Annotated in this window: 50 protein-coding genes and 1 tRNA gene (1 of these 51 running past the window's edge); 24 read left to right on the top strand and 27 right to left on the bottom strand. The window is 71.2% G+C overall.

The features are described from left to right. From dnaK to AABM36_RS00240, 4 genes are all read left to right on the top strand, one after another. Positions 1–1,005, top strand: the 3' portion of a protein-coding gene (dnaK, locus tag AABM36_RS00255) for a molecular chaperone DnaK (protein ID WP_423446608.1). It extends 846 nt beyond the left edge of the window; the window shows 1,005 of its 1,851 coding nt (coding positions 847–1,851); its start codon lies beyond the left edge, outside the window; it ends in the stop codon at positions 1,003–1,005. After that, complete coding sequence (locus AABM36_RS00250) at positions 1,002–1,628, top strand: nucleotide exchange factor GrpE (RefSeq protein ID WP_423446606.1); 627 nt, start codon at positions 1,002–1,004, stop codon at positions 1,626–1,628. Before dnaK ends, AABM36_RS00250 begins: the two co-directional genes overlap by 4 nt. An 84-nt stretch (positions 1,629–1,712) precedes the next feature. Next, the gene (locus AABM36_RS00245; RefSeq protein ID WP_423446604.1) at positions 1,713–2,738 is read left to right on the top strand and encodes a DnaJ C-terminal domain-containing protein; all 1,026 of its coding nucleotides are present in this window, start codon (positions 1,713–1,715) and stop codon (positions 2,736–2,738) included. Position 2,739: 1 nt separating this feature from the next. Next, positions 2,740–3,246 carry a heat shock protein transcriptional repressor HspR gene (locus tag AABM36_RS00240; protein ID WP_423446602.1) on the top strand — a complete coding sequence of 169 codons (507 nt, stop codon included), beginning with the start codon at positions 2,740–2,742 and terminating at the stop codon, positions 3,244–3,246. Positions 3,247–3,323: 77 nt separating this feature from the next. On the opposite strand, the gene AABM36_RS00235 is transcribed toward AABM36_RS00240, so the two are convergent. Both AABM36_RS00235 and trmB read right to left on the bottom strand, forming a co-directional pair. Further along, positions 3,324–5,285: a BCCT family transporter gene (locus AABM36_RS00235; protein ID WP_423446600.1), complete on the bottom strand. Its 1,962-nt coding sequence runs from the start codon at positions 5,283–5,285 to the stop codon at positions 3,324–3,326. Positions 5,286–5,336: 51 nt separating this feature from the next. Then, positions 5,337–6,167: a tRNA (guanosine(46)-N7)-methyltransferase TrmB gene (gene trmB, locus AABM36_RS00230; RefSeq protein ID WP_423446598.1), complete on the bottom strand. Its 831-nt coding sequence runs from the start codon at positions 6,165–6,167 to the stop codon at positions 5,337–5,339. A gap of 100 nt (positions 6,168–6,267) precedes the next feature. Here trmB and AABM36_RS00225 point away from each other — a divergent pair, with 100 nt between their 5' ends. The 4 genes from AABM36_RS00225 (at position 6,268) to AABM36_RS00210 (ending at position 11,781) form a co-directional block, all read left to right on the top strand. Continuing rightward, positions 6,268–7,518: a multidrug effflux MFS transporter gene (locus AABM36_RS00225; RefSeq protein ID WP_423446596.1), complete on the top strand. Its 1,251-nt coding sequence runs from the start codon at positions 6,268–6,270 to the stop codon at positions 7,516–7,518. Positions 7,519–7,717: 199 nt separating this feature from the next. Beyond that, a complete protein-coding gene (locus tag AABM36_RS00220) occupies positions 7,718–9,184 on the top strand; it encodes an alanine/glycine:cation symporter family protein (protein WP_423446594.1) in 1,467 nt (488 codons plus the stop codon). A 216-nt stretch (positions 9,185–9,400) separates the two neighbouring features. Beyond that, the gene (locus AABM36_RS00215) at positions 9,401–10,861 is read left to right on the top strand and encodes an amino acid permease (protein WP_423446592.1); all 1,461 of its coding nucleotides are present in this window, start codon (positions 9,401–9,403) and stop codon (positions 10,859–10,861) included. A 62-nt stretch (positions 10,862–10,923) separates the two neighbouring features. Then, the gene (locus AABM36_RS00210; RefSeq protein ID WP_423446590.1) at positions 10,924–11,781 is read left to right on the top strand and encodes a D-hexose-6-phosphate mutarotase; all 858 of its coding nucleotides are present in this window, start codon (positions 10,924–10,926) and stop codon (positions 11,779–11,781) included. Between the two features lie 13 nt (positions 11,782–11,794). Here AABM36_RS00210 and AABM36_RS00205 read toward each other — a convergent pair whose 3' ends face one another. Both AABM36_RS00205 and AABM36_RS00200 read right to left on the bottom strand, forming a co-directional pair. Then, on the bottom strand, positions 11,795–13,303 hold the full coding sequence (locus tag AABM36_RS00205; RefSeq protein WP_019310008.1) for an alanine/glycine:cation symporter family protein: 1,509 nt from the start codon (positions 13,301–13,303) through the stop codon (positions 11,795–11,797). A gap of 169 nt (positions 13,304–13,472) precedes the next feature. Continuing rightward, positions 13,473–13,871 carry a DoxX family membrane protein gene (locus AABM36_RS00200; protein WP_121241285.1) on the bottom strand — a complete coding sequence of 133 codons (399 nt, stop codon included), beginning with the start codon at positions 13,869–13,871 and terminating at the stop codon, positions 13,473–13,475. Positions 13,872–14,076: 205 nt separating this feature from the next. On the opposite strand from AABM36_RS00200, the gene AABM36_RS00195 reads away from it, so the two are divergent. The 3 genes from AABM36_RS00195 (at position 14,077) to AABM36_RS00185 (ending at position 17,579) form a co-directional block, all read left to right on the top strand. Then, the gene (locus AABM36_RS00195; protein WP_121241283.1) at positions 14,077–14,850 is read left to right on the top strand and encodes a type 1 glutamine amidotransferase domain-containing protein; all 774 of its coding nucleotides are present in this window, start codon (positions 14,077–14,079) and stop codon (positions 14,848–14,850) included. A gap of 146 nt (positions 14,851–14,996) precedes the next feature. After that, entirely contained in the window at positions 14,997–15,749 is a 753-nt protein-coding gene (locus AABM36_RS00190) for an SDR family oxidoreductase (protein WP_121241281.1), read from the top strand. Between the two features lie 186 nt (positions 15,750–15,935). Continuing rightward, positions 15,936–17,579: a DEAD/DEAH box helicase gene (locus AABM36_RS00185; RefSeq protein WP_019310012.1), complete on the top strand. Its 1,644-nt coding sequence runs from the start codon at positions 15,936–15,938 to the stop codon at positions 17,577–17,579. 208 nt (positions 17,580–17,787) lie between these two features. On the opposite strand, the gene AABM36_RS00180 is transcribed toward AABM36_RS00185, so the two are convergent. Further along, on the bottom strand, positions 17,788–18,438 hold the full coding sequence (locus AABM36_RS00180; protein ID WP_019310013.1) for an HAD family hydrolase: 651 nt from the start codon (positions 18,436–18,438) through the stop codon (positions 17,788–17,790). Positions 18,439–18,664: 226 nt separating this feature from the next. Continuing rightward, positions 18,665–19,339: an HAD family hydrolase gene (locus tag AABM36_RS00175; RefSeq protein ID WP_121241279.1), complete on the bottom strand. Its 675-nt coding sequence runs from the start codon at positions 19,337–19,339 to the stop codon at positions 18,665–18,667. A 53-nt stretch (positions 19,340–19,392) separates the two neighbouring features. Between AABM36_RS00175 and AABM36_RS00170 the strand changes: the two genes are divergently transcribed. The 4 genes from AABM36_RS00170 (at position 19,393) to clpB (ending at position 24,154) form a co-directional block, all read left to right on the top strand. Next, complete coding sequence (locus tag AABM36_RS00170) at positions 19,393–20,085, top strand: hypothetical protein (RefSeq protein ID WP_121241277.1); 693 nt, start codon at positions 19,393–19,395, stop codon at positions 20,083–20,085. Next, positions 20,082–20,792, top strand: coding sequence for a GNAT family N-acetyltransferase (locus AABM36_RS00165; protein WP_121241275.1), 711 nt, complete (start codon positions 20,082–20,084; stop codon positions 20,790–20,792). The genes AABM36_RS00170 and AABM36_RS00165 overlap by 4 nt, the downstream gene beginning before the upstream one ends. After that, entirely contained in the window at positions 20,789–21,391 is a 603-nt protein-coding gene (locus tag AABM36_RS00160; protein WP_019310017.1) for a DNA-3-methyladenine glycosylase I, read from the top strand. The genes AABM36_RS00165 and AABM36_RS00160 overlap by 4 nt, the downstream gene beginning before the upstream one ends. 99 nt (positions 21,392–21,490) lie before the next feature. Then, on the top strand, positions 21,491–24,154 hold the full coding sequence (gene clpB / locus AABM36_RS00155) for an ATP-dependent chaperone ClpB (protein ID WP_121241273.1): 2,664 nt from the start codon (positions 21,491–21,493) through the stop codon (positions 24,152–24,154). 190 nt (positions 24,155–24,344) lie between these two features. Here the strand turns inward: clpB and AABM36_RS00150 are convergent, their stop codons facing one another. After that, on the bottom strand, positions 24,345–26,177 hold the full coding sequence (locus tag AABM36_RS00150) for a BCCT family transporter (RefSeq protein ID WP_121241271.1): 1,833 nt from the start codon (positions 26,175–26,177) through the stop codon (positions 24,345–24,347). Positions 26,178–26,423: 246 nt separating this feature from the next. Between AABM36_RS00150 and AABM36_RS00145 the strand changes: the two genes are divergently transcribed. Continuing rightward, on the top strand, positions 26,424–26,624 hold the full coding sequence (locus tag AABM36_RS00145) for a DUF3073 domain-containing protein (RefSeq protein WP_019310020.1): 201 nt from the start codon (positions 26,424–26,426) through the stop codon (positions 26,622–26,624). Between the two features lie 93 nt (positions 26,625–26,717). Here the strand turns inward: AABM36_RS00145 and purM are convergent, their stop codons facing one another. The 5 genes from purM to AABM36_RS00120 all read right to left on the bottom strand — a co-directional run bounded on the left by purM (position 26,718) and on the right by AABM36_RS00120 (position 31,229). Further along, a complete protein-coding gene (purM, locus tag AABM36_RS00140; protein WP_121241269.1) occupies positions 26,718–27,875 on the bottom strand; it encodes a phosphoribosylformylglycinamidine cyclo-ligase in 1,158 nt (385 codons plus the stop codon). Then, entirely contained in the window at positions 27,872–29,419 is a 1,548-nt protein-coding gene (gene purF / locus AABM36_RS00135) for an amidophosphoribosyltransferase (protein WP_019310022.1), read from the bottom strand. The genes purM and purF overlap by 4 nt, the downstream gene beginning before the upstream one ends. Positions 29,420–29,432: 13 nt before the next feature. Next, the gene (locus tag AABM36_RS00130; RefSeq protein WP_019310023.1) at positions 29,433–29,774 is read right to left on the bottom strand and encodes a DUF2273 domain-containing protein; all 342 of its coding nucleotides are present in this window, start codon (positions 29,772–29,774) and stop codon (positions 29,433–29,435) included. An 80-nt stretch (positions 29,775–29,854) separates the two neighbouring features. Further along, positions 29,855–30,214 (bottom strand): sterol carrier family protein, encoded by a 360-nt coding sequence (locus tag AABM36_RS00125; RefSeq protein ID WP_102613616.1) that lies wholly within the window; start codon positions 30,212–30,214, stop codon positions 29,855–29,857. A gap of 13 nt (positions 30,215–30,227) precedes the next feature. After that, the gene (locus tag AABM36_RS00120) at positions 30,228–31,229 is read right to left on the bottom strand and encodes an asparaginase (RefSeq protein WP_059281735.1); all 1,002 of its coding nucleotides are present in this window, start codon (positions 31,227–31,229) and stop codon (positions 30,228–30,230) included. Positions 31,230–31,299: 70 nt separating this feature from the next. Here AABM36_RS00120 and purD point away from each other — a divergent pair, with 70 nt between their 5' ends. Both purD and AABM36_RS00110 read left to right on the top strand, forming a co-directional pair. Continuing rightward, complete coding sequence (purD, locus tag AABM36_RS00115; RefSeq protein ID WP_059281736.1) at positions 31,300–32,661, top strand: phosphoribosylamine--glycine ligase; 1,362 nt, start codon at positions 31,300–31,302, stop codon at positions 32,659–32,661. Beyond that, positions 32,658–33,629, top strand: a complete 972-nt coding sequence (locus AABM36_RS00110; protein ID WP_039102014.1) for a phosphoribosylaminoimidazolesuccinocarboxamide synthase — start codon at positions 32,658–32,660, stop codon at positions 33,627–33,629. The genes purD and AABM36_RS00110 overlap by 4 nt, the downstream gene beginning before the upstream one ends. A gap of 50 nt (positions 33,630–33,679) precedes the next feature. On the opposite strand, the gene AABM36_RS00105 is transcribed toward AABM36_RS00110, so the two are convergent. The 3 genes from AABM36_RS00105 to AABM36_RS00095 are packed head-to-tail and all read right to left on the bottom strand — an operon-like array spanning position 33,680 to position 35,417. Further along, complete coding sequence (locus AABM36_RS00105; RefSeq protein WP_019310028.1) at positions 33,680–34,018, bottom strand: MGMT family protein; 339 nt, start codon at positions 34,016–34,018, stop codon at positions 33,680–33,682. After that, the gene (locus AABM36_RS00100; RefSeq protein ID WP_423446584.1) at positions 34,015–35,214 is read right to left on the bottom strand and encodes a sensor histidine kinase; all 1,200 of its coding nucleotides are present in this window, start codon (positions 35,212–35,214) and stop codon (positions 34,015–34,017) included. Before AABM36_RS00100 ends, AABM36_RS00105 begins: the two co-directional genes overlap by 4 nt. Next, positions 35,211–35,417: a hypothetical protein gene (locus AABM36_RS00095; protein WP_423446582.1), complete on the bottom strand. Its 207-nt coding sequence runs from the start codon at positions 35,415–35,417 to the stop codon at positions 35,211–35,213. The genes AABM36_RS00100 and AABM36_RS00095 overlap by 4 nt, the downstream gene beginning before the upstream one ends. 23 nt (positions 35,418–35,440) lie before the next feature. Between AABM36_RS00095 and AABM36_RS00090 the strand changes: the two genes are divergently transcribed. Beyond that, a complete protein-coding gene (locus AABM36_RS00090; RefSeq protein ID WP_423446580.1) occupies positions 35,441–36,187 on the top strand; it encodes a response regulator in 747 nt (248 codons plus the stop codon). Between the two features lie 348 nt (positions 36,188–36,535). Here AABM36_RS00090 and AABM36_RS00085 read toward each other — a convergent pair whose 3' ends face one another. Both AABM36_RS00085 and AABM36_RS00080 read right to left on the bottom strand, forming a co-directional pair. Next, positions 36,536–37,276, bottom strand: coding sequence for a FadR/GntR family transcriptional regulator (locus tag AABM36_RS00085; RefSeq protein ID WP_423446578.1), 741 nt, complete (start codon positions 37,274–37,276; stop codon positions 36,536–36,538). A gap of 85 nt (positions 37,277–37,361) precedes the next feature. Further along, entirely contained in the window at positions 37,362–39,032 is a 1,671-nt protein-coding gene (locus tag AABM36_RS00080; protein ID WP_423446576.1) for an L-lactate permease, read from the bottom strand. A gap of 326 nt (positions 39,033–39,358) precedes the next feature. Between AABM36_RS00080 and AABM36_RS00075 the strand changes: the two genes are divergently transcribed. Genes AABM36_RS00075 through AABM36_RS00065 form a run of 3 tightly spaced genes read left to right on the top strand, consistent with a single transcriptional unit; the run spans position 39,359 to position 42,833 of the window. After that, positions 39,359–40,201: a (Fe-S)-binding protein gene (locus AABM36_RS00075; protein WP_423446574.1), complete on the top strand. Its 843-nt coding sequence runs from the start codon at positions 39,359–39,361 to the stop codon at positions 40,199–40,201. Further along, the gene (locus AABM36_RS00070; RefSeq protein ID WP_423446573.1) at positions 40,198–42,192 is read left to right on the top strand and encodes a LutB/LldF family L-lactate oxidation iron-sulfur protein; all 1,995 of its coding nucleotides are present in this window, start codon (positions 40,198–40,200) and stop codon (positions 42,190–42,192) included. The genes AABM36_RS00075 and AABM36_RS00070 overlap by 4 nt, the downstream gene beginning before the upstream one ends. Further along, positions 42,189–42,833 (top strand): LutC/YkgG family protein, encoded by a 645-nt coding sequence (locus AABM36_RS00065; RefSeq protein WP_423446571.1) that lies wholly within the window; start codon positions 42,189–42,191, stop codon positions 42,831–42,833. Before AABM36_RS00070 ends, AABM36_RS00065 begins: the two co-directional genes overlap by 4 nt. A gap of 226 nt (positions 42,834–43,059) precedes the next feature. Here the strand turns inward: AABM36_RS00065 and moeB are convergent, their stop codons facing one another. The 4 genes from moeB to thiO all read right to left on the bottom strand — a co-directional run bounded on the left by moeB (position 43,060) and on the right by thiO (position 46,929). Beyond that, positions 43,060–44,319 (bottom strand): molybdopterin-synthase adenylyltransferase MoeB, encoded by a 1,260-nt coding sequence (gene moeB, locus AABM36_RS00060; RefSeq protein WP_423446569.1) that lies wholly within the window; start codon positions 44,317–44,319, stop codon positions 43,060–43,062. Next, positions 44,316–45,308: a thiazole synthase gene (locus AABM36_RS00055; protein WP_423446568.1), complete on the bottom strand. Its 993-nt coding sequence runs from the start codon at positions 45,306–45,308 to the stop codon at positions 44,316–44,318. The genes moeB and AABM36_RS00055 overlap by 4 nt, the downstream gene beginning before the upstream one ends. Before the next feature lie 2 nt (positions 45,309–45,310). Beyond that, entirely contained in the window at positions 45,311–45,592 is a 282-nt protein-coding gene (gene thiS / locus AABM36_RS00050; protein WP_423447962.1) for a sulfur carrier protein ThiS, read from the bottom strand. A gap of 65 nt (positions 45,593–45,657) precedes the next feature. Next, entirely contained in the window at positions 45,658–46,929 is a 1,272-nt protein-coding gene (gene thiO / locus AABM36_RS00045) for a glycine oxidase ThiO (RefSeq protein ID WP_423446566.1), read from the bottom strand. Positions 46,930–47,176: 247 nt separating this feature from the next. Between thiO and thiE the strand changes: the two genes are divergently transcribed. Further along, positions 47,177–47,839 (top strand): thiamine phosphate synthase, encoded by a 663-nt coding sequence (gene thiE / locus AABM36_RS00040; RefSeq protein ID WP_423446564.1) that lies wholly within the window; start codon positions 47,177–47,179, stop codon positions 47,837–47,839. A gap of 15 nt (positions 47,840–47,854) precedes the next feature. On the opposite strand, the gene AABM36_RS00035 is transcribed toward thiE, so the two are convergent. The 3 genes from AABM36_RS00035 to AABM36_RS00025 all read right to left on the bottom strand — a co-directional run bounded on the left by AABM36_RS00035 (position 47,855) and on the right by AABM36_RS00025 (position 49,287). Next, the gene (locus AABM36_RS00035; RefSeq protein WP_423446562.1) at positions 47,855–48,274 is read right to left on the bottom strand and encodes a thiol-disulfide oxidoreductase DCC family protein; all 420 of its coding nucleotides are present in this window, start codon (positions 48,272–48,274) and stop codon (positions 47,855–47,857) included. Further along, complete coding sequence (locus tag AABM36_RS00030) at positions 48,271–49,125, bottom strand: PhzF family phenazine biosynthesis protein (RefSeq protein WP_423446560.1); 855 nt, start codon at positions 49,123–49,125, stop codon at positions 48,271–48,273. The genes AABM36_RS00035 and AABM36_RS00030 overlap by 4 nt, the downstream gene beginning before the upstream one ends. 88 nt (positions 49,126–49,213) lie before the next feature. Beyond that, positions 49,214–49,287, bottom strand: a tRNA-Pro gene (locus AABM36_RS00025). A 98-nt stretch (positions 49,288–49,385) separates the two neighbouring features. Between AABM36_RS00025 and AABM36_RS00020 the strand changes: the two genes are divergently transcribed. Further along, positions 49,386–50,633, top strand: coding sequence for an MFS transporter (locus AABM36_RS00020; RefSeq protein ID WP_423446559.1), 1,248 nt, complete (start codon positions 49,386–49,388; stop codon positions 50,631–50,633). Positions 50,634–50,867: 234 nt separating this feature from the next. On the opposite strand, the gene AABM36_RS00015 is transcribed toward AABM36_RS00020, so the two are convergent. Genes AABM36_RS00015 through AABM36_RS00005 form a run of 3 tightly spaced genes read right to left on the bottom strand, consistent with a single transcriptional unit; the run spans position 50,868 to position 56,849 of the window. Next, positions 50,868–53,777 carry an FAD-binding and (Fe-S)-binding domain-containing protein gene (locus AABM36_RS00015; RefSeq protein WP_423446557.1) on the bottom strand — a complete coding sequence of 970 codons (2,910 nt, stop codon included), beginning with the start codon at positions 53,775–53,777 and terminating at the stop codon, positions 50,868–50,870. Between the two features lie 10 nt (positions 53,778–53,787). After that, entirely contained in the window at positions 53,788–54,711 is a 924-nt protein-coding gene (locus AABM36_RS00010) for a metallophosphoesterase (RefSeq protein WP_406921328.1), read from the bottom strand. Continuing rightward, on the bottom strand, positions 54,708–56,849 hold the full coding sequence (locus AABM36_RS00005; protein WP_406921327.1) for a transglycosylase domain-containing protein: 2,142 nt from the start codon (positions 56,847–56,849) through the stop codon (positions 54,708–54,710). The genes AABM36_RS00010 and AABM36_RS00005 overlap by 4 nt, the downstream gene beginning before the upstream one ends.

The following is a 56,849-nucleotide window of genomic DNA, read 5'->3' as shown; positions in this document are numbered from 1 at the left end:
GAGGACCTCACCAAGGACCTGCTGGCCCGCACGGAGAAGCCGTTCAAGGACGTCATCACCGAGGCCGGGATCAACGTCTCCGACATCGACCACGTGGTGCTCGTGGGTGGTTCCACCCGCATGCCCGCCGTGGCCGAGAAGGTCACGGAGATGGCCGGCAAGGCCCCCAACAAGGGCGTGAACCCGGACGAGGTCGTGGCCATCGGCGCCGCCATCCAGGCCGGTGTGCTCAAGGGTGACCGCAAGGACGTGCTGCTGATCGACGTGACCCCGCTGTCGCTGGGCATCGAGACCAAGGGCGGCGTGATGACCAAGCTCATCGAGCGCAACACGGCCATCCCCACCAAGCGCTCCGAGACCTTCACCACGGCGGAGGACAACCAGCCGTCCGTGTCCATCCAGGTCTTCCAGGGTGAGCGCGAGTTCACCCGGGACAACAAGAACCTGGGCACGTTCGAGCTGACCGGCATCGCGCCGGCTCCGCGCGGCATGCCGCAGATCGAGGTCACCTTCGACATCGACGCCAACGGCATCGTGCACGTGTCCGCCAAGGACAAGGGCACCGGCAAGGAGCAGTCGATGACCATCACGGGCGGCACCTCGCTGTCCAAGGAGGACATCGACCGCATGGTCAAGGACGCCGAGGCCAACGCTGACGCCGACAAGCAGCGCCGCGAGGCCGCGGACCGCCGCAACAACGCGGAGCAGACCGCGTACTCGGTGGAGAAGCTGATCAAGGACGACGAGGGCGCCATCCCCGAGGACGTCAAGACCGAGGTCCAGGCGGACGTGGACGCCGTCAAGGCCGCGCTCGAGGGCGATGACGACGACGCCGTGAAGACCGCGTTCGAGAAGCTGCAGACCTCGCAGACCAAGATCGGCGAGGCCCTGTACGCCCAGTCCCAGGCCGAGGGTGCCGCGGGCGCCGAGGGCGCCCAGGCATCGGACGACGACGACATCGTCGACGCCGAGGTCGTGGACGACGACAACGACGGGAAGAAGTGAGCATGAGCGATTCCGAGAACACCGAGGGCCACGGCCAGCCCGTGCCGGAGGATCCGGAGCAGCCCGCTCAGCACCAGCAGGGCGCATCCCAGGACGGGGGGCTCACCGTGGACGACATCCTCGACACCCCCCAGTCCCAGGACGCGGAGTCCGCGGACGCGGCGTCGTCGACCGGCGACGCCGCCCCGGAGGGCGACTCCGAGGCCCAGCGCCTCGCGGACGAGCGCCTCGAGGACCTGCGTCGCCTGCAGGCGGAGTTCGTGAACTACAAGAACCGCACGGTGCGGGAGAAGGACCAGCTGCGGGACTTCGTCTCGGGTGAGCTGATCTCCGCGCTCCTGCCGGTGCTGGACGACATCGACGCCGCCCGCAGGGCTGGTGACCTGGAGGACGGCCCGTTCGCGGCGATCGCCACCAAGCTCGAGGACGCCCTGGGCAAGAAGGGGCTCACCCGCATCGGCGAGGTGGGGGAGAGCTTCGACCCCACCGTCCACGAGGCCGTGATGCAGCAGCCCACCGACGAGGTGGAGCCGGACCACGTGTCCATGGTGCTGCGATCGGGGTTCAAGGTCGGTGCCAAGGTGGTCCGCGCGGCCCAGGTGGCCGTCGCGGCGCAGCCGTAGGGCGCACCAACTCCTCGGGGCGGGTCCACATGACGGGACCCGCCCCGAGTTCTACCGAGGAAGATCTCACAGAAAGGAGGCGTCATGGCCAGTCAGGACTGGATCGACAAGGATTTCTACAGCGTGCTGGGCGTCTCCAAGGACGCATCACCGGAGGACGTCAAGAAGGCGTACCGCAAGCTGGCCCGCACGTACCACCCGGACCAGAACCCGGGGGACGCGGCCGCGGAGAAGAAGTTCAAGGACATCACCGAGGCCAACGCGGTGCTGTCCGATCCCGAGGAGCGTGAGCAGTACGACGCCATCCGCGCCATGGGCTCGGGTGCACGCTTCACGGCCGGTGGCCCCGCGGGCGGCGCCGGGGGTGCAGGTTTCGAGGACATCTTCGGGGACCTGTTCAACGGCGGCGGTGGCGGCCGCAGGCGCTACACCACGTCGAGCGGCGGAGGCGGCTTCGAGGACATCTTCGCCCAGTTCGGCGGCGCGCAGGGCGGGGACCCGCGGTACAGCACCGGCGGTGGATTCGGCGGCCAGGGCGGCTACGGCGGGTACCAGGCCCCGCCCCGCAAGGGCGAGGACATCCACACGACCACCACCATCCCGCTGCGCTCGGCCTACCGTGGCACCACGGTCAAGCTGCGGCGGGGCAACGGCCAGACCACCACGGTGCGCATCCCGCAGGGTGTGAAGGACGGGCAGCGGCTGAAGATCGCGGGCAAGGGCCACTCCGGCCCGGGCGGCAGCGGCGACCTCCTGGTGACCGTGAAGGTCAAGGAACACCCCTTCTTCACCCGCGAGGGCCAGGACGTGCACGTCACCGTCCCGGTCACCGTCTCCGAGGCCGGTCTGGGGGCCACCGTGCAGGTGCCCACCCTGGACGAGGGTCACGTGAACCTCAAGGTTCCGGCGGGCACGTCCTCCGGGCACCGCATGCGTGTGAAGGGCAAGGGCTTCACGTCCGGGTCCACCACGGGCAACATGATCGTCACCGTCCAGGTCCAGCTCCCCGCGGATCTCGACGACGCCGCGCAGGACGCCCTGCGCGAGTTCGCCCGGGCCACGGAGGGCTTCGACCCCCGCGCGGCCCTGAGCGAGGAGGCGGCGGTCTGAGATGGCTCTGGACTTCACCCAGCCCGTGTTCGTGATCTCGGTGGCCGCCGAGCTCGCGGACATGCACCCGCAGACGCTGCGCCAGTACGACCGCATGGGGCTCGTGACGCCGTCCCGCGCCTCGGGCAGGGCGCGGCGCTACTCCCAGATGGACGTGCAGAAGCTGCGCCAGATCCAGGAGCTCTCCCAGGAGGGGGTGTCCCTGGAGGGGATCAAGCGCATCATGCAGCTGGAGAACCAGGTGCAGGCGCTGCAGTCCCGGGTCACCGAGCTGAGCGAGGAGCTCGACCGGGAGCGCGAGGCGCGGCGCGAGCGGGACATGATCTTCACCGCGGGCTCCGAGGGGGACGTGGTGCGGATCGCCCGCGGCACCCGTCGACCCGCGCGCAAGGTGTCCCAGGCGCTGATGCTGTACCGCCCGGCCAAGCCGGAGCACGGAGTGACGTCCAACGGTGCGGGCGGCGGGAAGACGGCCCGTGAGACCCGGCGCGGCCGACGCACGAGCTGAGGGTGCCGGAACGGCCCGTTGCGTGGAGGAGCCCCGCACCACGCTGTGGTGCGGGGCTCCGCCACGTCGTGGTGGGGTCAGCTCTGCCCGTGCGGTGGGTCCTCCTGGCGGGTCGGCGCGGAGAACTCACCGGTTTCGTAGTCGTAGTCCACGGGGTTGCCGTCCTCGTCCGTGCGCCGGTACCAGTCCGTGACCTCCGGTGCAGCAGAGTCGAAGTCCGCCCCCGTGGCCCACTTGCCGTCCTCCGCCCGTTCCACCGAGAACGTGAAGTCGTCACCGTACTCGTCGATCCCGTGGCGCACCGACTTGTCCACGGCCCAGCGGGAGTACTGCTCGCGGATGATCATGGGGTCCCGCCGCAGGTCCTTGTGGAACGCCACGGCCATGGCGAACATGATGAGGGTGAACGGCAGCGCCGTGACCGTGATGAGGTTCTGCAGGCCCGTCAGCGCGGTCTCCCCGCCCAGCAGAAGCATCACCACGGCGATCCCCGCCATGCACAGTCCCCAGAACACCGTGACTCGCCGCTTGGGCTCGGGGTTGCCGCGCTGCGCCATCTGGGACGCCACCACGGAGGCGGAGTCCGCCGTGGTCACGAAGAAGATGGCGAGCATGACCACCACCACGGCCGCCATGATCCCGGCCCCGGGCAGCCCGTCCAGCACGGTGAAGAAGATCTCCTCGGGCGCGGGCAGGCTCTCCACGGTGTTGTCCGGCGCGATCGAGCCTGTCTGCATCTGCTGGTGGATCGCGGTGCCGCCCAGCACGGTGAATGCCAGGACCACGATGGTGGAGGGAATGAAGAGGACACCCAGGATGAACTGGCGGATGGTGCGCCCGCGGGAGATCTTGGCCACGAAGATCCCCACGAACGGCGCCCAGGAGACCCACCAGGCCCAGTAGAACGTGGTCCAGGAGGAGAGGAACTCCTGCATCTCCGGGCCGTCGGACATGGAGGCGGAGAGCATCTCGGGCAGCTCCGCGAAGTACGTGACGATCACCGAGGGAACGAAGTTGAGCAGGAACGCGGTGGGACCCACCACGAAGAAGAACACGGCGAGCGAGATCGCCAGGACCATGTTGATGTTGGACAGCCAGCGGATCCCCCGGGCCACTCCCGATACTGCGGACGCGATGAACCCCGCGGTGAGCACCGCGATGATCAGCAGCGCGGCGGCGTTGCCGGAGGTGCCGAGTCCGGTGAAGACCTCCACACCCCGGGCGATCTGCAGCGCTCCGATTCCGAGCGAGGCAGCCGTGCCGAACAGTGTGGCGACGATGGCGAGGATGTCGATCGTGCGCCCCGCGGCGTTGTCGGTGTTGCCGTTGCGGAAGAACGGGGCGAAGACGGAACTCATGAGGGGCACGCGACCACGGCGGTAGGAGGTGTACGCCACGGCCACGCCCACCAGACCGTAGATGGCCCACGCGTTGAGCCCCCAGTGGAGTGCGGCCTGGGCCGAGGCCTTCTTCATGGCGTCCACCGTTCCCGGATCCGCGGAGCCGGGGCGGGGGGACAGGAAGTAGGTCATGGGTTCGTACGGGCCGAAGAAGATGATCCCGATCCCGATCCCCGCCGCAAAGAGCATGGCGGCCCAGGAAGCCGTGGAGTACTCGGGTTTGTCCCCGTCCAGCCCCAGGGGTATCCGACCGTAGCGCGAGACCGCGAGGTAGACCAGGTAGATGAGCAGTCCGATGGCCAGGACGTTGAACGCCCACCCCATGTTCAGCATGGTCCAGTTCAGTGCCGCCGTGGAGGCGGCCGTGAGGGAGTCCGTGTCCACGAGTCCCCAGGCGATGAACGCGAGGATCAGCGCACCTGCCACACCCACGACGACCCTGTCCACGCCGTAGCGCACCTTCTGGTCCTCCACGGACACCCCGGGGACCACCGCGGGATGGATGTTGTGGGGGTAGGTGATCTCCGAGAGGAAGGTCTTGGCGCCGGCCATTCCCCGTCGAGGGGCAGCTGCACCGGGGGCCTGCCCGGACGAGCTCCCGCCCTCCGGCGCGGCGTCGGCGTCGTGGGAATCGGGCATGGGAGCTCCTGCGGGTCGGGGACCGGATGCCACCACCCTAGGTCGTCCCGGTCAGCGACGCCGGTAGGTCAGGTCCCGGGGGACGCGTCCGGCCTCGGTGGCCTTGCGCTCGAAGCTCGTGAGGATTCTGCCGTCCCAGCGCGGGGCCCACCCGGTCTCGGGGTGCTCGTCGTCCGCGGCCGGTCCGGGGTGGACGTTCTCGAAATCGGCGTCTGCGGCGTCCAGGACCTCGCGCATGACCACGGCGTACTCCTGCCAGTCCGTGGCCAGCCGCCACAGCCCGCCCGGTTCGAGCACGCGCGCGGCCAGCTCCGCGAAGGCGGGGGAGACCAGGCGGCGTTTGTGGTGGCGGGTCTTGTGCCACGGGTCCGGGAAGAACACCCACAGCTCGCGGACGGATGCCGGTTCGAGCATGTGCTCCAGGACCTCGGGGGCGTTGGCCTGCGCCACACGCACGTTGGTCACCCCCGCCTGGGCGGCCTTCATGAGCAGGTCAGCCACTCCGGGCTTGTAGACCTCCACCGCGAGGTGGTCCAGCTCCGGGTGCGCCGCGGCGTGCGCGACGATCGCCTCACCCAGTCCCGAGCCGATCTCCACCACGAGCGGGGCCGTCCGTCCGAAGACCGCCCCGTGGTCGAGCCGGTAGGAGGGGTCCACGGAGGTGTCGGTCATGACGCGGGGGATGTCCAGGACCCACTCACCGGCGTGCTCGTCCCACGCCTTCTGGCGCTTGGGGGAGAGCCGGTCGCCGCGGCGCACGAAGGAGTACGGCTGGCGGTGGAAGGCCGCGGGCGTCGCGGTGCCCTCGGGAGCTTCGGCAGGGGAGGCCGGCAGGGCGGCGTCGTTCGGGGGAGCCTGGGGTGTCTGATCGCTGGATTCCATCGAGGGACATCCTAGGCGGGCCGCCACGGGAGGTCACGGTGCGGCGGGCGGACCCTACGATGGAGGGCCACCCGCCGCCCGCGCCGCGCAGGAGAACCGCATGCCCCAGGACCACGAGCCGCACGAGTCCGCGCCCGGCGAACCCGGAGCCGTCCGCAGCCGGCTGGGGCTGCCACCGCGCTGGGACCGGATCGCGCTCGTGGGCTCGCTGGGCGTGCTCTCGGCCGTGAGCCCGATGGCCACGGACATGTACCTCGCGTCCATGCCGGGGATGGCGCAGTGGTTCGACACGCCCGTGAGCCTGGTCCAGCTGAGCCTGACCGCCTACATGGTGGGCATGGCGGCCGGGCAGTTCCTGCTCGGCCCGCTCTCGGACGTGGTGGGGCGCCACCGGCTGATGGTCGCCGGCAACCTGGTGTTCCTGCTGTCCTCCGTGGGGATCATCGTGGCGCCGGGGATCGGAGTGGTGCTCGCGCTGCGGCTGCTGCAGGGGATTGCCGGAGCAGCCGGCGTGGTGATCGCCCGCGCGGTGGTCTCGGACGTCGCCCGCGGACACCGGGCCGCGCAGATGTACTCCGTGCTCTCGCTCATCACCTCCCTGGCGCCCGTGGTGGCCCCGCTCGCGGGAGGGGTGATCGCCACCGTGGCGGACTGGCGCACCGCCTTCGTGGTGCTCGCGGTCTTCGGGGCGGTGATGCTCGCGTGCTCGGTGTTCGTCATCCCGGAGACGCTGCCGCGCCACGCGCGCGCGGCGGGAGGGGTGGGGCGGATCCTGCGCAACGCCGTGCGGGTGGTGGGGGACCGGCGGTTCACCCTCTACGCCCTGGGGTTCGCCTTCGCGTTCGGGGCGCTGTTCTCCTACATCTCCGCGTCCTCGTTCGTGGTCCAGAACGTGCTGGGGTTCAGTGCGCTGGGCTACTCCGTGGTCTTCGCGGTGAACGCGTGCGGGTCGATCGCCACGGGCATCCTCAACACGCGGCTCGTGGGATCCCGTGCGCCGGAGCCCCTGCTGCTCGCCGGGGTCTGTGGGCTCGCGGTGTTCTCCACGCTCAACCTCGTGCTCGCCCTGCTGGGCGTGGTGGGCACCGCGACCCTCGTGCTGATCTTCCTCGCGCAGTCCTGCATGGGCTTCGTGCTGGGCAACTCCGTGGCCCTGGCGCAGCGCCGGGCGCAGGCCCGGGGACTGTCGGGCACGGGTGCCGCCGTGGTGGGCACGGCGCAGTTCGCGATGGCGGGCGCCGTCACGCCGCTCACGGGGCTCGGGGGAGAGTTCACCGCCGTCCCGATGCTCGTGTGCATGGCGGTGTGCGCCGTGCTCTCGCTGGGTCTGGTGCTCGCAGCTCGGCGGTAGCTGCTGCGCGGCCGGTGGGCGCGGACCGGCCCCGCGGTGTCGTCGTGCCCGTCCCGTGACACCCGTGCCCCAACACCCACGCAACGAAGCCGAATGGGCGCCGGGAACGGCGCGTGATGTGGTTCACTGTGCCCAGCAGTGACCTGCTTCACAGTTGATCCGTGGCTCCGCGCCTTTCGCTCGAACGAGGGACACCTCCATGCTCGATTCGCTCCAGACCATCCTCGACACCATCGGCGGCGTCGTGTGGGGACCGTTCGTCCTGATGCCTCTGCTGCTCGGCACGGGCATCCTGCTGACCGCCCGGCTGGCGGGGCTGCAGGTGACCAAGCTGATCCCCGCCCTGCGGCTCGCCCTGTTCGAGCGCAAGGACAAGGACGCTCCCGGAGGGGACGTCTCCCAGTTCCAGGCACTGACCACCGCGCTCGCGGCCACGGTGGGCACCGGCAACATCGTGGGTGTGGCCACGGCCATCTCCATCGGTGGCCCCGGCGCCCTGTTCTGGATGTGGGTCACCGGTGTGCTGGGCATGGCGTCCAAGTACTCGGAGGCGTTCCTGGGCGTCCGTTTCCGTTCCCGGGACGCCAAGGGGGAGATCTCCGGCGGCCCGCAGTACTACCTGTTCCGCGGCATCCCCAACGGCTTCGGCAAGTTCCTGTCCCTGTTCTTCGCGGTCGCCGCGGTGCTCGCCTCCTTCGGGATCGGCAACATGACCCAGGGCAACTCGATCTCCGCGAACCTGGAGGCGTCCTTCGGTGTGCCCGTGTGGATCACGGGCATCGTGCTGGCCGTCATGACCCTGCTCGTGCTCGTGGGCGGCATCAAGTCCATCGGCAAGGTGACGTCCGCGCTGGTGCCCGTGATGATCCTCTTCTACGTGCTGGGCGCACTGTTCATCCTGGCGGTCAACATCGAGGCCGTGCCCGCCGCGTTCGCCACCATCTTCACCTCGGCGTTCACCGGCCACGCGGCCGTGGGTGGGTTCACCGGCGCGGCCATCATGGTGGTGGTGCAGATGGGCATGGCACGCGGCATCTTCTCCAACGAGTCCGGCATGGGCTCCGCCGCCATCGCGGCGGCCGCGGCCCAGACCACCCACCCGGTGCGGCAGGGCCTGGTCTCCATGACCCAGACCTTCATCGACACCATCGTGGTGGTGACCTGCACGGGCCTCGTGATCGTGACCACCGGCGTGTGGGAGCAGGGCGAGGAGTTCGCCGCCACCATGACCGGCGATGCCTTCAGCCACGGCCTGCCCGGCACGTGGGGGCACCTGATCGTGACCCTCGGGCTCGTGCTGTTCGCGTACTCCACCATCCTGGGCTGGGCCTACTACGGCGAGCGGTGCATGGAGCGGCTCTTCGGCCGCGGCTCGGTGATGCCCTACCGCGTGTTCTTCTCGGCCGTGGTGTTCGTGGGCTGCAGCGTGCCCCTGGCCATCGTGTGGTCCTTCGCGGACCTCATGAACGGGCTCATGGCCATCCCCAACCTCATCGGGCTGGTGATCCTCTCCGGCCTGGTGGCCCGCGAGACCAAGCACTACCTGCGCAACGACCCGCAGCTGCGCGCCTCCAAGCTGCAGATCGACGGCTTCATGGAGGGCCACCCCGGCGCGATCGACAGCTACGTGCTGCCGGGGACCGCGAGATCGGCCCGCGTGCGCTGACCCCGCTCCTCGGCGTGGCGCCGGCGGGAGCCCCCGGATCGGGGTGCTCGCGCGGTGACTCCGCTCGACCCCAGGGCCCCGTGCTCCCCGGAATCTCCGGGCGGCACGGGGCCCTCGCGGTTCCCGCAGGGCGTGCCACGACTCCATCCCCGGGCACCGCGGCGCGGTGTGCGCCGGGCCACGACGTCCAGGATTGCCCGTGTACCCTCGGGAGCCATGACCAACAGCTCCACCGCGGTGTCGTCGCCCCATGCCCACTCCGGACCCACCCGAGGTCTGAGCAACCGTCACATCCAGCTGATTGCGATCGGTGGTGCCATCGGCACGGGGCTGTTCATGGGCTCGGGCCAGACGATCTCCCTCGCGGGACCCGCCGTGGTGTTCGTCTACATGACCATCGGCTTCTTCCTCTTCTTCGTGATGCGGGCCATGGGCGAGCTGCTGCTGTCCAACCTGCACTACAAGACGTTCGCGGACTTCGCCGCGGACCTGATCGGCCCGTGGGCCGGGTTCTTCGTGGGCTGGTCCTACTGGTTCTGCTGGATCGTCACCGCGGTCGCGGAGCTCGTGGCCATCACCGGATACGTGCAGTTCTGGTGGCCCACGGTGCCCCTGTGGCTGCCCACGGTGGCGGTGCTGGTCATCGTGTTCCTGCTCAACGCCATGAGCGTGAAGAGCTTCGGCGAGATGGAGTTCTGGTTCGCGCTGATCAAGATCGTGGCCATCCTCGCGCTGATCGTGGTGGGGGCGATCATGGCTCTCACACACTTCACGTCCCCGGACGGGCACGTGGCGCAGGTGTCCAACCTGTGGAACGACGGCGGGTGGTTCCCGAACGGGGCCATGGGCGTGGTCGCGGGGTTCCAGATCGCGGTCTTCGCCTTCGTGGGCGTGGAGCTCGTGGGCACCACGGCCGCAGAGGCCCGCGACCCCCACACCACGCTGCCCCGGGCCATCAACTCCGTGCCCCTGCGCATCCTCATCTTCTACGTGGGCTCCCTGCTGGCCATCCTGGTGGTCACCCCGTGGCGCTCGATCGACCCGGAGCAGTCCCCGTTCGTGGCCATGTTCTCCCTGGCCGGACTCGGAGCGGCGGCCTCCGTGGTGAACTTCGTGGTGCTGACCTCCGCGATGTCCTCCTCCAACTCCGGGGTGTTCTCCACGTCCCGCATGCTCTTCGGGCTCTCCGCGGAGGGCAGCGCGCCGCGGTTCTTCCGGGGACTGAACAAGGTGGGTGTTCCCGTGCGCGCCCTGTTCCTCACGGCCCTGGTGCTGCTGCTGACCATCCCGGTGCTCTACGCCGGTGACTCGATCATCGAGGCGTTCACGCTGATCACGTCCGTGGCCTCCACCCTGTTCATCTTCGTGTGGACCATGATCCTGATCTCCTACATCAGCTTCCGCCGGAAGTTCCCGCAGCGCCATGCCGCCTCGGAGTTCAAGATGCCGGGCGGTGTGCCCATGTGCTTCGTGGTGATGGCGTTCTTCGCCTTCGTGGTGTGGGCCCTGAGCACGGACGCCGAGACGGCCGCCGGGCTCGTCGCGGTGCCCGTGTGGCTCGCGGTGCTGGGAGTCTCCTGGTTCTTCGTGCGTCGGTCGGAGTCCCACCAGCAGGCCTTCGAGTGGTTCAAGCAGGAGGTTTCCACACCGGAGACGGCGGCACCCAGCGACTCGTAACCCGGCGGTAACCTGCCGTGGTGCTCCTCGGCAAGGACCGGGGAGCGTGCTTAGGTGGAGGCATGACACGACTGCCCGAACCCCTGACCCTGTCCGGCGCCAACGGCCACGGAGCGGTGCTGAGCTACGGAGCCCACGCACTGTCCTGGGCCCCCGAGGGGCACGAGCCCGTGCTGTGGGTGTCCTCCCGCGCGTACAACGAGACGGGCCGCGCCATCCGTGGTGGTGTGCCCCTGTGCTTCCCGTGGTTCGGCCCCGGCCGCACCGGGGACATGGAGCCCGCCCACGGCTTCGCGCGCATCACGGAGTGGACCCTCGCGGAGCAGGGCGAGAACGAACAGGGCGACCCCTTCGCCGAGTTCGCCCTCACCTCCGAGGACGTCGCACCGGAGCTGCGCGCGGCGTTCCCCCACGACTTCTCCGCACGCTTCCGGATGACCGCGGGGCGCACACTCCGCCTGGAGCTCACTGTGACCAACACCGGCACGGAGACCGTCGAGGTCGAGGAGGCCCTGCACACCTACCTGCACGTGGGGGACTCCGAGCGGATCACGGTGTCCGGGCTGGAGGGCGCCTCCTTCTACGACAAGGTGGCCAAGGAGCAGCGCGTCCAGCAGGGCGAGCTGCGTCTCACGGGGGAGACCGACGCCGTGTTCGCCCACCGCGGCGAGGTGCGCGTGGCGGATCCCGCGCTCGGCCGTGAGCTCGTGATCGGCAAGGAGGGCTCGGACAGCACCGTGGTGTGGAACCCGTGGGCGGACAAGGCCGTGGGCATGAGCGACTTCGCGGACGACGAGTGGAAGACCATGCTGTGCGTCGAGGCCGGCAACGTCATGGGTTCCCCGGTGCGCCTGGCGGCAGGGGAGACCCACACCATCGCCCAGGTGGTGGAGGTGCGGGAGCTCCCCGCCGAGCAGTAGGCGACGCCGCGGCTCAGCGGCCCGTGGTGGCCTCGGGGCCCGGCGCAGAACCGGTCTCGGACAGCGCCGGGTTCGGGGAGCTGAGGTCCACCGTGTGGTGCAGCTGCGCGTCCAGCGCCCCGGGGTGGGTGCCCATGAACTCGTTGATCTGCTCCGTGGTGGCGTTGAACTTCGGGTCGTGGTCCAGGTACAGCTTGGTCTCCCGCACCACCAGCCCGGACAGCAGCACCAGTCCGATCAGGTTGGGGATGGCCATGAGCCCGTTCATGATGTCCGAGAACGTCCACACGAGCGCCAGGGGTGCCAGGGCACCCAGGCCGGCCGCGACCGAGAAGATCACCCGGTACACGATGGCCGCGCGGGCGCCCGCGAGCCGCTCCACGTTGCGCTCTCCGTAGTAGGCCCAGCCGAGCACCGTGGAGTAGCCGAGCAGCACCAGGCAGATCGTCACGATCGTGCCGCCCCACTCGCCGGGCAGCCCGGTGGCGAACGCGCGGGAGGTCATGGTCGCGGGATCCCCCTCGGTCCACATCCCGGTGGTCAGGATCACGAAGCCCGTGATGGAGATGACCACCAGGGTGTCCACGAACGTCTGCGTCATGGACACCAGGCCCTGGCGCACGGGGTGGCTGGTCTGCGCGATGGACGCAGCGATCGAGGCAGTGCCCATCCCTGACTCGTTGGAGAACAGGGACCGGGCCGCACCCATCTGGATGGCCACGAGCACCGTGGACCCCACGAAGCCCCCGGCCGCCCCCATGGGGGTGAACGCACCGGAGAGGATCAGCCCCACGGCCTCGGGGATGCCCTGGTAGTTCACGGCGATGATGTAGAGCCCGAAGCCGATGTACAGCACGATCATGAGCGGCACCATGAACGTGGTGACCTTGGCGATCGACTTGATGCCGCCCACCAGTGCCAGGCCGGTGCCCACGCCCAGGACGACCGCGGTGGCCACGGGCGGGACGCTGAACGAGTGCTCCAGGTTGGAGGCGATCGCGTTGCCCTGGGTCATGTTGCCGATCCCGAACGTGGCCACCACGCAGCACACCGCGAACATGACGGACAGGAACCGGCCGAACTTGTTGGGGATGCCGCGCGCCAGGTAGACCTGCGGGCCGCCCGTGAGCTGGCCCGCGGTGTCACGGGTGCGGAAGCGCACGCCCAGGAAGCACTCCGCGTACTTGGAGGCCATGCCGAACAGCGCGGTGATCCACATCCAGAAGAGCGCGCCGGGCCCGCCGATCGAGATGGCGGCGGCCACACCCACGATGTTGCCGGTGCCCACGGTCGCGGCCAGCGCGGTGGACATGGCCGCGAACGAGGAGATGTCCCCCTTCTCGCCGCTCGCGCGGGAGCGGCGCCCGAACCCCAGGCTCATGGCCTTGGTGAACAGGCGGAGCTGGATGCCGCGCAGACGGATGGTCATGAAGACGCCCGTGCCGAAGAGCAGGGGCAGGAGCAACCACGGCCCCCAGATCAGGTCACGAACGGTGTCCAAGCTGCTTTGCAGGGATTCCATGGGGGGTACGGAGCTTTCCGTGAGACGCGGGTCGAAGTGGTGACCAACTTAGCAGTCGCCTTCCGTTCCGCGGCAGACGCGCCCGCGTGGCCCACGGGAAACGACGACGCCGCCCGGCGACCTTCTGCGCGAAGGCCCTCGGGCGGCGTCGTGGTGGAACGGGGTGGGACTACTTCTTCTGCATCACCAGCGCGGCGCCGATGGCGGAGAGGAAGACGTCCTTGGAGAGGGAGATGCCGGCCTCGGAGGGGCGGATGCCGTCCTCCTGGGTCATCTGCGGGTTGCGGAAGTACATGGACAGCAGCCCGGCGCTGAACGCGAGCAGCCCCGCGCCGGCCAGACGCTTGGACACGAACGGGGTGAGCAGCGCACCGCCGATGGCGAGCTCCGAGCCCGCGACGAACGTGGCGAAGGTCTTGGGGTCCCACTCCGCGAACTGCGGCACGCCCGTGGCGGCGAACTGCTGGAGGCCCTCGGCGGACTGGGCGTCCATGCTGAGCTTGCCGTAGCCGGACTGGAGCAGGTAGGCGCCGGGGACGCCGCGCAGGATGGCGTTGGAGATGCGCATGATCGAGCCTTTCGTCGTGGAGCGGCGGGGGTCTCGCGGGGGTGTGAGCACCTCCACCGGGGATCGCTGAACATGCTAACAGCGGGGACTTTCCGGGGGTCGGGGCAGGCTCCATGCCCACAGCGAACGGCCGGCGCGGGTCCGCGCGGCGCTGTCTAGGGTGGTGCCACGCTGCGCGCACCGCGCGCTCACGAAAGGAGAACCCGTGGACATCACCACCATGAAGAAGATCCTCCTGGTCCTGACCAGCCAGGACACCCTGGGCGAGACGGGCGAGGCCACCGGCTACAACGTGGCGGAGGCGGCCCACCCGTGGAAGGTGTTCCGGGACGCGGGCTACTTCGTGGACTTCGCCTCCATCGCGGGCGGTCAGCCCCCGCGGGACGCCGTGCAGGAGGACGATCCCGTCCAGGTGGAGTTCACGCAGGACGAGACCGCCAAGGCCTCCCTCTACAACACCCCCAAGGTCTCCGTGGTGGACCCCGCCCAGTACGACGCCGTGTACCTGGTGGGCGGGCACGGCACCATGTGGGACTTCACCGGCAACGAGGGGCTGCAGAAGCTCGTGGCCGCCGTCTACGACTCCGGCGGAGTGGTGGGCGCCGTGTGCCACGGCCCGTCCGGGCTGGTGGACGTGGAGCTCTCCAACGGCGTGAACCTGCTCTCCGGACGGAAGGTGGCCGCGTTCACCACCGCCGAGGAGGAGGAAGTGGGCAAGAAGGACACGGTGCCCTACCTGCTGCAGGACAAGCTCGAGGAGCAGGGCGCCACCGTCAAGGTGGCGGAGAACTGGGAGGAGAACGTCCAGGTGGACGAGCGCCTAGTCACCGGGCAGAACCCCCAGTCCGCGGCCGGTGTGGCCAAGGAGATGACCAAGCTGCTCACCGAGGTGGTGCGCGAGCAGAAGGCCGAGGAGGAGCAGGCCGCTCAGGAGCTGCGCGCCGAGCACGACGCCGAGAAGGCCGACGACGAGGACTGAGCGTCCCGGGCACGGTCCGCAGCGGGGCCGGGGTGACGCCGCGGCGTCGCCCCGGCCCTGACTCATTCGTGAACCCCCTGGCCGGGGGTGCCCGCCCCGGGTGAGACTGGGGGCATCCGCACGGAGATCGACGCCCAGGAGTCCCCATGTCAGAGTTCACCTCACGCACAGCGCTGGTCACCGGAGCGGCCTCCGGGATCGGGGCGGCAATCGCCATGCACCTGGCCCGGCAGGGCGCCAAGGTGGTGGTCACGGACGTGGACTCCACGGGGATCGACGACGTGGTGCAGGCCATCATGGCCGCGGGCGGGGACGCCGCCGGGATCCGGCAGGACGTCTCCAGCAGGGACGACGCCGCCGCGGCCGTGGAACTCGCGGTGCAGACCTACGGCGGGCTGCACTACGCCGTGAACAACGCCGGTGTGGGCGGACAGACCGAGGCGCTCGGGGAGACCGACCTCGAGGCGTGGGAGCGCACGGTGGCGATCGACCTGCACGGTGTGGCCTACGGGATGCACGCCCAGCTGCCGGTGATCGAGCAGCACGGGGGCGGGGCGATCGTGAACGTGGGCTCCATCCACTCCACGGTGGCCACCACCGTGGGCAATTCCGCCTACACCACCGCCAAGCACGGGCTGGTGGGGCTCACCAGGCAGACCGGCGTGGACTACGCGCAGCGCGGGATCCGCGTGAACGCGGTGGGGCCGGCGTACATCGACACCCCGCTGCTGAAGAACCTCCCGCCGCAGGTGCTCGCGGAGCTGATCGCCAAGCACCCCATGGGCCGGCTGGGCACGCCCGAGGAGGTGGCGCAGCTGACGGCGTTCCTGCTCTCGGACGCGGCCTCCTTCATCACCGGCTCATACTTCCTGGTGGACGGTGGGTACACCGCGGTGTGAGCCGCGCTGTCGTGGCGGGTGTGAGGCGGCTCGCACGTGCGGGCACCGCGTGGGGTGTAGACTCGAGCAGTTCCCCCGTGCACAGCGCGGGGTAGAAGGCGCGCCGGTCCTAGGCGCGCAGACCGCGCCCCGTGTGGCGCGTGCGCGTGAAATCGTTTTGCGCGGACCAACCCTGAAAGACGTTCCTTGTCTCATTCTTTCGAAGACCTCGGTGTGCCCGAGGCGCTTTCCTCTGATCTCGCCCGCGTGGGCATCACGGAAGCTTTCCCCATCCAAGAGAAGACCCTCCCCGATTCCCTGGCCGGGCGGGACGTGCTCGGCCGCGGCCGCACGGGCTCCGGCAAGACGGTGGCGTTCGCGCTGCCGCTGGTCTCCCGCCTCGCGGGTCTCGCCCCCGGCTCCAGCCGGGTGTCCCGCCGTGCGAACCGCCCCACCGGTCTGGTGCTGGCCCCCACGCGGGAGCTCGCCACCCAGATCGACCGCACCGTGGCCCCGCTCGCCAAGGCCGCGGGCCTGAACACCACCGTGATCTTCGGTGGCGTCTCCCAGAAGCACCAGGAGAAGGCGCTCGCCAACGGCGTGGACATCGTGGTGGCCTGCCCCGGGCGTCTCGAGGACCTCATCAAGCAGGGCCTGCTCACGCTCGAAGACGTCCGCGTCACCGTGCTGGACGAGGCCGACCACATGGCCGACATGGGCTTCCTGCCCGTGGTCACCCGCATCCTCTCCAAGACCCCGCAGGGCTCGCAGCGGCTGCTGTTCTCCGCCACGCTGGACAACGGCGTGGACGTGCTGGTCAAGAAGTTCCTCAAGGACCCGGTGCTGCACTCGGCGGACAACGCCCAGGCCGCGGTGACCACCATGGACCACCAGGTGCTGGTGACCCATGCGGACGACAAGCAGGCCCTCATCGAGGCGCTCGCCTCCGGCACGGGCCGGCGCATGATGTTCACGCGCACCAAGTACCGCGCCAAGAAGATGGCCAAGAAGCTCAGCCAGGCCGGCATCCCCGCCGTGGACCTGCAGGGCAACCTCTCGCAGGGCGCCCGCGACCGCAACCTCGGGGCGTTCTCCGACGGTGACGTGCGCGTGCTCGTGGCCACGGACGTCGCCGCCCGCGGCGTGCACGTGGACGACGTCGAGCTCGTGGTCCACATCGACCCGCCCGCCGAGCACAAGTCCTACCTCCACCGCTCCGGGCGCACCGCGCGCGCCGGTGCCTCCGGTGCCGTGATCACGATCGCCACCACCGAGGAGCGCTCGGACGTCAACAAGCTCATGAAGAAGGCCGGCGTCACGCCCCGCGTGGACGAAGTGACACCGGACTCCGAGATCGTCAGGGAGCTCGTGGGTGAGCGGGCCGAGCTCGTGGCCTACGCACCGGCTCCCACCCAGCAGAACGGTGGCGGCAACCGTTCGGGCGGCCGCTCCACCGGGCGCTCGGGTGGCCGCTCCGGCGGCTCCCGTCAGGGCGGTGGCCGCTCCGGTGGCGGGCGCGGCAGTGCCCAGCGTTCCGGCCAGGGCTCTGCCTCCCGCTCCGAGCAGGGCGCGGGTCAGGGATCCGGCCGCAGCGGTGGCCGCTCGGGCGGCGGTCGCACCGACTCCGCCCGCGGCGGCGCTCCTGCGCGCAACGGCGGCGGCCGGTCCTCGTCCCCGCGTCGCGGTTCCGGCGACGCCGCCGGGTCCGGTTCCGGACGCACGGCATCCTCCCGCTCCTCTCGCGGCGGCTCCGCCCAGCGTGGCCCGTCAGCGGGTCAGGTGCCGGACCGTGCCATGGCGGCGGCGCAGCGGCGTCGTGAGAACAACCGTTCGGGGCAGTCGGCGCGCTGACACCCCGGTGCACCACAGCAGAACCCCCGGCTCGACGTCATCGAGCCGGGGGTTCTCTGCTGCCGGGGTCCGTGCTTCCGGGGCGGAACGCACGGTTGTCTCCCTGACGTGACGGGGGGCGTGTGTGGCGTCCCGCGCCGTCGTCGCCCTGGCGGCGCAGGGCGCGCGTGCGCCCAGTGAGCTCTGGCGCCGGTCGGGCGCGTGCGGGTCAGGCCGGCGGCGTGAGCGAGCGCAGGAACTCGAGCGTGACGTCCTCGTGGGAGTCCACGAACACGCGGTGCGGCCCGTCCGGGACGGGCTTGTCGCCCGGGACCACCACCACGGTCATGCCCGCGGCCACCGCGGCGCGGACGCCCGGGTCCGAGTCCTCCACGGCCACGCAGTTGCGCGGCTCCACCCCGAGCAGCTCCGCGCCGCGCAGGTACGGCTCGGGGTCCGGCTTCGCACGGGTGACGTCGTCGTGGGAGACGATCCGCGTGAGCACCTCCGGGGCGCCCTCGGCGGTGTGACGGGCGATCACGGTGAGCGCGTTGGTGACGATCGCGGCGGGGATCCCCGCGTCCCGCAGCTCGTCCAGCAGGGCGCGGACGCCGGGCAGGAAGGGGATCTCGTCGCCCATGCTCTCGAGCACGTGCTGGGCGAGCCGCTCGGTGATCTCCTCCACGGAGTCGGGGGCGCCCCGGTCCACGAACGTGCGCGCGGCGTCCTGCACGGTGCCGCCCAGCGTGGCGTGGTCGTCCGCCACGCTCCAGCTCTGCCCGTAGTGCTCGGCCACGGCCCGCTTGGCCTGGGCCCACTGGGGCTCAGTGTCCACCAGGGTGCCGTCGTGGTCGAAGAGAACGGCCTGGGGGTACGTCATGGCTGCCTTTCGGTGCGGTGCTGCGGGAATGGCGTTCTGCGGCGGAGCAGCGGGTGCGGCCCGCGGGTCGTGCGGTGCCCGCGGGAGTTCAGCTCGGCCGGGCGGAGCCGCACTGTGCCGGTGCGGTCCGGCGTGCTGGAACGGGGCCAGTCTAGTGGTGGCGGGGCGCGGGTACCCAGGCCACCAGAGGCGGGACCCCGGGCCATGGTGCGCGGGGCCCGAGGCGTCAGGAGCGAGGGCGCAGAGAGCGCAGGAATTCAAGGGTCACGTCTGCGTGCTCGCGGACGTGCACCACGCCCGGCCCCTCCGGAACCTGCTGCACACCGGGCACCACCACGGTGGTGATGCCGGCGGCCACTCCCGCGGCGGCTCCCGAGGGGGAGTCCTCGAGCACCACGCAGTCCTCGGGGTCCACGCCCAGGCGGCGGGCGGCCTCGAGGTACGCATCCGGGTCCGGCTTGGCCTTGACGCCCTGAGCCACCTCCTCGTCCCCGATGATCACCCGGAACAGGTTGTCGGGCGCGAGGCCCGCGGTGTAGCGCGCCACCTCGGAGGTGGCGTTCGTGACGATCGCCGCGGGGATGCCCGCGCGGTCCAGCTGCTCCAGCAGCGGCCGGATGCCGGGGATGAACGTGGGCGGGTTCTGCTCCAGCACCTCCTCCAGGACGCCGAAGAACTCCCGGAAGACCTGCTCGGGGGTGCCGGGCACCCCGAGCTCGGCCAGGCGCTGCACCGTGGCGGCCAGCGGTCGGCCCAGGGTGTCCTGCGTGTCCTGGTCCGTCCACTCACCGCCGTGGGCCGCCACGAGGCGCTGCTTGCCCAGTTCCCACAGGGGTTCCGTGTCCACCAGGGTTCCGTCGTGGTCGAAGAGCACTGCGCGAGGGAAGTCTGTGGTGGTCATGCTCTCCACGCTACGCGCCGGTGCCGACATCCCCGCCGTCCTACGATGGGTCCATGAGCTCCCCGGATCACCCGTCCGCCGTCCCGTCCAGGCCGGGGTCCGCGTTCTCACGCGGCTTCCCCGTGGTCATGGTGGTCATGGCCGTGCTGCTGGCGCTCTGGGTGGGCTTCGGCCGGGGGATCGTGGGGCTGCTGGGTGCCCTCACCCCGGTGTACGCGGTGGCGCTCGCCCTTCCCCTCCTGGTGCTGCACGTGGTCGCGGCCGCCCTGTTCCGCCGGGACAGCCTGAACTACCCCTCCCACGCGGTCACCGGGCGGACGATCGCCACGGCCGTGGCCTCGTGGGTCATCACGTGGGGCTTCGGCTTCTTCCTCCCGGACTCCACGCCGGAGGGCATGCGCTCCGTGTTCACCCATGTGGCCGGGGACGAGTACCTCGAACTGGGCTACGGATTCGTGAACATCCTCGGCGTGCTCTCGGTGGCCATGGCGGTGGCCCTGGTGCTGCTGGCGGTCACGGACCTGCGGGTCACGGCGCGCAGGCTGCGGGGTGAGCCGCTCACGGAGGACGAGCGCCTGGACCGGCTCGAGCGCGACCAGGAGCAGGACGTCCCGGGCCCTGCCACGCCACATGATTCCGGGGCCGCTGCCGCTTCCCGCGCGGGCACCGCGCCGCGGGGCCCCGCGAGCGGGACCGGGGATGAGGCGCGGGCGGACCGGGCGGCCTCGTCGGGGGAGCAGCGGTGACCGTCGCCCTGCGCACCGAGCGGCTGACCCTGCGGGGCTACGACGCCGCGGACGCCCCCTTCATCCTGGACCTCTACTCCCGTGCGGAGGTGCAGCGGTGGCTCGGAGACGGCACCCAGCGGGTGCGGACCCTTGCCGCGGCGCGGGAGAAGATCGAGCGCTGGAACGAGCTGCACGGCAGCCACCCCGTGCACGGCGTGTGGCTCGTGAGCACCCACGAGGGCGAGCCCCTGGGGACCCTGCTGCTCAAGCCCATTCCGGACTCGGGTGCGGACACCGCCCGCGACATCGAGATCGGGTGGCACCTCCACCCCCGGGCGTGGGGCCACGGGTACGCCACCGAGGCAGCGCGGGGCGTGCTGGATCACGCCCTCTCCGCGGGAGTCGCACGCGTGGTCGCCGTGACCCACCCCGGCAACCAGGCTTCACAGGCGGTCTGTCGGCGGCTGGGCATGCGGTCGCTCGGACTCAGCCGCGCCTACTACGACGCCGAGTGCGCGCTCTTCGAGATCACTGCCCCGGCCGACGCCAACGCCCCTGCAACGGGCCGCACGTCGTCGGGCCCCGTGGTTCCCGGAGACCACGGGCCCGCGAGGCGCACGGCCGCGGATACAGAATCCCCGGGCCGGGAGGCGGGACGTCGGTGCGGGAGCGACGGGCTGGGCGGCGTCGTCGACGGGTCGCGGGACAACCGGGGCAAGTCGTGAACGGGAACCCGGACCTGGTGATCGGCGAGGACGGCCTGGCCCGGCCGGTGTGGGCCGCGACCGACCCGCTGCTGCGCGAGTACTACGACACCGAGTGGGGCATGCCGGTGCGGGACGAGGCCGGGCTGTACGAGCGGATCGCGCTGGAGGGGTTCCAGGCCGGGCTCTCGTGGCGCACGGTGCTCGCCAAGCGGCCCGCGTTCCGCGAGGTGTTCCACGGCTTCGACCCGGACGCCGTGGCCGCGATGACCGAGGCGGACGTGGCACGGCTCATGGGGGACGCCCGGATCATCCGCAACGAGCGCAAGATCCGCGCGGCCGTGACCAACGCCCGGGCGACCGTGGCGCTGCGAGAGCGTGAGGGTCTCGTGGCGATCGTGTGGTCCTACCAGCCAGAGCGCACGCCCGAGCCGGTGCGCTTCGCGGAGGTGCCCACGGTCTCGGCGGAGAGCACCGCGCTGTCCAAGGAGCTGAAGCGGCGGGGGTTCGCGTTCGTGGGGCCCACCACCATGTACGCGCTCATGGAGGCGATCGGCATGGTGGACACGCACCTGCTGGGCAGCCACCGCAGGGGGTCCTCCGGGGTCTGGGCGGGGTAGCCGACCGCGGAACAACCTGGGGAAAACTCTTCCCTTCTGAGGTTGAGCGGAGTAGACTCAAGGCAAGTGACAAACCTTTAGTCAAGCAAAGGAGATGCCGTGGACACCAAGTTCACCACCAAGTCTCAAGAGGCCCTGAACGCCGCGGCCACGAACGCCGCCACGGCGGGCAACCCCACCATCGAACCCGCCCACCTGCTCAAGGCCCTGATGGACCAGCGTGACGGTGTGGCCGTCGCCGTCCTGCAGGCCACGGGAGCCAACGCGGACTCCGTGTCCCTCAAGGCCAGCTCGCTCATCAAGGCACTGCCGAGTGCCTCCGGGGCCTCCACCGCCCAGCCGCAGCTGGGCCGCGGTGCCCTGCAGGCGCTGCAGTCCGCGGAAAACTACGCGCGCGAGCTGCAGGACGAGTACGTCTCCACGGAGCACATCCTGTACGGACTCGCGGCGGGCCACGACAAGACCGCAGAGGCACTCTCCAGTGCCGGCGTCACGGCCGAGGCGCTCGCGGAGGCCATTCCGCAGGTGCGCGGAGACCGCCGGGTGACCAGCCCGGACCCCGAGGGCACCTTCCAGTCGCTCGAGAAGTACGGCACGGACCTCACCGCGATCGCCCGGGACGGCAAGCTGGACCCGGTGATCGGGCGCGACTCGGAGATCCGCCGCGTGGTCCAGGTGCTCTCCCGGCGCACCAAGAACAACCCCGTGCTGATCGGTGAGCCCGGTGTGGGCAAGACCGCCGTGGTCGAGGGCCTCGCCCAGCGCATGGTGGCCGGGGACGTCCCCGAGTCCCTGCGCGGGAAGACCCTGATCTCCCTGGACCTCGGGTCCATGGTGGCGGGTGCCAAGTACCGCGGTGAGTTCGAGGAGCGGCTCAAGGCCGTCCTGGACGAGATCAAGAAGTCCGAAGGGCAGATCGTCACGTTCATCGACGAGATCCACACCGTGGTCGGTGCGGGTGCGTCCGAGGGCTCCATGGACGCCGGCAACATGCTCAAGCCCATGCTGGCCCGCGGTGAGCTGCGCCTGATCGGTGCCACCACGCTGGACGAGTACCGCGAGAACATCGAGAAGGACGCCGCCCTGGAACGCCGCTTCCAGCAGGTCTACGTGGGGGAGCCCTCGGTGGAGGACACCGTGGCCATCCTGCGCGGGCTCAAGGAGCGCTACGAGGCGCACCACAAGGTGCAGATCGCGGATTCCGCCCTGGTGGCCGCGGCCCAGCTGTCCACCCGGTACATCCCCAGCCGCCAGCTGCCGGACAAGGCCATCGACCTGATCGACGAGGCCGCGTCCCGGCTGCGCATGGAGATCGACTCCGCCCCGGAGGAGATCGACGAGCTGCGCCGCGCCGTCGACCGCCTCACCATGGAGGAGCTCGCGCTGGACGGCGAGAGCGACCCCGCCTCCGTGGAGCGCCTGGCCGCCCTGCGCCAGGACAAGGCGGACAAGCAGGCCGAGCTGGACGCGCTGAACGCCCGGTGGGAGTCGGAGAAGGCCGGTCTGAACCAGGTGGGCGAACTCAAAGCCCGGATCGACGACCTGCGCTCGCAGGCCGAGCGCGCCCAGCGCAACGGTGACCTCGGCGAGGCCTCCCGCCTGCTCTACGGCGAGATCCCCGCCGCTCAGAAGGAGCTCGACGCCGCCCAGGCCCAGGAGGACGCGAGCGGACTGAACGAGGACACCATGGTGTCCGAGGAGGTCACCGCGGACGACATCGCCGAGGTCATCTCGGCGTGGACGGGCATCCCCGCGGGCAAGATGCTGCAGGGCGAGTCCGAGAAGCTGCTGCACATGGAGGACGTCCTGGGCAAGCGGCTGATCGGGCAGCGCAAGGCCGTGACCGCCGTGGCGGACGCGGTGCGCCGCTCCCGGGCAGGCATCTCCGACCCGGACCGGCCCATCGGCTCGTTCATGTTCCTGGGCCCCACGGGCGTGGGCAAGACCGAGCTGGCCAAGTCCCTGGCGGAGTTCCAGTTCGACGACGAGCGCGCCCTGATCCGCATCGACATGTCCGAGTACTCGGAGAAGCACTCCGTCTCCCGGCTGGTCGGTGCCCCTCCCGGGTACGTGGGCTACGACGAGGGTGGTCAGCTCACCGAGGCCGTGCGGCGCCGCCCGTACTCCGTGGTGCTGCTGGACGAGGTGGAGAAGGCCCACCCCGAGGTCTTCGACATCCTGCTGCAGGTGCTGGACGACGGCCGCCTGACCGACGGCCAGGGCCGCACCGTGGACTTCCGCAACGTGATCCTGATCCTCACCTCCAACATGGGCAGCCAGTTCCTGGTGGACCCCACCCTGGAGGACAAGGCCAAGAACGACGCCGTGATGGGCGTGGTGAACGCGTCCTTCAAGCCGGAGTTCCTCAACCGGCTGGACGACATCATCATGTTCGAGCCGCTGAGCACCGAGGACCTCGCGAAGATCGTGGACATCCAGGTGGCCCAGCTGGCCACACGTCTCGCGCAGCGCCGCCTGGCCCTGGTGGTCACGCCCGCGGCGAGCGAGTGGCTGGGCATGACCGGCTACGACCCCGCCTACGGTGCCCGCCCGCTGCGTCGGCTCGTGCAGCGCGAGATCGGCGACCGCCTGGCCAAGGGCCTGCTGTCCGGGGCCATCCTGGACGGCGACACCGTGGTGGTGGACGTGGACCCGGACGTGGCCGAGGACGGCCTCACGGTCACGACCGAACGGGGCGGCTCCGCGGCCTCCCGGGACATGGGGGACGACGACATCGTGGACGCGGAGATCGTGGACGAGTGACCTCCGCGTGAGCCGGGGGCGCGGGGAGCCCGTGTCCCCGTGCACCCGAGACAGAAGCGCCGGATCGGATTCCTGCACATCCGATCCGGCGCTTCGTCGTGCGGTCCGGTTCCCTGCCGGGCGGGGCGCCGGGCGGGGACCGCGTGCCGCGGGGCGGCGGGCACACGCGGTGGGAGGGCGGCGTCGTGCCTCAGCGGTGCTCGGACGGGTCCGGCTCCACGTAGCTGTCCCGGGCGTAGTCGTAGGCCACGGGGCGACCGTCCTCGTCCGTGCGCCGGTACCACGAGCTCATCCGCTCGCCGGTGGAGTCCACGTCGTGGCCCGCCGCCGCGGGCCCGGGCTCGTGGCGTACCTGCAGGGCGAAGTCGTCGCCGTGCTCGCCCATGCCCTGGCGCACGGCGTTCTCCAGCGCGGTGCGGGCGTAGCGGTGGCGCAGGCTCATGGGGTCGGTGGAGAGGTCCCGCAGGAACGCCGGGATCAGGGCCAGCAGAACGAGCGCGAACGGCAGGGCCGCCACGGTCACGAGGTCCTGGAGGCCCTGCACGGCATCGGCGCCGCCCACCGCGAGCATCACGGCGGAGACGCCCGCGAGTGCGAGGCCCCAGAACACCACGATCCTGCGGTCCGGGACCGGCTTGCCCTGCTGGGACATGGACGCCATCACCAGGGTCGCAGAGTCTGCAGAGGTGACGAAGAAGATGACCAGCAGCACCATCACGGCCACCGGGGTGAGCTGCGACAGGGGCAGGGCGTCGAGCACCCGGAACAGCATGTCCTCGGGAGAGGCCGCTCCGGCGATGTCCGTGCCGGAGCGCTGCAGCCAGATGGCCGTGCCGCCGAAGATCGAGAAGGCCAGCACGCAGATCACGGTGGGAGCCAGCAGCACCACGCTCACGTACTGGCGCAGGGTGCGGCCTCGGGAGATCCGGGCCACGAACACCCCCACGAAAGGGGCCCAGGACACCCACCACGCCCAGTAGAACAGGGTCCAGGAGCGCATGAACTGCTCGGCCTCCGGGCCCCATGACGCGGAGAGGGAGAGCATCTGGAACATCTCCCCGAAGTACGTGCCCACCACGGAGGGGATGAAGTCCAGCAGGAACACGGTGGGACCGGCCACGAACAGGAAGAACGCCAGCGCGGCGGCCAGCACCATGTTGATGTTGGACAGCCGGCGGATGCCCTTGGCCACCCCCGAGACGGCGGAGACCAGGAACACGCACGTGAGCACCGCGATGATCCCGATCAGCACACCGTTGCCCACCTCCCCGATGCCGGTGACGATCTGCAGCCCCCTTCCGATCTGCAGCGTGCCCAGCCCCAGGGAGGCGGAGGTGGCGAAGAGGATCCCCACGATCGCGAACATGTCGATGAGCCGCCCGCCCACGCTCAGGTGGGCCCGCTGCCCGAAGATCGCGGACATCAGCAGGGGCCGTCCGCGCCGGTAGGCGGCGTAGCCCACCGCGGCGCCCACGAGCGCGTAGATGGCCCAGGCCTGCAGCCCCCAGTGGAAGATCGTCTGGGCCATCGCCGAGTGCATCGCGTGGTAGCTCTCGGGCTCGGCGCGGCCCGGGGGTGGGCTCATGTAGTAGGACACGGGCTCGTACACGCCGAAGAAGATGAGCCCCACACCCATGCCCGCGGCGAAGAGCATCGCGATCCAGGAGCCCATGGAGTACGCGGGCGCTTCGTCGTCCTTGCCCAGGGGGATCCTGCCGTAGCGCGAGAAGCCCACGTAGAGCAGGAACAGCAGCACCACCGCGGCCAGCAGGGTGAAGATCCACCCGCCGTAGGTGACCACGGCGTCCAGCGCACCCTTGGACACGGTGGTCAGGGACTCGGTGGAGACCGCCCCCCACACCACGAAGCCGATGATCAGCGCACCGGCCACGCCGAAGGTGATGCGGTCGGTGCGGTAGCGCACCCGCTGCTCCTCCACGGACACCCCGGGCACCAGACCGGGATGGGTGTCGTGCGGGTAGCGGCTGCCGGCGGGCGGGTCCTGGCGGGGGAAGGAGCTCATGGGAACCTGCGTTCTGGGGCGGCGGCGCGCGGGTCGGGGCGCCCGGGCCGTTCCACTGTACCGGCCCGGCTCCGCACCCCCGCAGCCCCGGATCGGCCGGGGGTGAACGCACAGGTGGCCGGTACGCGAGAAGCGTTCAAAACATGTACCCTGGACTCACGAAAAACTGACAAGACACTCCGGGGCCGTTCTGTGTGCTCAACACGGCACCGCCCACCGGACACGAGACGCAGAGGGGGTCACGCCATGGGGCGCGGCCGTCAAAAGGCGAAGGCGACACGACAGGCGCGGGAGATCAAGTACTTCAGCCCGCAGACCGACTACTCGGCCCTGCAGCGTGAGCTGCGAGGCACGACACCGTCCTCCCGAGCCGTGGACCACGAGGAACGACCCGAGGACGAGGACGACTACTCGACCTACGTGGAGAAGTACTCCGACTACGACTGACCCGGCGTCCGGCGCGGTGAGCGCGCCGCTCGACTTCAGCACAGCAACGAACCGCCCACACCGCCGTGTGGGCGGTTCGTTGCGTACCGTCGGTCAGTCGGCGTAGTCGCCGGTCATCAGCACGCCGCCACCGGCCACGCCCTTGGCGCCCTGCACCCAGTCGGTGCCGTGCCGGGCGGCGTCCGGGTCCACGGGGCCCACGCGGCCCATGACCCACGAGGGGAGACCGCGCTCGTTGAGGTGGGCCACGGCGGCGTCGGCCACTGCCGGGTCCACGATCGCGACCATGCCCACCCCGAGGTTCAGAGTGCGCTCCAGGTCCGGCTGCGGCACGTGGCCCAGCTCCGCCACCAGGCGGAAGACCGGCGGCAGGGACCACGTGGAACGGTCCACGGTGGCCTGCAGGTCGGCGGGGAGCACGCGGGCGAGGTTGGCCGCCAGGCCTCCGCCGGTCACGTGGGAGAAGCCGCGCACGCCGTGGCCCGTGGCACCGTCCTCCCCGTTGACGGGGAAGGTTCGGGCGAGGTCCAGGACGTCGGCGGCGTAGACGCGGGTGGGCTCCAGCAGCTCCTCGCCCAGGGTGCGGCCCAGCTCGCTGACCTGCCGGTCCAGCTGCCAGCCGGCCACGTTGATGACCCGGCGCACCAGGGAGTAGCCGTTGGAGTGCAGGCCGGAGGAGGCCATGCCGATGATGACGTCCCCGTCCTTCACGCGCTGCGGGCCGAGCAGCTCGTCGGCCTCGACCACGCCGGTGGCGGCGCCGGCGACGTCGTACTCGCCCACTCCGAGAAGGCCGGGGTGCTCCGCGGTCTCCCCGCCCACCAGTGCGGTGCCGGCGGCCTCGCAGGCGGCGGCGATGCCCCGCACGATGCCGGCGATGCGCTCGGGGACCACCTTGCCGGTGGCGATGTAGTCGGTCATGAACAGGGGCTTGGCGCCCACCACCACGATGTCGTCCACGACCATGCCCACGAGGTCCCACCCGATGGTGTCGTGGATGTCCAGGGACTGGGCGATGGCCACCTTGGTGCCCACCCCGTCCGTGGACGTGGCCAGGTACGGCTTGCGGTAGGCGGTGAGCTCCGAGACGTCGAAGAGACCCGCGAACCCGCCCACGCCGCCCACCACGCCGGGCGTGTGGGTGGCCTTCACGGCGGCCTTCATGAGCTCGACGGCGCGGTCCCCGGCGTCCACGTCCACGCCGGCACTCGCGTACGTGACGGACTGGGGTTCGTGGGGCTGCTGGCTCATGCGCGGGTCTCCTGGGTGGCGGCGTCGTCGGGTCGGTCGGTGAGGGGCTCCACGAGGTCCGCGGAGGGCTCCGCGTGGGCACCGGGAGCCTCGAGGACGGCCTTGCCCAGGCGGTCCGCCTTGGGCAGCGCCGTGGGGTACTCGCCGGAGAAGCACGCCGTGCACAGGTTGCCGCGGGACTGCGCGGTGGCCTCGATCATGGCGTCCTCGGAGATGTAGCCCAGGGAGTCCGCGCCCAGGGAGGCGCGGACGTCCTCCACGGTGAGGCCGTTGGCGATCAGCTCGGCCGGGGAGGCGAAGTCGATGCCGTAGAAGCACGGCCACTTGATGGGCGGGGAGGAGATCCGCACGTGGATCTCCGCGGCCCCGGCCTCCCGCAGCATCCGCACCAGGGCACGCTGGGTGTTGCCGCGCACGATCGAGTCGTCCACGACCACCAGGCGCTTGCCAGCCACGATTGAGCGCAGGGGGTTGAGCTTGAGCCGGATGCCGAGCTGGCGGATGGTGTCCGAGGGCTCGATGAACGTGCGCCCCACGTACGAGTTCTTCACCAGGCCGTGGCCGAAGGGGATCCCGGCGGCCTCCGCGTAGCCGATCGCGGCCGGGGTGCCGGACTCGGGGGTGGGCATCACGAGGTCCGCGTCCACGGCGTGCTCCTGGGCGAGCCGGCGCCCCATCTCCACGCGGGACTCGTACACCGAGCGGCCGTTGATGGTGGTGTCCGGGCGCGCGAGGTACACGTACTCGAAGACGCACCCGGCGGGCGTGGGCTCCGCGAAACGGCTCGAGCGCAGCCCGTTCTCGTCGATCGCGATGAACTCGCCGGGCTCGACCTCGCGCACCAGGGAGGCGCCCACGATGTCCAGCGCGGCGGTCTCGGAGGCCACCACCCAGCCGCGTTCGAGACGGCCCAGCACGAGCGGGCGCACACCCAGCGGATCACGGGCGGCGTAGAGGGTGGTCTCGTCCATGAACGTGAGGCAGAACGACCCCACGAGCTGGGGGAGCAGCTTCATGGCTGCTTCCTCGAGCGAGTTGAGGGGGTGCTCGGCCAGCAGTGCCGTGATCAGGGCGGTGTCCGTGGTGTTGCCGCGCGCCATCTCGCCCCGGGACGGGAACCCGGACTTGTCCAGCAGCAGGTCGTAGAGCTCCGCGGAGTTCGTCAGGTTGCCGTTGTGCGCGAGCGCCAGGGTGCCGTGCGGCGTGGCCCCCAGGGTGGGCTGCGCGTTGGCCCAGTGGGAGGCGCCCGTGGTGGAGTACCGGGCATGGCCCACGGCCAGGTGCCCCTTGAGGGTGTTGAGGGTGGTCTCGTCGAAGACCTGGGACACGAGCCCCATGTCCTTGTAGACCGAGATCCGCTCGCCGTCCGAGGTGGCGATGCCCGCGGACTCCTGCCCGCGGTGCTGCAGCGCGTAGAGACCGTAGTAGGTCAGCTTGGCGACGTCCTCGCCGGGAGCCCACACGCCGAACACGCCGCACGCGTCCTGGGGGCCTTTCTCACCGGGAAGAAGGTCATGGGAGAGTTTTCCGTCAGCTCGAACCACGAGAGACAGTCTCTCACGAGTGCGTGCGGTGCCCGCCTTCGTGAACGTCCTCGACCTCGGCGGACGCGTTCCGTGAGCGCTTCAACGAGACCCGGTCCAGCAGCAGGCCCACCACGGCACCCAGGGTGGCGCCCAGGATCAGGAACATCATGAGGAAGAAGCCGATGATCGCGGCGCGGGTGTAGGCGATCGAGCCCGGGCCAAGCGCCCCCACGAGGAGCCCCACGAGGGCACCGACCGCGGCGCCGGTGGCCACGAACGCCAGGAGGTTGGGGGCGCGGCGCACCGTCACCTCCTGCGTCCGGGACACGGACTGCGGCTGGCGGTCGGGGGTTTCGGGGCTCGCGGAACTCATGGTCTCCAGGCTATCGCGCGTTCCGGGGACCGCGCGCCGAGCCCGCTGAGGGCGGGCTGGCGATCCGCTGGGAGTTGGTGTCACCCGAACAGCGGCAGCCACGCACTGAGGTCCGTGCGGGTTCCCGACGCCGCCACGGTCCCCTCCGCGACCGCGTGCGCCCAGGTCTCGGCGCCCGTGGCGAGGGCCAGCCAGGTGGCCGCGTCCGTCTCCACCACGTTGGGCGGGGTGCCGCGGGTGTGCCGTGGTCCGGGGACGCACTGGGTCACGCCGAAGGGCGGCACACGCACCTCCACGGAGTTGCCCTCGGCCCGGGAGCCGAGCTCCTCGAGGCAGTAGCGCACCGCGGTGGCGGTGGTGCGCCGGTCCGCGTTCTCCGGGTCCCGGCGCCAGCGCGCGAGCGCGAGGGAGCCGTCCGCGGGATTGATCCTGCGTCGCATGCCAGGGCTGTCCTCAGGCCATGAGGTCGAGCAGCGGCTGGGCGAGCTCGATGGCGCCCACCGGCTGCCCCGCCGCGGTGACGGGGTGCGTGACGCGCGCGAGGACGCGGTCGGCGTCGGCCCGGGAGATGGCGCCCGCGTGGACGAGGAGGTTGAGGCCCACCAGGGAGTTGGCGCGGGAGGAGCCGTCGAGCATCTTGATGGCCACGGACCAGCCGGAGCGGGTGCCGAGGCCCAGCACGCCCTCGGCGCCCAGCTTGGTGATGACGTCCAGCTCCTCCATGACCACCGTGTTGGAGCGGCCCGGACCCTGGACGTACTCGGGGTAGTCGAGCATGGACGTGGCCACGGTGGCGGCGCGGGCGTCCGCCTGGATGTTGCGCGCGGCGCGGCCCAGCGTGGAGTACATGCGCGCCAGACCGGTCAGGGAGATGGCCGTGAGCGGCGCTCCGCAGCCGTCCGCCCCCAGGTGGGCCACCGTCTCGCCGGAGAACTCCTCGATGGTCTCCACCACGAGCTGCTGCAGCGGGTGGACCGGATCCAGGTAGGAGTCCGTGGGCCAGCCGTTGGTCACGCACGCGAGCAGGAAGGCCGCGTGCTTTCCGGAGCAGTTCATGCACATCCGGTTCTTGCCGCGCTCGGTGCGGATCAACCACGCGCGGGTGTCCTCGTCCTCGGGCCAGTCCGGCGGGCACTGCAGGGCCTCGGGGCCCAGGTCCGCGGCCTTCAAGATGGAGCTCACGGCATCCAGGTGGTCGAACGTCCCGGTGTGCGACGCCGCCGCGATCGCCACCTGCTCGCCCCGCAGCGCCGCCCCGGCCTTCATGGAGGCGATGGCCTGGAACGGCTTGAGCGTGGAGCGGGGGAAGATCGTCTCCTCCGGGGCGCCCACGGAGAACGCCACGGACCCGTCAGGGGCGAGCACCACGGCGGAACCGCTGTGGCGGGACTCCACGTATCCGCTGCGCTGCACCACCGCGAGTTCGACGGCCTGGTCCGAGCTGAAAGTCTGCATGGCCCCAGTATGACAGCGGGCCTCGTGCCGCCGTTCCCCGCGTCGGGGCCCCTGCCGATACGCTGAGCGCGTGAAGGTTTTGGTGGTGGGCCCAGGCGGCCGCGAGCACGCGATGATCATGTCCCTGCTGCGGGACCCCCACGTCAGCGAGGTCCACGCGGCCCCCGGCAACGCCGGGATCGCGCAGGACGTCCCCGTGCACCCGCTCAATGCCCAGGACCCGGAGGCCGTGGTGGCGCTCGCGCGGGACCTGGCCGCGGACCTCGTGGTGGTCGGTCCGGAAGCGCCGCTCGTGGCCGGTGTCGCGGATGCCCTCACCGAGGCGGGGATGCCGGTCTTCGGCCCGTCCCGCGAGGCCGCCCGCATCGAGGGCTCCAAGGCGTTCGCCAAGGAGGTCATGGCCGCCGCCGGTGTCCCGACCGCGCGCGCCGTCGCCACCTCGGACCTCGCCCGGGTGCGCGAGGCGTTCGAGGAGTTCGGCGCGCCCTACGTGGTCAAGGACGACGGGCTGGCCGCGGGCAAGGGCGTGGTGGTCACGGAGGACCGGGACCGCGCCGAGGCGCACGCCCGGGAGTGCCTGGACGCCGGCGGATCGGTGCTCGTGGAGGAGTTCCTGGACGGCCCCGAGGTCTCGCTCTTCGTGCTCAGCGACGGCACCCACGTGGTGCCCCTGCAGCCCGCGCAGGACTTCAAGCGCGTGCGGGACGGGGACCAGGGCCCCAACACCGGTGGCATGGGCGCCTACACACCGCTGGACTGGCTGCCCGAGGGGTTCACCCAGGAGGTCGTGGACCGCGTGGCCCGCCCCGTGGTGGACGAGCTGCGACGCCGCGGCACCCCGTTCACGGGCGTGCTCTACTGCGGTCTGGCCGTGACCTCCCGGGGCACACGGGTCATCGAGTTCAACGCGCGCTTCGGGGACCCCGAGACCCAGTCCGTCCTGGCCGTGCTGCAGACGCCGCTGGGTCAGCTGCTGCTCGACGCCGCCCGGGGACGCCTCGACGAGGACCGGGCCCTCGAGTGGGCGCCCGGGGCGTCCGTGACGATCGTGCTCGCCGCGCACAACTACCCCGGTGCGCCGCGCAAGGGGGACGTGATCACCGGACTGGAGGACGCCGCCCGCGAGGCGGACACCTGGGTGGTCCACGCCGGCACGGACCGCAACGAGGCCGGTGAGCTGGTCTCCGCCGGCGGCCGGGTGCTCGCCGTGGTGTCCCGCGGCGCGGACCTGCGGCAGGCGCGGGAGCGCGGTTATCGTGGGATGGAGCACATCACCCTGGACGGATCGCACTACCGCACGGACATCGCGCTCGCGGCGTCCGAGGGGCGGATCGAGACCCCGGTGACCCCGGCGGCGTCGTCCCCCGGGGCGGAGCACGCACCAGCGGTGGACGGACGGCCCGCGGCGGACGCGGCAGAGGAGCAGGCATGAGCGAGCACGGCACACCCCGCGAGATCCCCGGCTGGAAGCACGTCTACTCGGGCAAGGTCCGGGAGCTGTACGTCCCGGACGAGTCCCGCCTGGCGGCCACGGGAGCCGCCATCCACGACGACGCCGAGTACCGCGCGGGCGCCGTGCTGGTGGTCGCGAGCGACCGGATCTCCGCGTTCGACCAGGTGCTGCCCACCGAGATCCCCGACAAGGGCACGATCCTTACGCAGCTGTCCCTGTGGTGGTTCCAGCAGCTGGACGGGATCCCCAACCACATCCTCTCCACGGACGTCCACGAGTCCGTGCGCGGGCGCGCCGTGGTGTGCAAGAACCTCTCGATGTTCCCCGTGGAGAACATCGTGCGCGGCTACCTCACCGGCTCCGGGCTCAAGGACTACCGGGCCACGGGCGCGGTGTGCGGGATCGAGCTGCCGGAGGGGCTGCAGGACGGCGACCGCCTGGAGCAGCCCATCTTCACGCCCACGGGCAAGGCCGAGCTGGGTGAGCACGACGAGCCCATCACCTACCGGGAGATGGCCAACGTGGTGGGCAACTCCGTGGCGGACCGGCTGCGGGAGCTCTCCCTGAAGATCTACACGCGTGCCGAGCGGATCGCCCGTGAACGGGGAATCATCGTGGCGGACACCAAGGTGGAGTTCGGCCTGGACTCCTACCGCGGGGCCATCACCCTGGGGGACGAGGTGCTGACCCCGGACTCCTCGCGGTTCTGGGACATGGAGACCTACAAGCCGGGCCGCTCCCAGCCGTCCTTCGACAAGCAGTACATGCGCGACTGGCTCCGCTCGGACGCCTCCGGCTGGGACGGCCACGGGCCGGTCCCCGCGCTGCCCGAGGACGTGGTGGCCAAGACGCGCGAACGCTACGTGGAGGCCTACGAACGGCTAACGGGTCGGGCGTTCGACCCCCGCGGCGGCTTCTTCGAGGTGACGGGCCCCGCCGACGCCTGAGCCCCGCGCGCAGGCGGGGGAGAGCGGCGTCGGTCCCTCGGGTTGCGGCGTCAGCCGTTCCAGCGGGCGCGGGCCATGTCCACCTGCACCCAGTGCGCGGAGGTGGTTCTGAGGGCCGTTCCCTCACTCTCGTAGTGCCCTCGCGCGGCGATCTGCAGCCGGTCCGGCAGAGTGCCGTCGGCCCGCACCACGCGCCACCACGGCACGTCCTCGCCGGCCTGGCCCAAGCTCATGATGCGCGCCGCCAGCCGGGGGCTTCCGAGCTGCGCCAGCTCGGCCACGTCCCCGTAGCTGAGCACGGTCCCGGACGGGATGCCCAGCACGACGCCGCGCACGGCCCCGACCGCAGCCTCACCGCGGCGGGTCTGCTCCGCGCCTGGTCCGCTCACGCGACGGGGATCCGCACGTCCAGGTGCCACACGTGGTTCTGCGGGCCGTAGTCCACCTGGCCGTTCAGCAGGGCCACGCGTTCCCTAATGCCCCGCAGACCGAAGCCGGAGGCCAGTTCGTGGCGCTCCGGGTCCGCGGCACCCTGAGACACCCGGTTCTGGGTGTGGATGCACACGGCAGAGTCCTGCACACCCAGCCGCACCAGGCAGGGTGACCCCGCGGGCGCGTACTTGATCATGTTGGTGGAGGCCTCCTGCAGCACCCGGGCCGCGGTGCCGCGGATGGACGTGGGGATGTCGTCCACGCCCTCGCCCACCTCGAACTCCGGCACCAGTCCCGCCTGGCGCAGGCTCGACTCGAGGGTCCGGACCACGCCGTGCAGGGAACCGGTGGTCAGGCCCGAGGCGCTGCCCCGATCCTCGGCGGCCGCCCCGGCGTCATCGGCGCCGGGGGAGTCCCGCAGGATGTGCAGCAGCGTGCGCAGCTCGGTCAGCCCGGAGCGGGCCGCGGCGTCCATGGTGTCGATGGTGCGGTGCAGCTCGGCGGGATCGGTCTGCCGCTGGGAGCCTGCGGCCTGCATGGTCACGAGGGTCAGTTCGTGGGCCACGACATCGTGCAGGTCGCGTGCCAGGGCCAGCCGCTCCTGCTCCCTCAGCCGCTGGTGCGTGGCCTCCATGACGGCGAGCCGACGGGCGTTGAGCCGGTACTGCCCCAGGAAGAACCGCACGGCCACGCCGATCAGCGCGGCGATGCCCAGGGGGATGCCGAGCGCCCAGAAGAAGTCCGAGCTCTCCAGCACCCAGGCGGTCACCGCCACCCAGGCGGCGGTCACGGCAAGGTGAGCGACCAGTGCCGCGCGGCCGAGCATGGCCACGGCGCCGACCATCACCACGCAGCCGCACAGCAGGGCCACGGAGTACTCGTCCAGCACCAGGCACAGGGCGTAGGAGGGGACGATGGCCAGGGCGCTCGCCGCGGCGGACCACGCGAGCAGGGCGACCGCCCCGTAGCTCAGCACGATCCACGCCGAGACCAGGGCGGCCGCGGTCGGGGGCAATGCCGACCACTCCAGAAGGTGGAGGTCGTCGAAGGCCGCCACGGCTGCGAACAGCACCAGGGCGATGCGCAGCCAGCTGGGCAGCCCACCGGCCCGTGCGGTGTGGACCCCGTCCATTACGGCGGGGGCGGAACTCACCGAGGGTTGCAGTAAATGGGGAAGAAGCGGCAGAGCGCGTGGCCCGGTCCGCGCACCGAGTCACCGGAGGAGACCGCCAGGGCGGGTCCTGCGGAGGCGAAGAGCATGGAGAACACGAGGGCGGCAGCAGCCGCCGCGCGGAGAGGAGAGAGGCGGCGGGCAGGTGCGGCCGCGGTGTCGAAGCCCTGCGAATGCTGAGTCATGTGCGCAAGTTTATGATCGTTTCATGGATTTGTGCAGGCTTCTTCTGGTGGACGACCATCCGCTCATGCGAGACGCCCTCGCGAACCTCTTCCGCGCAGAGCCGGGGTTCGAGGTCGCGGGGGAGGCCTCCGACGGGGCCGAGGCGGTGGCAGAGAGTCTGCGACTGTCCCCCGATGTGGTGCTCATGGACATCCGCATGCCGGGGATGGACGGGATCGAGGCCACGCGCCAGATCGTGGCGCAGTGCCCGGACACCCGGGTGCTGGCACTGACCACGTTCTCCACGCTCGAGTACGTGGTCCCGGCCCTGCGCGCGGGTGCCTCCGGCTACCTGGTCAAGGACGCCCGGCACGACGACATCGTCTCGGCCGTGACCCTGATCCGGGAGGACGAGCTGGCGCTGTCCCCGTCCGTGGCGAACTCCCTGGCCAACAACGTGCTGGGCGACGTCCCCGTGCCCTCCGTGCGGCGGGGGCGCGTCCGCGGGGCCCTGACCCAGGCGGCCATGTCCCCGCCGCCGGGTCCTCACCCGGGGGCGCCCAAGCTCACCCCGCGCGAGCAGGAGACGCTGGAGTGGATCGCCAAGGGGCTCAACAACGCGGAGATCGCCGAGCGGATGACCGTGTCCCACGGCAGCGTGAAGTCCTACGTGTCCCACCTGTGCGAGAAGCTCGCCGTGCGGGACCGGGTGCAGGTGCTGATCTCCGGCATCCAGTGGGGCCTCGTGCACCCCGAGCTGGACGCGGACACCACCCCGGGGCCGCGCTGACTCACAGTCCGTGCCCAGTTTCGGCGCGCAAGTCTGGCCGAATGGCCATGGTGGTTCGGGCTCCCCGTGCGGCAAAGTGGTTCGTGGACATCCGATGAGATGTCCACGCGCTCCGCAGGGACGAACGGTTGTACGGCGTTCGCATCCCGGACGGAGCGGATCGCTGGGTTCGCAGCGGGGGTCCCCGTGTCCCCTGTGTGACCGAACGAGTTCCGTGGGGCCTGGATCACCTCACGTGCAGCTCCGAGGGTCCCCGCTGCGTCAGCGGTCCAGGGCAGACACGAGCCTGGCCCCGGCGTCCTCCGACCAGGGGGCGTCGGGGTTCTTCTGTGCCGGCGTGCCTCCGGGTCAGTGCTCGTCGGCCCGGTGCGCTCCAGTGCCGGCCGCCTCCGGTGCGTGGCCGTAGAACCACATGATGTGCTCACGCAGCAGCCGCGCCGCGCGCTCGCCGTCCCGGTCCCGTGTGGCCCGGTGGATCTCCCGGTGCTGCTCCTGCAGCCGCTCGCGGATGCCCGGCCAGTCGGCCGTGGCCGCCACGGTCTCCTGGACGTAGCCGATCGTGGCCTCCCGCAGCGAGGCCATGATCGTCTCGAGCACCACGTTGCCGCCCAGCGACGCGAGGTGCAGGTGGAACTGGGCGTCCAGGGTGTGGAACTCCTCGTCCCCCACCTCCGGGTCCTCCATGCGGTTCAGCATCTGCTCGGCCTCCGCGAGCACCCGGTCCCGTTCCCCGGTCTGCGACGACGCCGCGTCCAGGCTCGACTGCGTCTCCAGCAGGATGCGGGCGCTCACCACGTCTGCCACCGGCAGGGAGCGGGTGGCGATGTGCATCCGTAGCGCCCAGCCCAGGGCCGCCGAGGGGTCCGAGATGACGGTGGCGCCGGACTGCGGACCCGAGCCGGTGGCGGTGCGCACGAGCCCCATGGCCGCGAGGATTCGCACGGCCTCCCGGACGGAGGCGCGTGAGATGCCGAAGTCCTCCGCCAGGGCGCGCTCGGCGGGCAGTTTGTCACCCACGCGCAGCCCTCCCGAGCGCAGCTGCTGCTCGAGCCAGTCCAGCACCACCGTGTAGGCGGGTGCAGTGCTCATGGTCCCTCCCCGGATCCTGACGTGCGATGGCCCGCCACCGCGAGCTGCGGTGGCGGGCCGAGGCTGTTCACTGTACTCGGCCGGCTCAGGCCGCCGGCAGCATCCACGCGAGCACGTTGGACTGCAGGAACACCAGGCAGCACAGCGCGAGCAGCATGCCCAGGGACCACGGGAGCACGGAACGGAAGATCTGCGACTCCTTGCCCTGCATCCCCACGGCGGAGGCCGCGATGGCCAGGGACTGCGGGGAGATCATCTTGCCCACCACACCGCCGGAGGTGTTCGCGGCGGTCATCAGATAGGGGTCCAGCCCCGAGCCCAGAGCCGCCGTCTTCTGCAGGTTGGCGAACAGGGCGTTGGCGGAGGTGTCCGATCCCGTCACGGCGGTGCCCACCCAGCCGAGCACCGGGGAGAAGAACGCGAAGGCCGCGCCCAGCCCGGCCACGTACGTGCCGATCGCCAGGGTCTGACCGGAGAAGTTCATGACGTAGGCCAGGGCGAGCACGGACATGATGGTCAGGGCGGAGAAGCGCATCTTCCAGAAGCAGCGCCCGATCTCGGCCAGGGCGTTGCCGATGTTCAGGCGGAACATCCCGTGGTGGTTGAACACGGCGTAGACCACGGCCACCACCAGACCCGTGAACAGCAGCAGCGTGCCGGGGCTCGAGAGCCACTGGAGGGTGTAGACCGTCCCGGAGATGGGATCACCCTGGGCGTTGAGCAGGTGGCCGTGCAGTCCCGGCCAGGGGATCTTCACGTCCGTGGAGGCCAGCGCCTTGGGCACGTTGACTCCCGCCGTCCAGAGCTTGGCGATCCCGAAGACCACCACCACGAGCACGTAGGGCAGCACAGCCATCCACACGCGGGCCGGTGTGAGCACGGCGGCGTTCTCGGGGCGGCTGACGCCGAGGTCCGCACGCACCTCCTCCGCGCCCTTGGGCCGCCAGAAGCGCATGAGGATCACGGCTGCCGCAAGTCCCACCAGAGAGGCCACCACGTCGGTGAGCTCGTAGGAGAAGTGGGTGGCGCACCACCACTGGGCCACCGCGAAGCTGCCGCCCACCACGAGCGCTGCGGGCCAGGCCTGCTTGAGGCCGCGGGCGCCGTCGACGATCAGCAGCAGGATGAACGGGACCACGAAGGCGAAGAACGGGGCCTGGTGACCCACGACAGCGCCGATGTGCGCGGGGTCCAGGTCCGTGAGGGTGCCGGCCGTGGTGATGGGGATGGCGATGGCGCCGAAGGCCACGGGGGCGGTGTTGGCGATCAGCACCACGGTGGCGGTCTTGAGGGGCTTGAGGCCCAGGGACAGGATCATGGTCGCGGTGATGGCCACGGGGGCGCCGAAGCCGGCGAGGGCCTCCAGCAGGCCGCCGAAGCAGAAGGCGATCAGCATGGCCTGGATGCGCAGGTCCCCGCGGCCAATGGTGTCGAAGATCGTGCGCAGGTCCTCGAAGCGCCCGGACAGCACGGTCACCTGGTAGAACCACAGGGCCATGACCACGATCCACACGATGGGGAACAGGCCGTAGACCGCTCCCTGGGTCGCGGAGAGCAGCGCGAGCTGCGCGGGCATCCCGAAGCCGAAGATCGCTACGAGCAGGGCCACGGCGAGCGAGGTCAACCCCGCCACGTAGGCGCTCGCCTTGAAGGCGAGCAGCATCACGAAGAAGGTCAGCAGGGGCAGGCAGCCGACCAGGGCTGACCAGCCCACGCTGCCCGCCACGGCATCGGTGGCGGCGGTGAATGTGTTCACGGGTTCTCCAAGGGTGGGGCCGGATCGGAACCGTGGTTCCCGGATCGAGAGGGAGGTCCCGGCGGGGCGGCGTGCGCCGTGTCCGGGACCGGTCGTACGATAAGTGGTCAGACCACAGTGGTCCGACCACACAGCGTACATGATCCAGGTCACACGCTGAAGGAGCCGCGCGCCAGCAGGTGCGGGCCCCGCGGGCCCCTCCGGCAAATTGTCCCGGGGGTGGGTTGCGCGTTGTTGTGACCGGACTCACGGGCGTAGCCTGGTCTGGCCACAGAGATGGACCGGGGCACAGCATGACCGGCGCAGACGGTTGGGAGACCACACACATGAGAATCGCGCTCTTCGCCACGTGCATCGTGGACGCCATGTACCCCAAGGTGGCGCTGGCCACCGTGCGGATCCTGGAGCGGCTGGGGCACGAGGTCGTGTTCCCCCAGGGACAGGGCTGCTGCTCCCAGATGCACGTCAACAGCGGGTACTTCCAGGACGCCGTGCCGGTCATCCGCAACCACGTGCGCGCCTTCACCAGCGTGGACTACGACGTCGCCGTGGCACCGTCCGGCTCGTGCGTGGCCTCCCTGGGCCACCAGCAGCCCATGGTCGCCCGCGAGTGCGGCGAGGACGCGCTGGCGGAGGACGCCGAGATGGTCGCCGGGAACACCTACGAGCTCTCCGAGCTGCTCGTGGACGTGCTGGGCGTGACCGACGCCGCCGAGCAGCTGGGATCGTGGTTCCCCCACCCCGTGACGTACCACCCCTCGTGCCACGGCATGCGGCTGCTGGGACTGGGGGACCGCCAGAAGGACCTCGTCCGCTCCGTGGCGGACATCGAGTTCCACGAGCTGCCGGACGCCGAGGAGTGCTGCGGGTTCGGCGGCACCTTCTCCTTCAAGAACCCGGACGTCTCCGGTGCCATGGCGGACGCCAAGCTCGACAACATCCGCGGCTCCGGTGCCTCGCTGTGCACCGGCGGTGACGCCTCCTGCCTGATGCACCTGGGCGGGGCGGCCTCCAAGCGCAAGGTGGACGTCCAGACCGTCCACTTCGCGGAGATCCTCGCGTCCACCCGGTCCAACCCCCTGACCGTGGAAGGCCCCGTGGAACTGTCCATCCCCCAGCCCGGCCGCCGCGCGGCGAGCCCGGCCACCACGGCAGGAGCAACTCGATGAGCGTCACGTCCCTCGGCATGCCGTCCGTGCGCCCCGTGCACGGGCAGGGCAACCTGCACGCGCAGGTGGCGTTCCCCAAGGCCGCCAGGAAAGAGCTGCAGAACGAGCAGATGCGCGCCAACATCCGGCACGCCACCCACACCATCCGGGCCAAGCGCGCCGGTGTGGTGGGGGAGGTCCCGGACTGGAGCGAGCTGCGCGACGCGGGCTCCGCCATCAAGGAGACCGTGATGGTCAACCTGCCCGAGCTGCTCGAGCAGTTCGAGGCGAACGTGACGGCACGCGGCGGCGTCGTGCACTGGGCCCGGGACGCGGACGAGGCGAACGCCATCGTGACCCGCCTGGTCCAGGAGCAGGACACCACGGACGTCATCAAGGTGAAGTCCATGGCCACCCAGGAGATCGGCCTGGACGAGCACCTCTCCGAGCACGGGATCACCGCCACGGAGACGGACCTGGCCGAGCTCATCGTGCAGCTGGGGCGGGACAAGCCCTCCCACATCCTGGTGCCCGCGATCCACAAGAACCGCGAGGAGATCCGCGAGATCTTCAGCCGCGAGATGCCCGGGGTCACGGACGAGCTCACGAGCGAGCCCCGAGTTCTTGCGGAAGCCGCGCGGCAGCACCTGCGGGAGAAGTTCCTGACCTCCAAGGTGGCCATCAGTGGTGCGAACTTCGGCATCGCTGACACCGGCACCCTGTCCGTGGTGGAGTCCGAGGGCAACGGCCGCATGTGCCTCACCCTCCCCGAGACGCTCATCACCGTGATGGGCATCGAGAAGCTGCTGCCCACCTACCAGGACCTCGAGGTGTTCTTCCAGCTCCTCCCGCGCTCCTCCACGGGCGAGCGGATGAACCCGTACACCTCCCTGTGGACGGGTGTGACTCCGGGGGACGGACCCAAGAACTTCCACGTGGTGCTGCTGGACAACGGTCGCTCCGCGGTGCTCTCGGACCCCAAGGGGCGCTCCGCGCTGCACTGCATCCGCTGCTCGGCGTGCCTGAACGTGTGCCCGGTGTACGAGCACGCGGGCGGGCACGCCTACGGCTCCACCTACCCCGGACCCATCGGCGCGATCCTCTCGCCGCAGCTCACGGGCATCACGTCCGAGAAGAACGCCTCCCTGCCCTACGCGTCCTCGCTCTGCGGTGCGTGCTACCAGGTGTGCCCCGTGAAGATCAACATCCCGGAGATCCTGGTGCACCTGCGGGACGAGGACATCCGCACCCAGCACGGTCAGCGCGTGGACCGGGCCGAACCGGCCCCCGCCACCGAGGACCCGGCCGTGGGCGGTGCCGACGACTGGCGCGAGGAGAAGTCCCTCACCGCGGACGGGGGCCAGGGCGGCCAGGACTCGGCGCCCTCCGAGGGGTCCCTGTCCCAGCTGGGCTCGCGGGCGCGCCGCGCCGGGCGCAGGATGCGCCGGGCCGTCCCCTCCCGTGGCCTGCCCACGCAGATGGACGCGATGATGAAGGGGGCGTCCTTCGTGATGTCCTCGGGTCAGCGGATGTCGCTCGCCGAGCGTGGATTGCCCATGGGCCGCCTGGTGGCGGGCCGCGACCACGCCATCGGCTGGCTGCCCGGAGTGGTGGGCGGCTGGACCGACGAGCGGGACATCCCCGAACCCCCCAAGGAGTCCTTCCGCAACTGGTGGAAGAAGCACGAGGGGGAGACCGACGAGCGCCTCGAGCAGGACGGCGTCACGGCGGCCTCGGGGCTCCAGCGCAGCGGCGCGGGGGACCAGGGCCGCGACGCCGCGGCGTCGGGCCCCGTGGCGGGAGGCACCGGCGCGCAGCCGGAGCGGGAGTCCAAGGCCGCGCGCACCGAGGAGACGGCCGCCGGCACGGGCGACGACGCCGCCACCCCGGGTGCCGGTCCTGATGCAGCAGCCGGGGGTCAGCAGGAGGCCACGGGCGATCCGCACGAGGACAACATCGACGCCCCCAACGGCCACGCCGAGCACGGGGACCAGAACGGAGAGCAGGCATGAGCGCGGACGCCAAGACCGAGATCCTGGAGCGGCTCCACGGCGCGCTCTCCGACCGCCCGCAGGCCCCCGAGGTCCCCCGGGACTACCGGCACACCTCGGAGCTCTCGCGGGACGAGATCGTCGACATGCTCGAGGACCGGCTGCTGGACTACAAGGCCAACGTGTACCGGGAGACCGCTCAGACGGTGGCGCAGCGGATTGCCACGCAGCTGGGGGCGTCCGCGCGCTACGTGATCCCCGAGGGGCTGGACACCGCGCTGCTGCCCGAGGAGACCGCGGCGCGCCGCGCCATCGTGGACCCCAACGACGGTCGCAAGGCCTCCGCGCTGACCGTGCGGGACCTCAACCAGGTGGACGCCGTGGTGACCTCCTCCACGGTGTCCTGCGCCCAGACCGGCACCATCTTCCTGTCCGGGCGCCCGGACGAGGGGCGCCGCGCGATCACCCTGGTGCCGGACCACCACATCTGCATCGTGCCGCTGGACTCCGTGGTGGAGCTGATCCCCGAGGCCATGGCCCGGGTGGAGCCCACCGCGCCCACCACCATGATCTCGGGACCGTCCGCCACGTCGGACATCGAGCTCGAGCGCGTGGAGGGTGTGCACGGGCCACGCACGCTGGACGTGATCCTGCTGGGCTGAGGGGCCCGCGCAGCCGGGCCCTGGGTCTGCCCTGGAGACCACACATCCACGGGCTGCTGCCCAGGTTCACACCCGGGGGATTAAGTGCAGATATTGCCATCTACCAAGCGGTAGGTGGCAATATCTGCACTTTTTCTGCGTGGAGGGCGGCGCTGGCAGTGCGCCGGCTGGTGAGCCGCGGTGTGTGTGGGCAGGTGGCGCACGCGGCGCGTGCCACCTGCCCTGTTCAGTAGCGCGGCAGCGAGGGGTCCACGGCCTCAACCCACGCGAGGATGCCGCCCTCCAGGTGCTTGAGATCGTCCTCCCGCAGGGCGTAGTCGGCGCGCAGGGCCACGAGGGCCTGCGCGGAGCGGACTCCGGCCTTGCAGTGCAGGATCACGTCACCCTCGGTGCCCGCGGGCAGTGCTCGCACGCCGTCGGTGAGCAGCCGGTCCAGGGGCACCGCCACGGAACCGGGGATGGACACGAGCTGCCGCTCCCAGTCCTCGCGCACGTCCACGAGCGTGAAAGCGGTCTCGCCGCGCTCGCGGGCCGCCAGCAGCCGGGCGAGTTCGCTGGCGTCCACGGTCTCGACGGCGCTCGGTGCGGCCGGCGGGGTGCCCACACCGGCCCCGGGGGCAGTGGGCGAGACGTCCCCGCGGTCCGCCCCGTCGTCGTCGGGGGAGGGGAGGCCGCACGCCACGAACACCCGCGAGAGGTCGGTGACGGGCTCGCGCTCGGGGTCCGGCAGGACGGTGAGGGTGCGCCACGTCTGGGCGAGCGCGTCGTGGACGAGGACCCGGCCCACGAGGGGCGCGCCCAGGCCGGTGAGGAGTTTGAGGGCCTCGGTGGCCATCACGGAGCCGATGGTCGCGGGCAGCACGCCCAGCACCCCGCCCTCCGCGCACGAGGGCACGGAACCGGCCGGGGGCGCCTCCGGGTAGAGGTCCCGGTACACCGGTCCGTGGCCCGCCCAGAACACCGAGACCTGGCCATCGAAGCGCAGGATGGAGCCCCACACCACGGGGATGCAGGTGAGCTCGGCGGCGTCCGCCACGAGGTAGCGCGTGGCGAAGTTGTCCGCGCCGTCCAGCACCAGGTCGTACTGCCCGAGGATCTCCAGGGCGTTCTCGGTACTGAGCCGCGTGTCGTGGGTCCGCACGCTGACCAGCGGGTTGAGACGGGCCACGGCGTCCGCGGCGGATTCCACCTTGGGCCGTCCGACGTCCGCCACGGTGTGGATCACCTGGCGCTGCAGGTTGGAGACGGACACGACGTCGTCGTCCACGATGCCCAGGGTTCCCACACCTGCCGCGGCGAGGTACTGCAGCGCGGGCGCACCCAGGCCACCGGCCCCAACCACGAGCACGCGCGCGTTCTTGAGCCGACGCTGCCCCTCCGGGCCGAACTGCGCGAGCGTGAGGTGGCGCGAGTACCGCTCGAGCTCCTCGCGCGTGAGGTCTGCGGCGGGTGCCACCAGCGGGTCGAACGGGGAGGGAGCGCTCATCGGGTGACGTCCCCCGCGGCCTCGGCCACGGACCGGGCGGGCCAGTCCCCACGGGGAGCGTCCTCGTCCGCGCCGATCCGGCCGGCCATGGGGGAGGACGCCAGGGCGTGGGTGCGCCGGGCAATGCGTCCCGCGCCGCGCGCGAGCAGACCCGCCTGCACGGCGTGCCTCATGGCGTGCGCCATGGCCACGGGGTCCTGGGCGCGGGTCACGGCGGAGGCGAGCAGCACGGCGTCGCACCCCAGCTCCATGGCCAGTGCCGCCTCGGACGCGGTGCCGATGCCGGCGTCCAGCACCACGGGCACGCCGGCGCGCGAGGCGATCAGCTCGATGTTGTGGGGGTTCAGGATGCCGAGTCCCGTGCCGATCGGCGCTCCCAGGGGCATCACGGCGCTGGCCCCGGCGTCCTCGAGGCGCAGCGCGAGCACGGGGTCGTCGGACGTGTAGGCGAAGACCTTGAAGCCGCGCCGCACGAGCTTCTCGGTGGCGTCCAGCAGCTCCACGCCGTCCGGCAGCAGGGTGTCCTCGTCGGAGATGATCTCCAGCTTGACCCAGTCCGTCTCCAGCGCCTCGCGCCCGAGCTCTGCGGTCAGCAGCGCGTCCCGGGTCGTGTAGCACCCGGCGGTGTTCGGCAGCACCCGGATGCCGTGGCGGCGCAGGATCCCGTACAGGCTGTCCTGCGGTGCCCCCGACGACGCCGCCGCCGCGCCCGTCCCACGGGTGCCTCCCGTTCCGTGCGGGCCGCCTCCGTCCGCGCCGACCCCGGGAGCACCGGCCCCGGGACCACCGGGAACCGAGGCGGGGTCCGGCCGTGCCGGGCCGGGGGAGAAGCGGCGCAGGGCCACCGTGGTCAGTTCGGTGCCCGAGGCCAGCAGGGCGCGCTCGAGCATCGCGAGGTCCGTGAGTCCGCCAGTGCCCATGATGAGCCGTGAGGTCAGTTCCACCCCGGCTACCGTCAGCGGGGTGGTGCCCAGATCCTTGTCCGTCATGCTCAGCCTCCCTGTACCGCGGTGACGACCTCCACGGACTGCCCCGGTGCCACGGCGGTGGTGGCCCACAGGGAGCGGGGGACCACGGTGTCGTCCACGGCCACGGCGATCCCCAGGGGGTGCCCGTCCGCGGCGGTGCCCTGCGGGGTGATCTCCCGGCCGGTCAGCTGGGCCACCGCATCGGTGAGGGTGAACCCCTCGTGGACCTCCACGGGGGAGCCGTTGATGCTCGCGGTGCCCGGGCCGTGGTGCCGCGGTGCGGGGGGCTCGCCCGTGGTGGTCAGCGGTTGGCCGGTGTCCGGAGAACCGGTCTCGGCGCCGGTCTCTGGTGTGTGCGGTGCAGGGGCGCTCATGCGAGTCCTCCCGAGAAGTCGGTGGTGTCGTGCAGGTCGTCGTTCGGGCGGGAGTGCCTCCCCGGATCCGTGGCGGCGAGGAACTCCCTGTCCCGCTGGTGGTCCACCGCGGGGTCCACGACCCCGGTCACGAGTTCCGCCGCGAGGCGCGAGGCCACCGGGGTCAGCAGGATGCCGTGGCGGAAGTGCCCGGTGCTGATCACCAGCCCGGCCACGGAGGTGGACCCGAGGTAGGGGAGGTCGTCCGGGGTGCCCGGGCGGGCCCGGGCCATCATCTCCAGGACGTCGCAGTCGTCGATCGCGGGGACCACGGCGCGGGCGTCCCGCAGGAGCTGGTGGACGCCGCCGGCCAGCACCGACTCCCGGCCGTCCTCGCGGTTGGTGGCACCAACCACCAGGGTGCGGTCCACGCGCGGGACCATGTAGACCGGGCGGCCCATGACCTGGGCGCGCACCGTGCGGGTCAGCAGGTGCTCCTCGCCGGGGCCCAGCACGGAGTCGGGGACGCGCAGCCGCAGGATGTCGCCGAACACGGGTCGCAGCCGCAGCTCCAGGTCCTCGGGCAGCCCGCCCATCGTGTTGGCCGTGAGCCCCGAGGCCACCACTACCGCGTCCGCGGGGACCCGCTCGCCGTTGTCCAGGAACACGCCCTCGACCCTGCGGGGGCCCTTGCGGGGCACCTGCACCGATTCCACCCGGTGGGTCAGCCACGTGACCGGACCGGCGTCGGCAGCGCCCGGGAGCGTCTCGGCCTGTGGTGCGTTCAGGGCTTCGACCATCGCGGCGGCCAGCATCCGCGGGTCCACCTGGCGGTCGGAGACGATGCGCACGGCACCCCCGAGCCTGGGGGCGAGTGCGGGTTCCATGGAGCGGGCCTCGAGCGTGGAGATCTCCTCCACGTCCATGCCCGAGGCGATCTGGTGGGAGGCGAGGTCGGAGAGGGAACGGGCGTCCGCGGCGTCGGCGGCGACCACCAGCGTCTCCTCGGTGCGGTAGCCCGTGGCGAGTCCCGTGGCCGCCGCCACGCGTTCCACGAAGCCGGGGTACTCCTCGGCGGACGCGCGCATCAGGGGGTAGAGCCGCTCCTGGCCGTACTGGGTCTCCGCGACGGGCGCCAGCATCCCCGCGGCCGCTCGCGTGGCTCCCCACGCGGGCTGGGGATCCGCCACGGTGACGGCGGCCCCGCGGCGGCGCAGCTCGAGCGCGGTGGCCAGCCCGATCAGACCGGCCCCGGCCACCACCACGTGGGTGGGTGTGTTCTCGGGCATCTCTTCCTCCCTCCGGCGGCATGATCCGCATCAGGTGACCGGTCGGCGCCTCACGCCCTCTCAGCCCGCTGCGGTGGTCCGTGCGGACGGGTGCGGGCTCCCGTGGAACTCGTCGGGCGGCACGGTGGATGGCCGCCGGACGACGCCGCCAGTCTAGTCCTCCCCGTGGCCCACGTCCCCGGGGGATTCGCGGGGAGCAGATCGCTCGCCGTGCGCGTCCGCCGCCGGTTCGTGCCACGATGGCGGCATGGCACAGATCGAGGACCAGGGACGACGACGCCGCGAGAAGCTGCGGGACGCGCGGCTCTATGTGTGCGTCACCGCGCGGCGGGAGCGCGGTGACCTGCGGGAGTTCCTGCACGCCGCGTACGAGGGCGGGACGGACATCATCCAGCTGCGGGACAAGACGCTCGAGGCGGCCGCGGAGATCGAGGCCATCGAGGTGCTTGCCGACGTCGCCCGTGAGCACGGCAAGCTGTTCGCCGTGAACGACCGCGCGGACGTGGCCCTGCTGACCGGCGCGGACGTGTTCCACGCGGGCCAGGGGGATCTCACCACCGAGCAGGCCCGTGCGGTGCTGGGTCCGGACGTGGTGCTGGGCCGCTCGTGCCACTCGCCCGCGCAGGTGGACGCCGCTCTCGCGGACACCGGACTCGACTACTTCTGCACCGGACCGGTCTGGGAGACCCCCACCAAGCCGGGACGGGCCGCGGTGGGCCTGAAACTGCCCCGCTACGCCGCGGAGCAGGAGGGGGACACGCCGTTCTTCGCGATCGGGGGCGTCGACGCCGCTCGGCTGCCCGCCGTGCTCGACACCGGTGCCGAGCGCATCGTGGTGGTGCGGGCGGTCACCGAGGCCACCGACGTCACCGCCGCCGCACGCGCGCTGCGGGACGCTCTGCCCGCCTGACGGGGGAGGCGCCGGTCAGCGAACGGCACCGCACTGCCCGGGATGCTGCTCGCACCACGGGGTGACGCCCGGAAAGCGTCCTCGGTGAGCGGCCACCCAGCGGTAGACGGTCTCCTGGGTGCGGGCCACCAGCGGCAGGCCATAGAGCGCGCCGAAGAAGCGTGTGCCCAGGGCTGTGTCAAGGATGTTCGCAACTGCTCGGGCACCGCTCACCGCGTGCCCGCCGTCGCCCTGCGGGTCCCCGGGCCCGGCGGGGACCGCCCACACCGAGGCGTCGCACTGCTGCGGGGTCAGTCCGAAGCGCTCCGGCACGCCCGGGCGCTGCCACGCGTGCAGCTCGATCCGTCCGTGGCGGTCCAGGCGTCGCACCCAGCCCACCGCGCGGGTGCAGAAACCGCAGTTCCCGTCGAAGACCACGTGCAGCCGCGCGCTCACAGGACCACGCTCCCCGAGACGCACACCGTGCAGTGCCCACCCACGCGCACGGCACCCGTGGCATCCGCGTTCACGCGGACCAGCCCCCGACGACCCATCCGGGTGCCCTGGCGTGCGGTGTAGTCCTGCGGGGCGCGGCCGGTCCGCACGAGCCACTGCGCGAGACTCGCGTTGACGCTGCCGGTCACGGGGTCCTCGTACCCGGTGGCCCCGGGCACGAACGCGCGCACCTCGAAGCGGTGCTCCGAGCCCTCGGGGGCGGGACCGAGCACTCCCACCTTGTGCGCACCGAGCGCGGTGAAGGAGGGTTCCAGTGCGAGCACCTCGTCCGCCGAGCGGAGCAGAACGGCGGCCCAGCCCGGTCCGTTGTCCACCCACTGGTGCGCCACCACCTGGTCCGGGCGCAGACCAAGCCCGGTGGTGATCGGCTCCAGCACGTCCGGTGCGAGGTCACCCGAGCGGAGGGTGGGCGGGGCCTCGAAGGCGAGGGCGGCGGCGTCGTCCGAGGGGTGGACGCGGACCAGGCCCGCGGCGCACTCCTGGACGATGACGTCACCGCGCGGCGTGTTCCCCGCCGCGAGCCACGCGCGGGCCGAGCCCAGGGTGGGGTGGCCCGCGAAGGGCAGCTCGCGGTCGGGCGTGAAGATGCGCAGCCGGTAGTCCGCGTCGGGGGAGGTGGGCGGCAGCACGAACGTGGTCTCGGAGAGGTTGGTCCAGTTGGCGAACCGGGCCATCTGCTCGTCCGTGAGGTCTGCGCCGTCCAGGACGACGGCCACGGGATTGCCCAGGAAGGGCTCTGCGGAGAACACGTCCACCTGGGCGAACGGGCGGCAACGGGGTGCGGAGGTCATGCCCCGATTCCACCACGGCACGCCGGGATGCGGCGGCGGCATGAAAAAATCCCCTTGCTCCGGTTGCGGAGGAGCAAGGGGATTTCGGTCGGGATGACAGGATTTGAACCTGCGACCTCGTCGTCCCGAACGACGCGCGCTACCAAGCTGCGCCACATCCCGGAAGTTGCACGGGTGGGCCCGCGAACAACTGCTCCAGCATAGCGTCAGGGTCCGGGGAATGCGAAATTCCCCCGCGCCGCACCGGTACCCTCGCTCGTATGGAGAATCCCGCCGTGACGGCCGTCACCCCTCGCACGTGGTGGCGCGTGGGTGCGGCCATGTTCACCGTGGGGTTCGGAGCCAACCTCTTCGCGCCAATGCTCGAGGTCTACCGCTCGCAGGACGGGCTCAGCGAGTCCTTCGTGACCGGGATGCTGGGGATCTACGCGGCGGGTCTGGTGCCCGCGCTGCTCGTCCTCGGCCCGGTCTCCGACCACCGGGGCCGGCGCGCCGTGATGCGCCCCGCGCTCGCGGTGGTGCTCGTGGCGTCCCTGGTGCTCGCGGCGGCCTCCCACACCTCGGACTGGCTGCTGTACGTGGGCCGCTGGATCATGGGCTTCGGCGTGGGGATGGCCATGGCGTCCGGGTCCGCGTGGGTCAAGCAGCTGAGCACCGACCGCCCGGGTGCCGGACCCCGGCGGGCCACCGTGGTGCTCTCCGCGGGCTTCGGCGCCGGGCCGCTCGCGGCCGGGCTGCTGGCGCAGTTCCTGCCCGCGCCGCAGGTCACCCCGTTCGTGGTGCACATGGTGCTCACCGTGGCGGCCGCGGTGCTGGTGTGGAACGTCCCCGAGACCCAGCCGCCCGCGAGCGGCCCGCGCCCGTCACGGCCCCTGGTCCCTGCCGTGGCACGCACGTCCCGGTTCTTCTGGGTGGTTGCGGCGTGGGCGCCGTGGGTGTTCGGCACCGCGACCATCGCCTTCGCGAGCATCCCGTCCTTCCTCCTCGCCACCGTGCGCTGGCCCGTGGCCTACCTGGGCGTGGTGGCGGCCGCCGTGATGTTCACGGGCGTGCTGGTCCAGCCGCTCGCGGCGCGGCTCGCACGCCACGGGTGGCTCCCGCTGTCCGTCACGGGGCTCGGCGCGGCGAGCGTGGGCCTGGTCCTCGGCGCGCTGACGGTGACCTGGCACCTGAGCTGGCTCGCGGTTCCCACGGCCGTGGTGCTGGGCGTGAGCTACGGGTTCATGATGGTGGCCGGGCTGCGCGAGGTGGAGCTCATGGCCCGCCCGCACGAGCTCGGGGCGCTCATCGGCGTGTTCTACACCCTCACCTACACCGGTTTCGCGGTGCCCTTCGTGCTGTCGCTCGTGGCGCCGGCCGTGGCCCGCTGGGCCGGGGTGGAGCCCACCACGGGCTTCGTGTGGTGCCTGCTCTTCGGGGTCCTGGTGTGCGGGGTCTCCGCGGTCCCGGTGGCGCGCGCCGCGGCACGGGGTGTCCCGGATCCGGGCACGACGCCGCCGCGCACCTGAGCCGCGCCCGTCCTGCTCCGTCGCCTGCCCGGTTCGCCGCCTGCCCGCGCGAGATGCCATGGCCAGCCCGGTGGGCAGTGGCGGCGGGGACCCGCGCCCGCCTCGGTGTCAGGCGAGGTACCCGCTCAGCGGGTGACCCGCTCCAGGACCTGCAGCACGTGCTCGTAGGGTCGGCCCGTGGCCTCCGTGAGGGCCTGCTCGCACGTCCGGTTCAACGATGCATACGCATCGAAATCACCGGCCCGCACCTCTGCGGCCTCGCGCCGGGTGGCCGAGGCCGTGAGCTCCGGGTGCAGCATCCCGCGGTCCCCGGCGTAGCCGCAGCAGCCCCAGTCCACGGGCACGGTGACCTCCCGCGCGCACGCCCGGGCCACCCGGAGGAGGTCCTCGGTGGCGCCCAGGTGCACGGACGAGCACGTGGGGTGCACGGCCAGGGTCTCCAGGGGGTGCTCCCCGGTCCAGACCGGGCAGCACGTGCTCGGCGGTGAAGGTCACGGCGTCCACGAAGCGCAGCTCGCGGTACACGGGGTGGTCCGTGGCCAGCTCGCGCATGGTCTCGAGCCCCTCGGTGCAGGACGCCGCATCGCACACCACCGGCAGCCGCCCGTGCTCGGAGGCCTCCCACAGCATCCCGAGGGTCCGCTCCGTCATGGTGGCGTAGCCCGTGGGCAGGCTCTTGGACTTCCACGGGGTGCCGCAGCAGGCCGAGTCGATGCCCTCCGGGATCCGCACGGCCACCCCGGCGCGCTCGCACAGCCGCAGGAACGCCTCGGACACCGAGGGGCCCTCACCGGTCACCGTGCCGAACATCGCCCCGATGCACGCGGGGAAGAACACGGCTCGGACGGGGTGGCGCCGGGTGGAGCCCGACGCCGCGGCGTCGCCGCGGGGAGCTCTCGCCCCCGGTTCTGCCGCACCCGTCCCCGCGGCACTCGTGCCCGGCTCGCTCGCCGTCCCACGGGCCGGGCGCTCGGCAGGGAGGTGCGCGGGCGGCGTCGTCAACCGGGAGCGGTTGCCGCCACCGGACGGGAGCGTGGCGTTGTAGCGGGGGACCGTGTCCGTGCCGAGCACGGCGCGGGCCGCTCCGGTTGCGGAGACCGGCAGCACTGCGGGCATGTGGGAGGCCAGGGTGAGGGCGAAGGACGCCCCCGCGGACGTCGCGGCCCACGAGCGGGCGGCGGCCCCCCACGCGAGGTCCGCGACCTTGGAGTGGTTCTCCGCGCGCAGCCGGCGCACCAGGTCACCCGTGTTGATGTGCACGGGGCACGCCGTGACGCACATGCCGTCCACCGCGCACGTCTGCAACCCGGCGTAGTCGTACTCGCGGCGCAGCCGGGCGGCCAGGGCGGTGTCCCCGCGCTCCTCGGCCTGCGCGATCTCCCGGCGCCCCACGATGCGCTGGCGCGGCGTGAGCGTGAGGTCCTGGGACGGGCACACCGGCTCGCAGTAGCCGCACTCCACGCAGCGGTCCACCTCGGACTCCACGGGCGGTGCGGTCTTGAGGTCCCGCAGGTAGGCCCGCGGGTCCTCGGTGAGGATCACGCCGGGGTTGAAGCGGTTCCCGGGGTCGATCAGGGCCTTGAGCTCCACCATCACCCGGTACAGCTCGTCCCCGTACTGCCGCCGCACGAACGGCGCCATGATCCGCCCGGTGCCGTGCTCGGCCTTCAGCGAGCCCCCGCGACCGAGCACCAGGTCCACCATCTCCTCGGTGAAGCGCTCGTAGCGCTGCAGCTGGGCGGGATCCTCGAACTGCTCGTTGAGCATGAAGTGGACGTTGCCGTCCTTGGCGTGGCCGAAGATCACCGAGTCCCGGTAGCCGTGGGCGTCGAACAGCCCGGTGAGCTCCTCGCACGTCCCGCCCAGCTGGTCCACGGGGACCACCACGTCCTCGAGCAGCGCGTTGGTGCCCTGCGGCCGGTTGCCGGCCACGGTGGTGTAGAGACCCTTGCGCACGGTCCACAGGCTCGCGCGCTCGCGGGCGTCGGTGGTCAGGGACACGGGCCCGGTCAGCTCCAGCGCATCGAACGTGGCCGACGCCGCCTCCGCCAGCTCCCGCACCCCGTCCGGGGTGTCGTGCTGGTACTCCACGAGCAGCGCGGCCTGCTGGTCCACGGGGATGTCCATGATCGCGGGCGGGGCGAGCCCCGTGCGCTGCGAGACCGCCAGGGACGTGGCGTCCAGCAGCTCCAGCGTGGCGCAGTGCGAGCCCACCAGCTCCGGGACCGCACTCGTGGCGGCCACCACCGTGGGGAACACCAGCAGGCCGGTGGCCACGTGCGGGTGCACGGGCACGGTGCGCAGGGTCGCGCTCGCCACGAACCCCAGCGTGCCCTCGGAGCCGATCATGAGGTGCTCCAGGAGCGCGACCGGGTCCTCGTGGTCCAGGAACGTGTTCAGCCCGTAGCCCATGGTGTTCTTCATGGCGAACAGCCGCTCGACGGTCCGCACGGACTCCGGGTTGCCCCGCACGCGGTCCCGCAGCCGGAGCAGACCCTCGAACAGCTCGGGCTCGCGCGCCCGCAGCTTCTCGCCGGCGTCCGGGGCGGCGGTGTCCAGGACCGTGCCGGAGGGCAGCACGATCACCATGGACTCCAGGGTGCGGTACGTGTTGAACTCCGTGCCGCACGCCATCCCGGAGGAGTTGTTGGCCACCACTCCGCCCAGCGTGCACGCGGACTCGCTCGCCGGATCCGGGCCCAGCGACCGCCCGTGCGGGGCCAGCCGGGCATTGACCTGGCGCACCGTGACGCCCGGCTGGACGCGCACGCGGGCGCTCTGGTCCAGGACCTCCACACCCTTGAAGTGTCGGCGCACGTCCACGAGCAGCTGGTCCGTGACGGCCTGCCCGGACAGGGACGTGCCGCCCGAGCGCAGGGTCAGCCCCGCACCGGCTTCTGCGGCGGCGGCGAAGATCCGCCCCACCTCGGACTCGTCCCGCGGGCGCAGCACCGCTCGGGGCTGCAGCAGGTAGTGGGAGGCGTCGTGGGCCACGGCCCGCCGCTCCAGCTCCCCGCTGACCACGACGCCGCTGCCGCACTCCCGCTCGATCCTGGCCACCGCGCGCTCCAGCGGGGAGGCTGGGGCGGCCGGGGCGGCGTCGTCGTGCCGGTGGATGGGGAGGGGGAGACGGAACGGTGCCATGGGAAGAACCTCAGTCCGTGAGCGTGACCAGAACTGCTTGCGGCGGGCAGAAGAGCCGCACCGGGGCGAAGCGGGATTCCCCGAGTCCCTGGGAGATGTTCACGGGGACGCCCCGGTGCTCGATGAGCCCCTTGCAGATCGCCGGGTCCAGGTCGCAGTTGCTGACCAGTGCTCGCCCCCCGGGCAGGCAGACCTGGCCTCCGTGGGTGTGGCCCGCGAAGACGATGTCCGCGCGGTCCGCGGCAAAGCGGTCCAGGGTCCGCAGGTACGGCGCGTGGGCCACCCCGATCCGCACGTCCGCGGGGGTGGGCTCGCCCTCGGGGAATCCGGGGTGGCGGTCGTAGTTCAGGTGGGGGTCGTCCACGCCGGAGAAGTCGAGGACCGTGCCGGCCACCTCCAGGCGCCGGAAGCGGTTGATGAGCCCCACCCAGCCGCGGGACTCGAAGGCCCGGTGCATGTCCTCGGTGGGCAGCCGCGGCGCCTCGTCCTTCTTCTCGCTGGCCGTGGTGCGCCACAGATAGCGCGCGGGGTTCTTGGGGCGCGGCGCGAAATAGCAGTTGGACCCCGGGACGTACACGCCGGGGAAGCGGAACAGGGGCTCCAGGATTTCCAGCAGGTACGGCAGGGCTTTCATGTGGGAGAGGTTGTCCCCGGTATCGACCACCAGGTCCGGCTCCAGGGCGGCCAGTGAGTGCACGAAGCGCTTCTTGGCCTCCTGCCCCGGAACGGTGTGCAGGTCCGAGATGTGCAGCACGCGCAGCGGCCGTGCCCCCGGCGGGAGGACACGGACCGTCTCCTGCCGCAGCTGGAAGCGCCGGCGCTCCACCAGCGAGGCCCACGCGAGCGTGCCCGCTCCTGCGGCGAACAGGCCCGCCCCGGCCGCGGCGACGAATCGCGCGGCCGGGGCGGTGCCGGTCTCGGAGGTGGCGGTCACTTCTTGGTGGAGAGCACGCTGGCGGGCGGATCGGAGAAGGGCGCCGTGTTGTAGCTCGGGGCCACGGCCTTCATGTAGTTCTGCCACTGGGCACCCGCGTAGGTGGCGCCGTCCACCCAGTCGGTGCCCGAACCGCCGGTCTTGCCGCCAATGTTCAGACCGTTGAGGGAGCGCGAGCCGTACTCGTAGTTGCCCACCCAGGAGGCGGTGGACAAGCCCTTGGTGTAGCCGAGCATCCACGTCTGGGTGGAGTTGTCGGTGGTGCCGGTCTTGGCGGCGGAGGCGTTCGGCAGCCCGATCCCGCGTTGATACGCGGAGCCCTTCACGATCACCTGCTCCAGGACGTAGTTCACGCCCTGGGCCACTTCCTTCTTGATCACCTGCTCGCACTCGGTGGCCGGGACATCGTAGTTCTTCCCGGTGCTGTCGGTGACCTTGGTGATGGCGCGCGGCTCGCACATCACCCCGTCGTTGGCGAACGCGGAGAACGCCCGGGCCATGGTCATGGGGGAGATGTCCGCAGAACCGCCCAGCAGGGAGGAGAGCACCGTGGTGTCCACGGGATCGCCGGTCTTGCCGTCGTGGATGCCCAGCGCCTGGGTGATCTCGCCAATCGCGCACAGGTCCAGGTCCGCGGCCATGGCGTACAGCGCGGAGTTGATGGAGTTGTAGATGCCGTAGTCCACGTCCATCACCTTGTTGTAGCCCGGTGTGGCGTTCTGGAAGGTCAGGCCCTCGCCATTGGTCCCGGGTTCGAGTTTGTACCCGTTGGGCAGGCACGAGGCCTTCCACTTGTAGTCCGCGGGGTAGTTCAGCTTCCGGGCGTCGATGCTGGCCTTGACGCCCTTGCCCGAGTTGATCCACTCGGCCAGGGTGAAGGGTTTGAACGTGGAGCCCACCTGGAACCCACCGGCGCCCCCCATGGAGCTGTCCACGTTGAAGTTGTACGTGGTGTTGGAGTCGCCCTCCGCCGCGGAGTAGTTGGTGTTCTGCGCCATGGACACGATGTGGCCGTTGCTGGGCTCCAGGGAGACCAGGGCCGTGGAGACGTTGTCCGGGTTGTTGTCCTTGGGCTGCGTGGCGTTGACCTGCTCCTCCGCGGCCTTCTGCGCCTTGGGGTCCAGGGTGGTCTGGATGGTCAGTCCGCCGCGCTGCAGGGTGGCCAGACGCTCGTCCGGGGTGGCCCCGTAGACGTCCGACTGCATGATCTCGTTCTCCACGTAGTCGCAGAAGTACGGTGCGGACTCCGCCGCGGAGCAGCCCGAGCTGGTGGGGTGGACATCCAGGTTCATGGGCTCCTTGGACGCCTTCTCACCCTCCGCCTGGGTGATGGCGCCGGTCTGCACCATGGTGTCCAGCACCACGTTGCGCCGCTGGGTGGAGGCCTCCGGGTTCACCTGGGGGTCGTAGTAGTTGGGGGACTGCACCATGCCGGCCAGGGTGGCGGACTGCGCGATGCTGAGCTTGGAAGCGGGGATGCCCCAGTAGTACTGGGCAGCCGCCTCCACGCCGTAGTTGGAGCCGCCGAAGAGCACGATGTTCAGGTAGCCCTCGAGGATCTCGTCCTTGGACTTCTCCTGCTCCATGGACAGGGCGAGTTTGATCTCCTTGACCTTGTCCACCACGCCCTTGTCGGCGCCGATGGTGCTCGTCTCCTCACCGTTGCGCACCTGCTGGTCGATGATGAGGTTGTTCACGTACTGCTGCGTGATGGTGGAGGCACCCTGTCGGGCGCCCGGGTTGACCAGGTTGTTGGCCATGGCACGCGCGATGCCCCACGGGTCCACGCCACCGTGCTCGTAGAAGTCGCGGTCCTCGATGGAGATGATGGCGTCCACCATGTTCGGGGAGATCTCCTCCAGCGGCACGGGCTCGCGGTTCTGGGCGAAGAACTTGGCCACCTCGGTGCCGTCCTTGGCCACCACCGTGGACGCCTCGGACACCGGGCCCGACTCCATCTCGGCGGGCAGTGACTTGAACCAGCCGATGGAGGCGTTGGCGGCCATTCCGGCGGCCGCGGCAGGGGGAACCAGGAGCCCGGCCACGACCACTCCGGCGACCACGGCAACCGCGATGAACGCGATGATGTTGCCCAGGACCGAGGTGGGCTCAGGGCCCGATGTGTTGCGTGATGCCAT

This window comes from Kocuria sp. KSNUG (assembly GCF_049532735.1).
GTDB classification, from domain to species: Bacteria; Actinomycetota; Actinomycetes; order Actinomycetales; family Micrococcaceae; genus Kocuria; species Kocuria rhizophila.
This window is presented reverse-complemented; position numbering and strand designations above follow the sequence as displayed.

Bases quoted from the DNA above. Each gene is read 5' to 3' on its own strand.
- AABM36_RS00245 (WP_423446604.1), top strand. From the start codon at position 1,713: ATGGCCAGTCAGGACTGGATCGACAAGGATTTCTACAGCGTGCTGGGC.
- AABM36_RS00240 (WP_423446602.1), top strand. From the start codon at position 2,740: ATGGCTCTGGACTTCACCCAGCCCGTGTTCGTGATCTCGGTGGCCGCC.
- AABM36_RS00235 (WP_423446600.1), bottom strand. From the start codon at position 5,285: ATGCCCGATTCCCACGACGCCGACGCCGCGCCGGAGGGCGGGAGCTCG.
- trmB (WP_423446598.1), bottom strand. From the start codon at position 6,167: ATGGAATCCAGCGATCAGACACCCCAGGCTCCCCCGAACGACGCCGCC.
- AABM36_RS00225 (WP_423446596.1), top strand. From the start codon at position 6,268: ATGCCCCAGGACCACGAGCCGCACGAGTCCGCGCCCGGCGAACCCGGA.
- AABM36_RS00220 (WP_423446594.1), top strand. From the start codon at position 7,718: ATGCTCGATTCGCTCCAGACCATCCTCGACACCATCGGCGGCGTCGTG.
- AABM36_RS00215 (WP_423446592.1), top strand. From the start codon at position 9,401: ATGACCAACAGCTCCACCGCGGTGTCGTCGCCCCATGCCCACTCCGGA.
- AABM36_RS00210 (WP_423446590.1), top strand. From the start codon at position 10,924: ATGACACGACTGCCCGAACCCCTGACCCTGTCCGGCGCCAACGGCCAC.
- AABM36_RS00205 (WP_019310008.1), bottom strand. From the start codon at position 13,303: ATGGAATCCCTGCAAAGCAGCTTGGACACCGTTCGTGACCTGATCTGG.
- AABM36_RS00200 (WP_121241285.1), bottom strand. From the start codon at position 13,871: ATGCGCATCTCCAACGCCATCCTGCGCGGCGTCCCCGGCGCCTACCTG.
- AABM36_RS00190 (WP_121241281.1), top strand. From the start codon at position 14,997: ATGTCAGAGTTCACCTCACGCACAGCGCTGGTCACCGGAGCGGCCTCC.
- AABM36_RS00180 (WP_019310013.1), bottom strand. From the start codon at position 18,438: ATGACGTACCCCCAGGCCGTTCTCTTCGACCACGACGGCACCCTGGTG.
- AABM36_RS00175 (WP_121241279.1), bottom strand. From the start codon at position 19,339: ATGACCACCACAGACTTCCCTCGCGCAGTGCTCTTCGACCACGACGGA.
- AABM36_RS00170 (WP_121241277.1), top strand. From the start codon at position 19,393: ATGAGCTCCCCGGATCACCCGTCCGCCGTCCCGTCCAGGCCGGGGTCC.
- AABM36_RS00150 (WP_121241271.1), bottom strand. From the start codon at position 26,177: ATGAGCTCCTTCCCCCGCCAGGACCCGCCCGCCGGCAGCCGCTACCCG.
- AABM36_RS00145 (WP_019310020.1), top strand. From the start codon at position 26,424: ATGGGGCGCGGCCGTCAAAAGGCGAAGGCGACACGACAGGCGCGGGAG.
- purM (WP_121241269.1), bottom strand. From the start codon at position 27,875: ATGAGCCAGCAGCCCCACGAACCCCAGTCCGTCACGTACGCGAGTGCC.
- AABM36_RS00130 (WP_019310023.1), bottom strand. From the start codon at position 29,774: ATGAGTTCCGCGAGCCCCGAAACCCCCGACCGCCAGCCGCAGTCCGTG.
- AABM36_RS00125 (WP_102613616.1), bottom strand. From the start codon at position 30,214: ATGCGACGCAGGATCAATCCCGCGGACGGCTCCCTCGCGCTCGCGCGC.
- AABM36_RS00120 (WP_059281735.1), bottom strand. From the start codon at position 31,229: ATGCAGACTTTCAGCTCGGACCAGGCCGTCGAACTCGCGGTGGTGCAG.
- AABM36_RS00110 (WP_039102014.1), top strand. From the start codon at position 32,658: ATGAGCGAGCACGGCACACCCCGCGAGATCCCCGGCTGGAAGCACGTC.
- AABM36_RS00095 (WP_423446582.1), bottom strand. From the start codon at position 35,417: ATGACTCAGCATTCGCAGGGCTTCGACACCGCGGCCGCACCTGCCCGC.
- AABM36_RS00090 (WP_423446580.1), top strand. From the start codon at position 35,441: ATGGATTTGTGCAGGCTTCTTCTGGTGGACGACCATCCGCTCATGCGA.
- AABM36_RS00085 (WP_423446578.1), bottom strand. From the start codon at position 37,276: ATGAGCACTGCACCCGCCTACACGGTGGTGCTGGACTGGCTCGAGCAG.
- AABM36_RS00075 (WP_423446574.1), top strand. From the start codon at position 39,359: ATGAGAATCGCGCTCTTCGCCACGTGCATCGTGGACGCCATGTACCCC.
- AABM36_RS00070 (WP_423446573.1), top strand. From the start codon at position 40,198: ATGAGCGTCACGTCCCTCGGCATGCCGTCCGTGCGCCCCGTGCACGGG.
- AABM36_RS00065 (WP_423446571.1), top strand. From the start codon at position 42,189: ATGAGCGCGGACGCCAAGACCGAGATCCTGGAGCGGCTCCACGGCGCG.
- moeB (WP_423446569.1), bottom strand. From the start codon at position 44,319: ATGAGCGCTCCCTCCCCGTTCGACCCGCTGGTGGCACCCGCCGCAGAC.
- AABM36_RS00055 (WP_423446568.1), bottom strand. From the start codon at position 45,308: ATGACGGACAAGGATCTGGGCACCACCCCGCTGACGGTAGCCGGGGTG.
- thiO (WP_423446566.1), bottom strand. From the start codon at position 46,929: ATGCCCGAGAACACACCCACCCACGTGGTGGTGGCCGGGGCCGGTCTG.
- thiE (WP_423446564.1), top strand. From the start codon at position 47,177: ATGGCACAGATCGAGGACCAGGGACGACGACGCCGCGAGAAGCTGCGG.
- AABM36_RS00030 (WP_423446560.1), bottom strand. From the start codon at position 49,125: ATGACCTCCGCACCCCGTTGCCGCCCGTTCGCCCAGGTGGACGTGTTC.
- AABM36_RS00020 (WP_423446559.1), top strand. From the start codon at position 49,386: ATGGAGAATCCCGCCGTGACGGCCGTCACCCCTCGCACGTGGTGGCGC.
- AABM36_RS00015 (WP_423446557.1), bottom strand. From the start codon at position 53,777: ATGGCACCGTTCCGTCTCCCCCTCCCCATCCACCGGCACGACGACGCC.
- AABM36_RS00005 (WP_406921327.1), bottom strand. From the start codon at position 56,849: ATGGCATCACGCAACACATCGGGCCCTGAGCCCACCTCGGTCCTGGGC.